Annotated in this window: 43 protein-coding genes; 20 read left to right on the top strand and 23 right to left on the bottom strand. The window is 73.0% G+C overall.

Going from position 1 to position 41,872, the window contains the following annotated elements; translation table 11 throughout:
* Nucleotides 1-187: 187 nt before the first annotated feature.
* Both bagB and bagA read right to left on the bottom strand, forming a co-directional pair.
* Nucleotides 188-1,381, bottom strand: coding sequence for an ATPase BagB (gene bagB / locus HF526_RS26445; RefSeq protein ID WP_169384279.1), 1,194 nt, complete (start codon nt 1,379-1,381; stop codon nt 188-190).
* Nucleotides 1,378-2,424, bottom strand: a complete 1,047-nt coding sequence (gene bagA / locus HF526_RS26440) for an ATPase BagA (protein ID WP_169384278.1) — start codon at nt 2,422-2,424, stop codon at nt 1,378-1,380. The genes bagB and bagA overlap by 4 nt, the downstream gene beginning before the upstream one ends.
* A 72-nt stretch (nt 2,425-2,496) precedes the next feature.
* Between bagA and HF526_RS26435 the strand changes: the two genes are divergently transcribed.
* The 4 genes from HF526_RS26435 to HF526_RS26420 are packed head-to-tail and all read left to right on the top strand — an operon-like array spanning nt 2,497 to nt 6,000.
* Nucleotides 2,497-2,679 (top strand): Sp36 family protein, encoded by a 183-nt coding sequence (locus HF526_RS26435; RefSeq protein ID WP_169384277.1) that lies wholly within the window; start codon nt 2,497-2,499, stop codon nt 2,677-2,679.
* A 5-nt stretch (nt 2,680-2,684) separates the two neighbouring features.
* Nucleotides 2,685-3,146, top strand: coding sequence for a RidA family protein (locus HF526_RS26430; RefSeq protein ID WP_169384276.1), 462 nt, complete (start codon nt 2,685-2,687; stop codon nt 3,144-3,146).
* Nucleotides 3,146-3,799 carry a hypothetical protein gene (locus tag HF526_RS26425; protein ID WP_211177823.1) on the top strand — a complete coding sequence of 218 codons (654 nt, stop codon included), beginning with the start codon at nt 3,146-3,148 and terminating at the stop codon, nt 3,797-3,799. Before HF526_RS26430 ends, HF526_RS26425 begins: the two co-directional genes overlap by 1 nt.
* A gap of 29 nt (nt 3,800-3,828) precedes the next feature.
* Nucleotides 3,829-6,000 carry a hypothetical protein gene (locus HF526_RS26420; protein WP_169384275.1) on the top strand — a complete coding sequence of 724 codons (2,172 nt, stop codon included), beginning with the start codon at nt 3,829-3,831 and terminating at the stop codon, nt 5,998-6,000.
* A 12-nt stretch (nt 6,001-6,012) separates the two neighbouring features.
* On the opposite strand, the gene HF526_RS26415 is transcribed toward HF526_RS26420, so the two are convergent.
* Nucleotides 6,013-6,900, bottom strand: coding sequence for a Gfo/Idh/MocA family protein (locus HF526_RS26415; protein ID WP_338051764.1), 888 nt, complete (start codon nt 6,898-6,900; stop codon nt 6,013-6,015).
* A gap of 95 nt (nt 6,901-6,995) precedes the next feature.
* Here HF526_RS26415 and HF526_RS26410 point away from each other — a divergent pair, with 95 nt between their 5' ends.
* Both HF526_RS26410 and HF526_RS26405 read left to right on the top strand, forming a co-directional pair.
* Entirely contained in the window at nt 6,996-7,847 is an 852-nt protein-coding gene (locus tag HF526_RS26410; RefSeq protein WP_211177822.1) for an NUDIX hydrolase, read from the top strand.
* Entirely contained in the window at nt 7,844-8,671 is an 828-nt protein-coding gene (locus HF526_RS26405; protein ID WP_338051763.1) for an MBL fold metallo-hydrolase, read from the top strand. The genes HF526_RS26410 and HF526_RS26405 overlap by 4 nt, the downstream gene beginning before the upstream one ends.
* 47 nt (nt 8,672-8,718) lie before the next feature.
* On the opposite strand, the gene HF526_RS26400 is transcribed toward HF526_RS26405, so the two are convergent.
* Together HF526_RS26400 and HF526_RS26395 are read right to left on the bottom strand one after the other, a co-directional pair.
* Nucleotides 8,719-9,393, bottom strand: coding sequence for a Crp/Fnr family transcriptional regulator (locus tag HF526_RS26400; protein ID WP_169384272.1), 675 nt, complete (start codon nt 9,391-9,393; stop codon nt 8,719-8,721).
* Between the two features lie 180 nt (nt 9,394-9,573).
* On the bottom strand, nt 9,574-9,828 hold the full coding sequence (locus HF526_RS26395; protein ID WP_169384271.1) for a hypothetical protein: 255 nt from the start codon (nt 9,826-9,828) through the stop codon (nt 9,574-9,576).
* A gap of 290 nt (nt 9,829-10,118) precedes the next feature.
* Here HF526_RS26395 and nth point away from each other — a divergent pair, with 290 nt between their 5' ends.
* From nth to HF526_RS26375, 4 genes are read left to right on the top strand one after another with little or no spacing between them, the layout of a single operon-like run.
* Nucleotides 10,119-10,835, top strand: a complete 717-nt coding sequence (gene nth, locus HF526_RS26390; RefSeq protein ID WP_169384287.1) for an endonuclease III — start codon at nt 10,119-10,121, stop codon at nt 10,833-10,835.
* A gap of 7 nt (nt 10,836-10,842) precedes the next feature.
* Nucleotides 10,843-11,541, top strand: a complete 699-nt coding sequence (locus tag HF526_RS26385; protein WP_239029170.1) for a TlpA family protein disulfide reductase — start codon at nt 10,843-10,845, stop codon at nt 11,539-11,541.
* Nucleotides 11,538-12,233, top strand: coding sequence for an NUDIX hydrolase (locus HF526_RS26380; RefSeq protein ID WP_338051761.1), 696 nt, complete (start codon nt 11,538-11,540; stop codon nt 12,231-12,233). Before HF526_RS26385 ends, HF526_RS26380 begins: the two co-directional genes overlap by 4 nt.
* Before the next feature lie 34 nt (nt 12,234-12,267).
* Nucleotides 12,268-13,464, top strand: coding sequence for a MarP family serine protease (locus tag HF526_RS26375; RefSeq protein ID WP_169384270.1), 1,197 nt, complete (start codon nt 12,268-12,270; stop codon nt 13,462-13,464).
* 152 nt (nt 13,465-13,616) lie between these two features.
* Here HF526_RS26375 and HF526_RS26370 read toward each other — a convergent pair whose 3' ends face one another.
* Nucleotides 13,617-14,897 carry an adenylosuccinate synthase gene (locus HF526_RS26370; protein WP_169384269.1) on the bottom strand — a complete coding sequence of 427 codons (1,281 nt, stop codon included), beginning with the start codon at nt 14,895-14,897 and terminating at the stop codon, nt 13,617-13,619.
* Nucleotides 14,898-14,940: 43 nt separating this feature from the next.
* Here HF526_RS26370 and HF526_RS26365 point away from each other — a divergent pair, with 43 nt between their 5' ends.
* Nucleotides 14,941-15,642, top strand: a complete 702-nt coding sequence (locus tag HF526_RS26365) for a hypothetical protein (RefSeq protein ID WP_338051760.1) — start codon at nt 14,941-14,943, stop codon at nt 15,640-15,642.
* Between the two features lie 43 nt (nt 15,643-15,685).
* Here HF526_RS26365 and HF526_RS26360 read toward each other — a convergent pair whose 3' ends face one another.
* The 4 genes from HF526_RS26360 to fbaA all read right to left on the bottom strand — a co-directional run bounded on the left by HF526_RS26360 (nt 15,686) and on the right by fbaA (nt 19,233).
* On the bottom strand, nt 15,686-16,360 hold the full coding sequence (locus tag HF526_RS26360; RefSeq protein WP_169384268.1) for a 1-acyl-sn-glycerol-3-phosphate acyltransferase: 675 nt from the start codon (nt 16,358-16,360) through the stop codon (nt 15,686-15,688).
* 197 nt (nt 16,361-16,557) lie between these two features.
* Nucleotides 16,558-17,709, bottom strand: a complete 1,152-nt coding sequence (locus HF526_RS26355; RefSeq protein WP_338051759.1) for an FUSC family protein — start codon at nt 17,707-17,709, stop codon at nt 16,558-16,560.
* Nucleotides 17,710-17,728: 19 nt separating this feature from the next.
* Entirely contained in the window at nt 17,729-18,142 is a 414-nt protein-coding gene (locus tag HF526_RS26350; protein ID WP_211177820.1) for a DUF3151 domain-containing protein, read from the bottom strand.
* Nucleotides 18,143-18,198: 56 nt separating this feature from the next.
* Entirely contained in the window at nt 18,199-19,233 is a 1,035-nt protein-coding gene (fbaA, locus tag HF526_RS26345) for a class II fructose-bisphosphate aldolase (RefSeq protein WP_169384267.1), read from the bottom strand.
* 181 nt (nt 19,234-19,414) lie between these two features.
* Here fbaA and HF526_RS26340 point away from each other — a divergent pair, with 181 nt between their 5' ends.
* From HF526_RS26340 to HF526_RS26325, 4 genes are all read left to right on the top strand, one after another.
* Complete coding sequence (locus tag HF526_RS26340) at nt 19,415-20,017, top strand: SigE family RNA polymerase sigma factor (RefSeq protein WP_338051766.1); 603 nt, start codon at nt 19,415-19,417, stop codon at nt 20,015-20,017.
* A gap of 12 nt (nt 20,018-20,029) precedes the next feature.
* Nucleotides 20,030-20,326 (top strand): hypothetical protein, encoded by a 297-nt coding sequence (locus tag HF526_RS26335; protein ID WP_169384265.1) that lies wholly within the window; start codon nt 20,030-20,032, stop codon nt 20,324-20,326.
* Between the two features lie 28 nt (nt 20,327-20,354).
* Nucleotides 20,355-21,020, top strand: a complete 666-nt coding sequence (locus HF526_RS26330) for a VTT domain-containing protein (protein ID WP_169384264.1) — start codon at nt 20,355-20,357, stop codon at nt 21,018-21,020.
* 135 nt (nt 21,021-21,155) lie between these two features.
* The gene (locus HF526_RS26325) at nt 21,156-21,812 is read left to right on the top strand and encodes a DedA family protein (RefSeq protein WP_169384281.1); all 657 of its coding nucleotides are present in this window, start codon (nt 21,156-21,158) and stop codon (nt 21,810-21,812) included.
* A 7-nt stretch (nt 21,813-21,819) separates the two neighbouring features.
* Here the strand turns inward: HF526_RS26325 and HF526_RS26320 are convergent, their stop codons facing one another.
* Nucleotides 21,820-22,890 (bottom strand): glycoside hydrolase family 76 protein, encoded by a 1,071-nt coding sequence (locus tag HF526_RS26320; RefSeq protein WP_169384263.1) that lies wholly within the window; start codon nt 22,888-22,890, stop codon nt 21,820-21,822.
* 270 nt (nt 22,891-23,160) lie between these two features.
* Between HF526_RS26320 and HF526_RS26315 the strand changes: the two genes are divergently transcribed.
* Together HF526_RS26315 and HF526_RS26310 are read left to right on the top strand one after the other, a co-directional pair.
* A complete protein-coding gene (locus HF526_RS26315) occupies nt 23,161-23,811 on the top strand; it encodes a GlxA family transcriptional regulator (RefSeq protein ID WP_338051758.1) in 651 nt (216 codons plus the stop codon).
* Nucleotides 23,812-23,824: 13 nt separating this feature from the next.
* Entirely contained in the window at nt 23,825-24,463 is a 639-nt protein-coding gene (locus HF526_RS26310; protein ID WP_169384262.1) for a DJ-1/PfpI family protein, read from the top strand.
* A gap of 34 nt (nt 24,464-24,497) precedes the next feature.
* Here the strand turns inward: HF526_RS26310 and HF526_RS26305 are convergent, their stop codons facing one another.
* The 3 genes from HF526_RS26305 to HF526_RS26295 form a co-directional block, all read right to left on the bottom strand.
* Nucleotides 24,498-25,223, bottom strand: coding sequence for a TrmH family RNA methyltransferase (locus HF526_RS26305; protein WP_169384261.1), 726 nt, complete (start codon nt 25,221-25,223; stop codon nt 24,498-24,500).
* Nucleotides 25,224-25,377: 154 nt separating this feature from the next.
* Entirely contained in the window at nt 25,378-27,774 is a 2,397-nt protein-coding gene (locus HF526_RS26300) for an AAA family ATPase (RefSeq protein ID WP_169384260.1), read from the bottom strand.
* Entirely contained in the window at nt 27,771-28,457 is a 687-nt protein-coding gene (locus HF526_RS26295; RefSeq protein ID WP_169384259.1) for a hypothetical protein, read from the bottom strand. The genes HF526_RS26300 and HF526_RS26295 overlap by 4 nt, the downstream gene beginning before the upstream one ends.
* Before the next feature lie 457 nt (nt 28,458-28,914).
* Between HF526_RS26295 and HF526_RS26290 the strand changes: the two genes are divergently transcribed.
* Nucleotides 28,915-29,472: a hypothetical protein gene (locus HF526_RS26290; RefSeq protein WP_169384258.1), complete on the top strand. Its 558-nt coding sequence runs from the start codon at nt 28,915-28,917 to the stop codon at nt 29,470-29,472.
* A gap of 10 nt (nt 29,473-29,482) precedes the next feature.
* On the opposite strand, the gene pyrE is transcribed toward HF526_RS26290, so the two are convergent.
* The 5 genes from pyrE to HF526_RS26265 form a co-directional block, all read right to left on the bottom strand.
* Nucleotides 29,483-30,052: an orotate phosphoribosyltransferase gene (pyrE, locus tag HF526_RS26285; protein WP_169384257.1), complete on the bottom strand. Its 570-nt coding sequence runs from the start codon at nt 30,050-30,052 to the stop codon at nt 29,483-29,485.
* A 34-nt stretch (nt 30,053-30,086) separates the two neighbouring features.
* Nucleotides 30,087-30,860, bottom strand: a complete 774-nt coding sequence (locus HF526_RS26280) for an SDR family NAD(P)-dependent oxidoreductase (protein ID WP_169384256.1) — start codon at nt 30,858-30,860, stop codon at nt 30,087-30,089.
* Nucleotides 30,861-30,952: 92 nt separating this feature from the next.
* Nucleotides 30,953-31,612, bottom strand: coding sequence for a type III secretion system chaperone family protein (locus HF526_RS26275; protein WP_169384255.1), 660 nt, complete (start codon nt 31,610-31,612; stop codon nt 30,953-30,955).
* Nucleotides 31,613-31,822: 210 nt separating this feature from the next.
* Complete coding sequence (gene clpB / locus HF526_RS26270; RefSeq protein WP_169384254.1) at nt 31,823-34,441, bottom strand: ATP-dependent chaperone ClpB; 2,619 nt, start codon at nt 34,439-34,441, stop codon at nt 31,823-31,825.
* Between the two features lie 130 nt (nt 34,442-34,571).
* Nucleotides 34,572-35,378 carry a pyridoxamine 5'-phosphate oxidase family protein gene (locus HF526_RS26265; protein ID WP_338051757.1) on the bottom strand — a complete coding sequence of 269 codons (807 nt, stop codon included), beginning with the start codon at nt 35,376-35,378 and terminating at the stop codon, nt 34,572-34,574.
* 258 nt (nt 35,379-35,636) lie between these two features.
* Here HF526_RS26265 and HF526_RS26260 point away from each other — a divergent pair, with 258 nt between their 5' ends.
* On the top strand, nt 35,637-36,806 hold the full coding sequence (locus HF526_RS26260) for a globin domain-containing protein (protein WP_169384252.1): 1,170 nt from the start codon (nt 35,637-35,639) through the stop codon (nt 36,804-36,806).
* Nucleotides 36,707-37,183, top strand: coding sequence for an isochorismatase family protein (locus tag HF526_RS26255; protein WP_338051765.1), 477 nt, complete (start codon nt 36,707-36,709; stop codon nt 37,181-37,183). The genes HF526_RS26260 and HF526_RS26255 overlap by 100 nt, the downstream gene beginning before the upstream one ends.
* A 193-nt stretch (nt 37,184-37,376) precedes the next feature.
* On the opposite strand, the gene HF526_RS26250 is transcribed toward HF526_RS26255, so the two are convergent.
* From HF526_RS26250 to dnaK, 4 genes are read right to left on the bottom strand one after another with little or no spacing between them, the layout of a single operon-like run.
* A complete protein-coding gene (locus HF526_RS26250) occupies nt 37,377-37,847 on the bottom strand; it encodes a heat shock protein transcriptional repressor HspR (RefSeq protein WP_275404201.1) in 471 nt (156 codons plus the stop codon).
* A gap of 8 nt (nt 37,848-37,855) precedes the next feature.
* Nucleotides 37,856-39,067, bottom strand: coding sequence for a molecular chaperone DnaJ (gene dnaJ / locus HF526_RS26245; protein WP_169384250.1), 1,212 nt, complete (start codon nt 39,065-39,067; stop codon nt 37,856-37,858).
* A 29-nt stretch (nt 39,068-39,096) separates the two neighbouring features.
* Nucleotides 39,097-39,807 carry a nucleotide exchange factor GrpE gene (grpE, locus tag HF526_RS26240; RefSeq protein ID WP_169384249.1) on the bottom strand — a complete coding sequence of 237 codons (711 nt, stop codon included), beginning with the start codon at nt 39,805-39,807 and terminating at the stop codon, nt 39,097-39,099.
* On the bottom strand, nt 39,804-41,672 hold the full coding sequence (dnaK, locus tag HF526_RS26235) for a molecular chaperone DnaK (protein ID WP_169384248.1): 1,869 nt from the start codon (nt 41,670-41,672) through the stop codon (nt 39,804-39,806). Before dnaK ends, grpE begins: the two co-directional genes overlap by 4 nt.
* Nucleotides 41,673-41,872 lie beyond the last annotated feature (200 nt).

Below are 41,872 nucleotides of genomic sequence, written 5' to 3'. Positions count from 1 at the left end.
CCCGCCCGCCGCCTCGCCGACCCGCTGGCCTGGACCGACTGGCGACGACGCCACCAACATCGAGCTCGCAGCAGCCACTACAAACGACGACCCGAGACATGATCACGATCTACGACTGGAGTACTAGCCGGGCGGGAGCGGGCCGGCGGCGTGGAGCGGGAGCTCCGGCCACCGGCCCGGCCGGCGGCTACGGAGCCGCCGTGACCGCCTCGGCCCGGTGGCCGGTCTCGGGCACCCCGCCGTGAGCCAGCCGGGAGCCGATCTCGCGCAGCCCGTCGAGGTCGGAGATGTCGCCGGCCACCGCCGGCACCCGGGTCACCCGGACCGCGGGGTGGGCGCCGGCGAACCGACTGAGCAGGCGGTTCTCCCGGTCGGCCAGGTCGACCCGGTCGGCGTGCAGCCGCAGCACCGCCGCGGCGAGCCTCGAGCCGTTGCCGTTGAGGTTCTCCGCGGCGTCGCGCGCCTTCGCCGCGGACAGCGGGGCCAGCACCGGGTGAGTCCGGTTGAGCACCAGCCCGGCCAGCGGCATGTCCTCGGCGGAGAGCCGGTCGACGAAGTACGCCGCCTCGCGCAGCGCGTCCGGCTCCGGCGCGGCGACGACCAGGAACGCGGTGCCCGGGGAACGCAGCAGCGCATAGGTCTTGGTGGCCCGCTCGCGGAACCCGCCGAACATCGTGTCGAAGGCCTGCACGAACGCCGACGCGTCGGCCAGCAGTGCACCGCCCAGGATCGTGGAGACGGCCTTGGAGAACAGCTGGAAACCGGCACCGACGATCTTGCGGATGCCCTTGCCACCGGCCCTGGCCGGTGAGGACAGCAATCGGATCATCCGGCCGTCGAGGAAGTTGGACATGCGCTGCGGGGCGTCGAGGAAGTCCAGCGCCGAGCGCGACGGCGGGGTGTCGACGACGACGAGGTCCCAGTCCCCGGTCGCCGTGAGCTGGCTCAGCTTCTCCATCGCCATGTACTCCTGCGTGCCGGAGAACGACGAGGAGATGGTCTGGTAGAAGGGGTTGGCGATGATCTTCTCGGCGCGCTCGGGATCGGCGTGCGCGTAGACCATCTCGTCGAAGGTCCGGCGCATGTCGAGCATCATCGCGTGCAGCTCGCCGCCGCCCGGGGCGCCGTCACCGGGCACGCCGGCCACCTCGTGCGGCTCGTTGCCCAGCTGGGTCAGCCCGAGCGCCTGGGCCAGCCGCTTGGCCGGGTCGATGGTGAGCACGACAGTCTTGCGGCCGCGCTCGGCGGCGCGCAGGGCCAGCGCGGCCGACGTGGTCGTCTTGCCGACACCACCGGAGCCGCAGCACACGATGATCCGGGTCTGCGGGTCGTCGAGGACCGCGTCGACGTCCAGTGGCGGCGGCGTTTTCAGGGCACTCATGACTGGGCAGGCACCCCGCTCGTGTGTGCTCCGCGTACCTCGACGCCCTGGTCCACCAACGCCTCCGCCAGCTCGTACAACGAGCCCAGATCGACCCCACCCAGCTGTTGAGGTAACTCGAGGCGGGGCAGTGGCTCGGCCGATTCGTCGTCCAGCCGGGCCAGCGCCGCGGCCTCGGCGTGCACCCGGACGGCGTGCTCCACGGTCTCGGCGACCAGGCCGTCGATCACATCCGGCCGCAGGTCCAACCCGGCCGCAGCCAGTCCGTTGCGCACTCTCGCGGCATCGACCCGGCCGTTGGCCGCCGACGCCACCGAGCGGTCGGGCAGCCACTGCTCCCGCACCCGGTTGATGATCACCGCGCCGGTCCGCAGGTCGGCCGCGGCCAGCTCGTGGACGGTCTCGAGCGTCTCGGTCATCGGAAGGTCCTCCAGCAGCGTGACCAGGTGCACCGCGGTCATCGGCGAGTGCAGCAGGCGCACGACACCCTCGGCCTGGGTGTGGATCGGTCCGGCCTTGGCGAGGTCGGCCATCGCCTTCGTCACGTCGAGGAAGCTGACGACCCGGCCGGTCGGCGGGGCGTCGAGCACGACGGCGTCGTAGACATAGCGCCCGTCAGCGCCGGTCCGGGTCACGCACTCCTTGACCTTGCCGGTGAGCAGCACGTCGCGCAGCCCGGGCGCGAGGGTGGTGGCGAACTCGATCGCGCCCATCCGGCGCAGCGTCCGCCCGGCCATCCCGAGCCGGTAGAACATCTCGAAGTACTCGAGCAGCGCCGCCTCGGCGTCGACCGCGAGCGCGCGGACCTCGCCGCCGCCGGGCGCCACCGCGATCTTGCGTTCCTCGTAGGGCAGCGGCGCGGTGTCGAAGACCTGGGCGATGCCCTGCCGTCCCTCGACCTCGACCAGCAGGGTCCGCTTCCCCCCGCCGGCCAGCGCCAACGCCAGCGCCGCGGCCGCCGTCGTCTTGCCGGTGCCACCCTTGCCCGACACCACGTGCAGGCGGACACCCGACAGCGCGGCGGGCCAACCGGTTGAGGTCACGACGACCAGCGTACGTACGCCACTCGTGGGCGGCCCGCCGGAACGGATGAGGCGAGCACTACAGTGCCCGCCATGACCTCACCCGGCGCGCCGGTCACCCGGTGGGAGTACCTCACCGCTCCGCTGCTGATCCACAACACCAAGGCGATCCTCGACAACTTCGGTCGTGACGGCTGGGAACTGGTCACCGTGATGGCGGGGGCGAGCCCCGAACAGCTGGTGGCGTACTTCAAGCGCCCGGTCCAGGGCGGCTGAGCGCGATGTCACCGTCGCCCAGCGGGCGCCTGCGTGAACTCGGCATCACGCTGCCGACGGTGGCCGCCCCGGCCGGGGCGTACATCCCGGCCCGGCGCTCGGGTTCACTGGTGTTCACCGCCGGCCAGGTCCCGTTCGTCGACGGCACGCTGGCCGCGACCGGCAAGGTCGGGGCCGAGATCGGGGCCGACGACGCCTACGGCCTCGCCCGCGTCTGCGCGCTCAACGCGCTCGCGGCCGTCGACGCCCTGGTCGGCATCGACGCGGTCGTCGGGGTCGTCAAGGTCGTGGGCTTCGTCGCCTCCGCACCGGGTTTCGGCGGTCAGCCCGCCGTGATCAACGGAGCGTCCGACCTGCTCGGCGAGGTGTTCGGCGCGGCGGGACAGCACGCGCGGTCGGCGGTCGGGGTCGCGGAGCTGCCCCTGAACGCACCGGTCGAGGTGGAGCTCATCGTGGAGGTGGCGTGATGACCGGCCCGGTCCCGACCGGCACCGCCGAGACCGGCCGGGCCGATACGGCGTGCCACGAACTGCTGCTCCGGCTGGCCGGGCGGCTGCCCGACGACCTGTTGTGGCGGCTGCGGGACTGGCTCGCCGTCGAGGGCCGCGCCGCAGTCAGCGCGACGCTGCCGCGTGCTCTGCTGCGCAACCGCGTCGGCCTCACCGACGCCGAACACGACCTGTTGATCGACGCCGTCGGCGGTTGGGGGGCGCCGCGCCGGCTGCTCGACGCGGTTCTCCCCGTGCACGCCGCCGACGACCCGTTCGTGCAGTTCCGGGCCGGCTCCGGCATCCCGGACCTGGCCGCGCTCAGCGTGCTCGCCGTGGTCCGCGGCCACACCGGCACCACCGAGCTGCGGCAGAGCTGGCGGGTCGACGGCCGTGGGGAGCAGCGCGTCGTCCTGGTGCTCGGGGCCGACCGGCCCTGGAAGCTGACCGGAACCCTGCAGCGGCTGCTGCGGGCCCACGGCGAGCGCACACCCTGCGTCGAGGTGCTGGCGTCGGGCTTCGACGCGCCCGCCTACCACCAGGCCGCGATCGTCGGATCCGCACGGTTCTGGGGCGCAACGGACATCCCGACCGTCACCGGGGGCCCCGCCGGCGCGTTAATCGGAACGTGACCTGGAGCGAGCTGAGCGAAGGAGGCCGCGTGACTGAGCCCGGTGCGCAGGCCCTGACCACGCACGAACTGCTGCTCGCTCTGGCCGGCAGAGTGGACGACGACCTGCTGGCCACCAGCCGGGAACTGGCCGCGATCGGTGAGGACGGGCAAGCCCTCGAGCTGCTGACCGCCACCTTGATCGCCGACCGGACCCCGCTCCCGCCCGAGGTCCGCAGGGCCGTCGTGACCGCAGGCCGCACCCTGCGCATCGGCCTCGACGCCGAACAGTCACTGCCCCGCCCCGCCCGTGAGAACGGCACCGCACACCGGTTCCAGGCCGACGCCGAACGGCCCGGCGGGTCCGCGCGGATCAATGAGGTGCTCACCGGCCCCGCCGCCCGCCAGCTCGGCGACTGCCGCATCTGGCTGACCTGGCGGATCACCCCCGCCGGCTCCGCGCCGGGCCCGGTGCCGCATCCGGTGGTGCTGGTGGAGATCGGCAGCGGCGGCCCGGACACCGGGATCGAGTCGCACACCACCGCCGACGTCCTCGCCTACCAGCTCGCCGCCACCCTCGACCGGGCCGGCGCGCGCGCCTCGGTGGAGGCGTTCGTGGCCGGGTCGACGCTGCCGGATTACCATGCCGAGGCCCTCCGCTCGGCACGGCCGGTGCCCACGACGCCGGCGAACGTTCCGCGGGCCACCGAGCGGGCCCGCCGGGGTGAGCCCACCCAGGCGGACCGGGGCCTCGGTGCGGCCCCGCCGGCACCGGCCGATGGTCTCGCGGCACTGCTCGGGTATCCCGACGACGACCGCCCGGCCCGCATCAACGGTTCCGCTGGTTCCGTGGCCGATCGGGCCGGCCTCGGCCGCTCCGGCGCCGTTCGCCCGGGCACCGACCGTCCCGCGGGCGATCGGGCCGACGCCCAGCAGCCCGACGTCGCGCGCCCCTGGGCCGACCAGCGTGGCACCGGGCCCACCGACGCCGAACAGCCGGCTGCAGACCGTGCCAGGAGCGGCCGGCGCAGCCGCAACGGCTACGCGGCCAACGGCCTCGCACACCGCGAGACCGCGCCCGAACGGACCGTGGAGCGCTCCGGGGCCACCCCCCGCCCGGCGCCGCAGCCCATCCGCCCGGCCGACGTGCCGCCGCTGGGCATCGTGCGCTCGCTCGACACCCCACCGCCCCGCCCCGCGGTGCCGCTCCGGCCCGCGCCCAGCCCGTCGCCGCCGGTCCGGCCCACTTCGGACGACGCCGCGCCCGCGGCGGCGGAGCAGCCCGATGAGGACGTGTCGGCGGTGTCGGAGACGACGCGCTTCGCGGCCCGTCCGCCCGCCGCGGCCCCGGCGGAGGACCCGAGCCCCACCGCCCGCCCGGCGGAACCGCCGGCCCCGGACCGGGACAGCACGCCGGCCGCGGCCGACGGGTCCCGGCCGACGCCGTCGCCGCGGCCGGCCGCCGAGACCGCCGACGACGAGAACGAGGACGAGAGCCACACCGACCCGCCGGTGCTCGCCGAGATGAACGACCCGCTCAGCGGACCGCTGCGCCAGCCGCTGCTCGATCCGCTGCTGGACCCGACCCTGGGGACGACGAACGTTCCGTCGGTATCGCCGGTGCCGTCGGCGCCCTCGGTGCTGACCCCGCTGCCGCAGCCCTCGCTGGAGGCCGACCGCGCCGCGGCCGACGAGCGCGGCCGCCGCTGGGCCGACGAGTGGGCCTCGGGGGCCTGGGCGATGCCGTCGGCGCTGCCCGGGGAGGGCCGCGACGCCGCCGACGAGGAGCCCGCGGATCATCGGCCGCCCCGCCCGGCGCCGCCCGCGGAGCCCCGCGCCCCGTGGACCGGACGGCGCCGCGCCCGGCACCGCTCCGACCCGGACACCGAGCAGGATCTCGACGCGACCGCCGTCACGCCGGCCGTGGACGAGCCCGCCGACGAGAGCGAGCCCGCGGCCGAGGCGGCGGCCGGCCCGGCGGCTGACTCGCCCGGCGAGTCGACGGCCGAGGGCGACGGCCCCGGTCCGGATGCGATGGCCGCGCTCAGCAGCACCGAACGCGAGCTGCTCCGTCAGTTGCACGCCGAGCTGGCCGCCCGCGAGCGCCGTCCCCGGTCGGCACGGCGGGCGGGGACGACCAACGGGTCGAACGGCACCGCGAACGGCAGCGCGAACGGTGTGACGCCGCCGCGCCGGATCGGACCGCCCGACCTGGCCGGCTGAACCCGCGCCGGTTCAGCCCGCGATCTCCCGGACCCGCTCGATGATCTCCTGCAGGTGCAGGCCGCGCGCGGCACCGTACGGGCTGCAGGACCGGCCGGTGGCCGCCGCGTCGACCAGCTCGTCCAGCAGCACGGCGTAGCAGGCCCGGGCGTCTCCCGGCCGGCTCGTCAGCAGGTGCCGGCCGGCGCCGCCGAACACGGCGATCTCCACCTCGGTGGGGTCCACCGGCAGCCGAGACGACAGCATGACGGTGCTGTGCGCACCTCCGGCGTGGGACAGCCCGAAGCGCCACAGGTCCGGGTCGGCGCGATGCGCCCAGTCCACGCCGGTCACCGCGCCGAGCGTGGCGTCGAGCAGGTCGATCACGTGCGGGCCGACGTCGAGCAGGGCGCCGTGCTCGGCCCGCCATGGCGACGCGGCGTACGGGCCGCCGAGCAGCGAACCCGACAGCCAGCGCATCGAGCCGACCGTGTCCGCCCCGGCGCCGGCCGGGATGCCGTCCAGCCAGGACCGGATCGTGGGATCGAAGCGCAGGGTCAGCATCATCGTCGAGTAGACCCCGGCCGCCTCGACCGCGGCGGCGACCGCCCGCGCCCCCGCCTGCGAGTCGGCCAGCGGCTTCTCCAGGATCAGGTGCCGGCCCGCCACAGCAGCCAGTGGCACCAGCTCGGCCTGCACCCCCGGCGGGACCGCGAAGGCCACCGCATCGACGTCGTCGACCAGGTCGGCGAACCGGTCGTACACGCGGCCGCCGGCATCGGCGACGAGTTGCTCCGCACTCTCCCGGCGGCGGCTCCAGACGCCGGCCAGCCGCACCCGGGGATGGGCGGCCATCCCGGCCGCGTGCACCCGCCTGGCCCACGGTCCGGCCCCGGCCAGGCCGATGCGCAGTTCGCTCACGCCGCCATCCTGCCCACCGGCCCGGGGCCGCCGGCGGGGCGTCAACGTGTCGTGGGTCACCGCGCCGTCGGCGGGCATGGCATATGGTCCGACAGGTGAGTACCGGGGGAGCCGCCGAGCCCGTCGTGCCGCGGCCCGCCGCGACCGTCCTGCTGCTGCGCGACGCCCCCGACGTTCCTGCGGGCGGCACACCGCTGCAGGTCTTCCTGCAACGCCGGGTCGCCGGGATGGCCTTCGCCGGCGGGATGACCGTCTTCCCCGGCGGTGGCGTCGACCCCGGCGACACGCCGGACCCGTCCCGCTGGGCCGGCCCCGACGCGCACTGGTGGGGACGGCGGCTCGTCTGCGAGCCGGAACTGGCCGGCGCGCTGGTGCAGGCCGCGGTCCGGGAGACGTTCGAGGAGTGTGGCGTGCTGCTCGCCGCGCCCCCCGGCGGGCGGACCACCGTTGACCCGGTGCTGGCCGGCGTGCTCTCCCAAGGCCGGGAGGACCTCGTCGCCCGCCGCCGCACCCTCGCGGATCTGCTGGCCGCGACCGGGTTGGTGCTGCGGGCGGACCTGCTGCACGCATGGGCCCGCTGGATCACCCCGCCGTCCAACCCGCGCCGCTACGACACGGTCTTCTTCACCGCCATCGTCCCCGCCGGGCAGGAGGCCGATGCCGCGACCACCGAGGCGGTCGAGGCGGGCTGGTGGCACCCGGCCGAAGCACTGGACCGCTGGCAGGACGGCGAGATCGAACTGATGGCGCCGACCCTGCGCACCCTGCAGCAGATCGCCGAGTTCCCGGACGCGGCGAGCGTGCACGCCGCGGCCGCGCGGCGCGTGGTCACCCCGATGATCCCCAAGGTGCGCCGGGACGGCAGCCGGATCGTCGTCGTGATCCCCGGCGACCCCGAGTACGCCAACGCCGTCGATCACCTCAGACCGGGAGGCCGCCGCCCGTGACCCCGCCGAACCACCCACTGCCCACGCCGGCCGGAACCGCCCATCCGGCCTACGGCGAGCTCCGCGCGGTGACCCCGCTGGCGTCGGTGCTGCTCGCGGAGAACCCGTCACCGATGACGCTGGAGGGCACCAACACCTGGGTCCTGCGCGCTCCCGGGGTGGAGGAATGCGTGGTGGTCGACCCGGGTGAGGACGACGAGGATCACCTGCGCCGGGTCGCCGCCCAGGGACCGGTGACGCAGGTGCTGCTGACCCATCACCACCACGACCACGCCGGCGGGGCGCGCCGGTTCGCGGAGCTGGTCGGTGCCCCGGTACGGGCGCTGGACCCGTCACTGGTGCTGGGTTCGGAGGCACTGGCGCACGGCGACGTCGTCGAGGCGGCCGGGCTGGAGATCAAGGTGCTGGCGACGCCCGGGCACACCGCCGACTCGATCTCGTTCGTGCTCGACGGTCCCGGGAACGAGCGGTCCACCGTGCTCACCGGGGACACCATCCTCGGCCGCGGCACCACGGTCATCGCGCATCCGGACGGGTCACTCGGCCCGTACCTGGACTCCCTGCGCCGGCTCGCCGCGCTGCCGACCGGCACCGCGGTGCTGCCCGGGCACGGGCCGGAGCTGGCCGACGCACCGGCCGTCGCCACGGCCTACCTGGCACACCGCGAGGAACGGCTGGAACAGGTGCGTGCGGCGCTGGCCCGGCTGGGGCCGGGGGCGACGGCACGGCAGGTCGTCGAGATCGTCTACGCCGACGTCGACCAGGTGCTGTGGCCCGCCGCGGAGTGGTCGGTCCGGGCGCAGCTGGAGTACCTGCGGGGATGAGTGGGCCGGCCGGGTCCGGCTTCGCGGACCGGGCCCCCGCAAGCAGGTCAGCGGGCGCGCCGCGCCAGCCGCTCGGGTTCCAGGATCAGCACGCTCTTGCCCTCGAGCCGCAGCCAACCGCGGTGCGCGAAGTCGGCGAGCGCCTTGTTCACGGTCTCCCGCGACGCCCCGACCAGCTGCGCGATCTCCTCCTGCGTGAGGTCGTGCGTCACCCGCAGCAGGCCCGACTCCTGGGAGCCGAACTGACGCGCCAGCTGCAGCAGCGACTTCGCCACCCGGCCGGGCACGTCGGTGAAGATCAGGTCGGCCAGCATGTTGTTCGTCCGGCGCAGCCGGCGCGCCAGCACCCGCAGCAGCTGCTCGGCGATCTCCGGGCGCTTGCCGATCCACTCACGCAGCGCCTGCCGGTCCATCGTGTAGGCCCGGACCTCGGTCACCGCGGTGGCCGACGACGTGCGCGGCCCCGGGTCGAAGATCGACAGCTCGCCGAACATGTCCGACGGACCCGCCACCATCAGCAGGTTCTCCCGACCGTCCGGCGACTTGCGGCCGATCTTCACCTTGCCGCTGCCGATGATGTAGAGCCGGTCGCCCGGCTCACCCTCTGAGAAAATAACGTGCCCGCGCGGGAACTCGGCCGGCTCCAGAGCCTGGGCCAGTACCTCCGCAGCCTGCGGCTCCACGCCCTGGAAGATCCCTGCGCGGATCAGAACCTCGTCCACAACCCCGCTCCTCGTCCATCCGACCGCCCCCCGCGACGGATCATCGGCGCGCCAGTCTAGGGGGTCGGAACCCGCCGCCCATGACGAGACGCGGGTCTATTCGTCCACCCGTTAGGGCGACGCCTCCGTGACTTAGGGTGAGATCGACACACGATCGGCCGGTCCACACCCCCTACTGGTCTAGGAGGATACCTTGCTCCGCCTCGCGGTCCGCCGGTTACCCGGTCCGCGGTCGCGCAACCGGAAGAGTTCCAGCGCGCGTGCGGTGCCCTGCCGGAACAGTGCGCGCACCTCGTCCGGCCGCGGCTGCTCGAGCAACTGGTCGAGCTCCTCCTGGCGCAGCGCCGCTTCCCGCATCCGGGACTCGACGCGCTCCATGCCGAGCGCGAAGAACATCACCAGCAGCGGCACGAGGACGGACAACCATGCAGTCATGTCGGCAGCGATGATTCCGCATTCCGGTCCGGGGCGAGCAGCGGGGGTGCCCGACGCGCCGGGCCGATACCCATTCGTGACCCTCCGGGACGCCGGACGCCCGGCTCCGCGCCAGGTGAGGGGTTCGCGCCGGGGGGCGGTCACGTCGCCGGCCGTCGGTGGCCGCACGTAGTCTCGACCCCGTGACGACACCCGCGCGGCCCCTCCCCGACCGGCGCAGCGCGGCCAAGCTCGCCGCCCGGGTCGCCGCCGGGGAGAGCAGCCTCGGCCGGGCCCGCCGCGTCGGACGCATGCTCCGTGCGCTGGCCGCCGCCTACCCCGACGCGCACTGCGAGCTCGACTTCAGCACCCCGCTCGAGCTGGCCGTCGCCACCATCCTCTCGGCGCAGTGCACCGACAAACGGGTCAACGAGGTCACGCCCGCGCTGTTCGCCCGCTACCCCACGGCCCTCGACTACGCGAAGGCCGATCGGGCCGAGCTCGAGGAACTCATCCGCCCCACCGGCTTCTTCCGCAACAAGGCCACCTCGCTGATCGGACTGGGCGCCGCCGTCGTCGAACGGCACGACGGGGTGCTGCCCGCGACGCTGGACGAGCTGGTGAAGCTGCCCGGGATCGGCCGCAAGACGGCCAACGTGATCCTCGGCAACGCGTTCGGCATACCCGGGATCACCGTCGACACCCACTTCGGCCGGCTCGTCCGGCGCTGGGGCTGGACCGACGAGCAGGACCCGGTGAAGGTCGAGCAGGCGGTCGGCGAGCTCGTCCCCAAGCGCGACTGGACGATGGTCTCGCACTACGTGATCTTCCACGGCCGGCGCGTGTGCCACGCCCGCAAGCCGGCCTGCGGCGTCTGCACGCTGGCGGCCGACTGCCCGGCCTTCGGCACCGGCCCGACCGATCCGGAACAGGCCGCCGCGCTGGTCAAGGGTCCCGAGGCGGCGCACCTGCTGGCGCTGGCCGGGCTCGGCGCCGCCGCGACCGAGGGGCCGGGCGGCGAGGAGTGAGGGCACGATGCTTCCCGTCCGCCCGACGGCGCGGGTGGGCGCGATGAACGCGAGCCGGTTGCGGGCGTTCCGGCCGGAGATCGTCACCACTGTCGTGGTGGTGGTGCTCGCCGTGGTCGCCGTCGTCGCGCTGTGGCCGCGGTCGTCCGCCCCGTCGGCACCGTCGGCACCGTCGGCCACGGCCACGGCCGCACCCAGCGCGAGCGAGGCCGAACTCGCCCCGCTGCGCGCCGCCGCGGCGCTGGAACCCTGCCCCGCCGCAACGGGCGCGGGCCGCGGACCGCTGGCCGGGGTCACCGTGCCCTGCCTGGGCGCGCCCGGCTCCGTGGACCTGGGCGCCGCGCTCGCCGGCCGCCCGGTGCTGCTCAACGTCTGGGCCTCCTGGTGTCAGCCCTGCCGCGCCGAGCTGCCGGTGCTGGCCGAGTACGCGGCCCGGCCCGGGGCGGTTCCGGTCGTCGGGGTGGACGTCCGCGACGACCCCCGGTCCGCGCTGAAGCTGCTCGCCGGCATCGGGGTGCGGCTGCCCTCGGTCACCGACCCGGACGATGCGCTGCGCTCCGCGCTGAACCTGCCGCCCGCGCTGCCGGTGAGCTACCTGGTGCGCGCCGACGGCAGCGTCGCGATGGTCGACCCGCCGGTGCCGTTCCATGCCGCCGACGACGTCGTGGCGGCCGTCGAACGCCTCAGCGCCGGGACCGCCCGGTGAGCGCCGCACAGCTACGCCCCGAGCGGGCCCCGGACTGGTTGCACGAGCTGCTGGAGGGCGTCCGCGATGTCGACGCCGCCATGCTCAGCCGGCACCGCGTGCGACCGCCCGCCGACGGCCGGCGCGCCGCGGTCCTGATGCTGTTCGGCGACGGCCCGGACGGGCCCGACGTGCTGCTCATGGAGCGGGCCGCCACCCTGCGCAACCACGCAGGGCAGGTGGCCTTCCCCGGTGGCGGCATCGATCCGGCCGACGCCGGGCCGGTCGCCGCAGCGCTGCGCGAGGCCGAGGAGGAGACCGGGCTGGACCCGTCGGGTGTGGTGCCGCTGACCCTGCTACCCGACCTGTTCATCCCGCCCTCGGGTTTCGTGGTGACCCCGGTGCTCGCGCACTGGGAACGGCCAGTGGCCGTCCGCGCGGTCGACGTGGGGGAGACCGCGCGGGTCGTGCGGGTGCCGATCACGGCGCTGGCCGATCCTGCGAACCGGTTGCAGGTGAATCATCCGTCGGGCTACATCGGCCCCGCGTTCAGCGTGGCGGGCCTCCTCGTGTGGGGTTTCACCGGGGGCCTATTGTCCGCGCTGTTGCATCTAGGGGGATGGGAACGGCCCTGGGACAGGTCCCGGGTCGACGACCTGGGCGAAGCATGGTCCGCCGCCCGGGCCGGCAGGCAGGAGGTCGCTGGATCATGACTGCGCCCTTCCCCGGACGTGCATCATGAGCTGGATGAGCTGGGTGGACGTCCTCGTCGTCGTGCTCGCGCTGATCGCCGGTGTGTCCGGCTGGCGGCACGGCATGGCGGTGGCACTGTTGAGCTTCGTCGGAGTACTCGGCGGGGCGATCCTCGGCGTCCGGCTGGCGCCGCTGCTCGTTCAGAACATCCAGGCACAGAACACGCGGGTCATCGTCAGCGTGGTCGTCGTCGTGCTGCTGGTCGCGCTCGGCGAGACCACCGGGGTGTTCTTCGGCCGCCGGATCCGCGACAAGATCACCGGCGAGCGCACGCTCAAGATCGACTCGGCGCTGGGGGCGGTGCTGCAGGCCTTCACCGTGGTGATCGCGGCCTGGCTGGTCGCGCTGCCACTGGCCTCGGCGAGCTTCCCCGGGCTGGCATCGAGCGTGCGCGGCTCGGAGGTGTTGCAGGGCGTCGACTCGGTGATGCCGGCCGACGCCCGCAAGCTGCCCGCGGAGCTGCGCCAGCTGCTGGACAACTCCGGCTTCCCCGACGTGCTCAGCCCCTTCGCGCAGACCCCGATCACCGCGGTCGGCCCGCCGAACCCGGCGCTGGCGAGCAGCGCGATCGTGCAGGACGTCGAGGGCAGCGTGCTCAAGGTCCGTGGGCGGGCGCCGTCGTGCTCCCGGCAGCTGGAGGGCTCCGGGTTCGTCATCGGCCCGCAGCGGGTCATGACGAACGCGCACGTGGTGGCCGGCACGTCGGAGACCACGGTCGAGGTGGTCGGCCGCAACGGCCGGACCCGGGACCTGCGGGCCACGGTCGTGTCCTACGACCCGGAGGTCGACGTCGCGGTGCTCGCGGTGCCCGACCTGCAGGCCCGGCCGCTGCAGTTCGTGCCGGACCCGGCGAAGGTCGGCGACGACGCGATCGTGCTCGGCTATCCGCTCGACGGCCCGTACACCGCGACCTCCGCGAAGATCCGCGACCGCATCCAGCTGCGCGGGCCGGACATCTACGACAGCGGCACGGTGACCCGCGACGTGTACACGGTTCGCGCCGTGGTGCGCTCCGGGAACTCGGGCGGGCCGATGATCTCGCCGGACGGACAGGTCATCGGGGTGGTGTTCGGCGCCGCGCTGGACGACTCCGAGACCGGCTTCGTGCTCACCGCCCAGCAGGTCGCCGCCGCGCTGAACAACTCCGAGGGGCTCACCCACCGGGTGGACACCGGATCCTGCGCCGCCTGAGGCCGTATCAGCGCCCGTAACGGGCGCTCCTACTGGTGGGCGCGGCGGGCCGGAGGGGTGCTCGCCGGCCCGGGCGCTGGATGGCCTGCACAGACACGAACGGCACCTCCGGTCGGACTCGACCGGAGGTGCCGTTCGTGAGGGCGGGCGGGTCAGACGTCCCGGGTGATCGTCTCGTCCCGGCCGGGGCCGACACCGATGGCCGAGACCGGCGCGCCGGTGAGCTCCTCGATGCGCTGCACGTAGGCCCGCGCGTTGGCCGGCAACTCCTCGAATGCCCGGCACCCCGAGATGTCCTCGAACCAGCCGGGCAGCTCCTCGTAGACCGGCAGCGCGTGGTGCACGTCGGTCTGGGTCATCGGCATCTCGTCGACGCGCTTGCCGTCGACCTCGTAGGCCACGCAGACCGGCACCTTCTCCAGCCCGGACAGCACGTCGAGCTTGGTGAGGAAGAAGTCGGTGATGCCGTTGACCCGGGCGGCGTAGCGGCCGATCACCGCGTCGAACCAGCCGGTGCGCCGCGCCCGCCCGGTGGTCACCCCGACCTCACCGCCGACCTTGCGCAGGTGCTCGCCCATCTCGTCGAGCAGCTCGGTCGGGAACGGCCCGGAGCCGACGCGGGTGGTGTAGGCCTTGAGGATCCCGATCACGCGGGTGATCCGGTTCGGGCCGATGCCCGAGCCCACCGCGGCGCCGCCCGCCGTCGGGTTCGACGAGGTCACGAACGGGTAGGTGCCGTGGTCGACGTCGAGCAGGGTGCCCTGCGAGCCCTCCAGCAGCACGGTCTCGCCGGCCTCGAGGGCCTGGTTGAGCAGCAGCCGGGTGTCGGCGATGCGGGAGGCGAACTTCTGGCCGTGCGCGAGCACGGTGTCGACCACCTCGTCGACGTCGAGGGCGCGCCGGTTGTAGACCTTGACCAGCACCTGGTTCTTGTAGGCCAGGGCGGCCTCGACCTTCTGGTGCAGGATCTTCTCGTCCAGGACGTCGGCCGCCCGGACGCCGACCCGCGCGACCTTGTCCTGGTAGGCCGGCCCGATGCCCCGGCCGGTCGTCCCGATCTTGGACTTGCCGAGGAACCGCTCGGTGACCTTATCGATCGCGATGTGGTACGGCATGATCAAGTGGGCGTCGGCCGAGATCAGCAGGCTGCTGGTGTCGACACCGCGGTCCTCGAGGCCGGACAGCTCCTCGAGCAGCACCCCTGGGTCGACCACGACCCCGTTCCCGATGACGTTCTTGGCGCCGGGGGTGAGGATCCCGGACGGAATGAGGTGCAGGGCGAAGTTCTCGCCGTTGGGTAGCACGACGGTGTGGCCGGCGTTGTTACCTCCTTGGTAACGCACCACCCACTGAACGTGACCGCCCAACAGGTCGGTCGCCTTGCCCTTGCCCTCGTCGCCCCACTGGGCGCCGATCAGCACGATCGCCGGCATGTGAAACTCCACTCCTGGCTGCGGCGAGAGGTTAACCGATCAGGTGAGCTCGATCGATTCGGATGTGGTGCTGCTGACCTGCCGTGGTGGCGGGTCGAGGCGCCGTTTCCCGTTCCACGGTATCCGTCCCACGTCCCGGCCCGCCCGGGTGCCCGCCGTTCCGGCCCAGGTGCCGGTCGTCGAGCTACCCCCGGACCCGGGCCGCGGCGACATCGACCCGGTGCTGAGCGAGCACCGGCCACGGCGGCTGATCGTGGCCGGGCAGGACGCCGACCTGGGCGCGGTGCTGCTGCGGCTGCTGCGCACCGAACGCCTGGAGTCGGTCGAGGTGGCGTACCTGCCGGCGTCGCGGTCGTCGGCCGCGGCCGCCGCCTGGGGGCTGCCGACCGACCCGGCGGCCGCCGCCGCGCTCGCGCTGGACGGCACGGCCACGCCGATGCCGCTGATCCGCGACGACGCCGGCGGGGTGCTGGTGGGCCGCGGCGAGATCCTCGGGCTGCAGGGCGAGGCCTACTGCGACGACACCCTGGTGCTCCGTTCCCGGGTGCGGCGGCTCGTGGTCACCCCCGGGCCCGGCGGAGTGACGGTGCAGGCCACCCGCGGCGTGCGGGCGGCCACCGGGCGGGCCGTGCAGGTGGGTTGCGTGTCCGCCACAGCGGTCGTCGACGGTCGGGAGCACCCGCGGCCGGTGACCCGGTGGACCTGGTACCGCCACCTCGCCGACTGGCGCCTGGTGCGGCCGTGAGAATTCCCACGTCCGCCGGTCTCGGCGACGACCCGCGCCACCGTCAGGCGGCGGCGCCCTCACCGGGACGGCGGTGGTAGCGGTCCACGTACTCCTGCCCGGAGAGTTCGGCGATCGCGTCCATGATCTCGTCGGTCACCGCGCGACGGATCACGGCGGAGCTCTCCAGGCCCTCGTAGCGGGAGAAGTCCAGTGGTTCACCGAAGACCACGGTGATCGGCGCGATCCGCGGGATCCGGGTGCCGATCGGTTGCACCTTCTCGGTCCCGATCAGCCCGACGGGCACCACCAGCGCGCCGGTGCCCAGCGCGAGGGCGGCGACTCCGGTGTGGCCGCGGTGCAGCCGCCCGTCGCGGGAGCGGGTGCCCTCCGGGTAGATGCCGAACGCGCCGCCGGCCTCGAGCACCCCGCGCCCCGCGTCGAGGGCAGCCAGGCCGGCCTTCGCGTTGCCGCGGTCGACGGGCACGTAACCCAGAGCGGTCAGGAACCGCGCCACCAGTCGTCCCTTGGGCCCGGTGCCGGTGAAGTACTCGGCCTTGCCCAGGAACGACACCGGGCGCGGCGTGACGATGGGGATCACGGCGGTGTCGACGGCGGCGCGATGGTTGGCGGCCAGGATCACCGGCCCGGTGCGCGGGATCCGGTCCGCGCCACGCACGGTGGGACGGTAGATCAAGCGCACGAGCGGGGCCAGGAACCACCTGATCAGCAGGTGCACACGTCACCTCCGGGTCGCGATGAGACGGTGTGACAAGCCTGGCACGACCCGGTGCGGATGGCGTGTGATCCGTGATGCGATTCCGGGTCCGGTCGGTGTCGGCCGGGTTACGGCGATCACGGTGGCGGGCGGGTCGTCCGGTTGCGGCGCGTCCGGGCGGGTCGGGAACTCGTCCGGTGCCGCGAGCGGGCGTGGCGTCAGGCCTCCGCCGCGGGGCTGTCGGAACGATCGGGCTCGCCGTCGCCGCGCAACGCGGCCCGGGCCTCGTCCCGCGGCATCCCGCTGCCCTGCAGCAGGTCCATCGCGATCGAGCGCGCCTGGGCCGCCATCATCTGCTCGGAGGGCGTGAGCCCGTCGGTCCTCCTCCCGGACAGCACGTCGGAACCGCGCACCGCGTCGATCACCGGGCCGCGGGCCCGGCTGCGGTCGCCGTCGACGCCGAGCTCGCTGCTCAGCTTGCCGACCGCGGTCGCGAGCTCGGTCATGGCGTCGGGCAGCGCATCGGTCGCCTGCTCCCCGTCACCGAGTGCGGTGTACGCCCGGCGGGCGAGGACCCGGGCGTTGCGCAACGCGTAGTCGGCGCGCTCGGCCACCTCGGCGTAGTCGCCGAGCATCCGCCGTCGCGGGCGGTAGAGCGGGGCGATCGCGGTGACCTCGCGGCCGGACTTCAGCGAAGCCCGCACCGCGTCGACCAGCGGCTGGCCCTGCCGGGCCCGGCGCAGCGCCCGCCCGGCCGCGTCCACGTCCCGGTTGCGCAGCGCCTCCGCGATGCCCAGCAGCACCGTGGCGAGCTCGTCGAGAACGGCGCGGGTCTCGCGGCGGACCGGGCCGACCGGGTCGGCCGGCAGCACCGCGGCCACCAGGAACCCGACCGCGCCGCCGACGAGCGCGTCCACGCAGCGGTCCAGGCCGCCGGAGTTCCCGGGCGGCAGCAGCGTCGCCACCAGCACGGCCGACGACGCGGCCTGCGCCACGAACAGCGCTCCGCCGTCGGCGAACACCGCCACCGCCATGGCCAGTGCCACGACCAGCACCAGCTGCCACGAGCCGGTGCCGATCTGGGAGATCAGCAGATCACCGACCAGCACACCGAGACTGACCCCGACCACGAGCTCGACCATCCGGCGTACCCGCCGTTGCCCGAGCGAGACCCCGAGACAGATCACCGCCGCGATCGGGGCGAAGAACGGGGTCGGGTGCCGGAGCAGGTTGTGCGCCACGTACCAGGCCAGACCGGCCGCCACCGCGCACTGCACGATGGGCAGCGCCGACACCCCCAGCCGGCGGGTGCGCAGCGCCAGCGCGTCGCGCAGACGGCTTCGCCCGGGCGGCGACGACCTGGTGGTCACGGCACGGTCCCGGGGGCGATCAGGTCAGGCCGAGCGCGGCGGCGGCTTCCGGGTCGGAGTCGGCCAGGAAGGTGCGGCACCGCTGCACCTCGTCGGTCTCGCCGATGCCCTCGGCCGCCCGCAGCAGCGCGGCCAGCGCGCGCAGGAACCCGCGGTTGGGCTCGTGCGCCCACGGGATCGGGCCGAAACCCTTCCAGCCGGAGCGGCGCAGCTGGTCCAGGCCGCGGTGGTAGCCGGTGCGGGCGTAGGCGTAACCGGCGACGGTCTGCCCGTCGGCCAGCGCACGCTCCGCCAGCGTGGCCCACGCGGTGCTCGACGCCGGGTGGGCCGCGGCCACCGCGGCCGGGTCGGCGCCGCCGTCCAGCTCCGCGGCCGCCGGGTCGACCGGCAGCATCGTGGGGTCGGGACCGAGCAGGTTGCCGTGCAGAGACATGCGTGCATCCTGCCCCGGAACCCGCGGCGGTGCGCCGCGGGCCCGGTGGGCGGACCTCAGCCGGCCAGCATCCGGCCCGCGGAGCGCAGGTTCTCGCAGGCCTGCACGACACGGTCGCCCATGGCGACCTCGCCGAGCTTGCCGTAGCTGCGCGGGTCGTAGGTCTTCTTGTTGCCGACCTCGCCGTCGATCTTCAGCACGCCGTCGTAGTTCTTGAACATGTGGTCGGCGATCGGCCGGGTGTAGGCGTACTGCGTGTCGGTGTCCACGTTCATCTTCACCACGCCGTAGCTCAGCGCCTCGTGGATCTCCTCGAGCAGCGAGCCGGACCCACCGTGGAAGACCAGGTCCAGCGGCTTGGAACCCGGCGGCAGGCCGAGCTTGCGCGCGGCGACCTCCTGGCCCATCTTCAGGATCTCCGGGCGTAGCTTGACGTTGCCGGGCTTGTAGACCCCGTGCACGTTGCCGAAGGTCGCGGCCAGCAGGTAGCGGCCCTTCTCCCCGGCGCCGAGCACCTCGACGGTCCGCTCGAAGTCGGCATCGGTGGTGTAGAGCTTCTCGTTGATCTCGTTGGCGACGCCGTCCTCCTCACCACCGACGACGCCGATCTCCACCTCGAGGATGATCCGCGCCTTGTGGGCCTGCTCGAGCAGCTCGGCGGCGATCTGCAGGTTCTCCTCCAGCGGCACCGCGGACCCGTCCCACATGTGCGACTGGAACAGCGGGTTCTCGCCCATCGCGACCCGCTCCTGGCTGATGTGCAGCAGCGGCCGCACGAAGTTGTCCAGCTTGTCCTTGGGGCAGTGGTCGGTGTGCAGCGCGACGTTGACCGGGTACTTGGCCGCGACGACGTGCGCGAACTCGGCGAACGCCACAGCCCCGGTGACCATGTCCTTGACCTTGGTCCCGGAGAGGAACTCGGCCCCGCCGGTGGAGACCTGGATGATCCCGTCGCTCTCCGCCTCGGCGAACCCGCGCAGTGCCGCGTTGAGCGTCTCCGAGCTCGTCACGTTGATCGCCGGGAAGGCGTACTCACCGGCCTTGGCGCTGTCCAGCATCTGGTTGTAGATCTCGGGGGTGGCGATCGGCATGGTGTCGGCCTCCTCGATGTCCGCGGCTTTCGCGGGCCAGTATCCCGCACCCGGTTCCGGATACCCCCCGCTGACGCAATCGGACGCAGATAAGGTGACCCGGGTGACCCGAGCCTGCGAGGTCACCGTCCGCGGCGGTGCCGCCGGGCACGGCGCCGACGAGCGTCAGCAAGGAGGGGGCGTGGCCGTCGACGGGATCGAGCACACCGTCGAGCAGACGTTGAGCAGGCTGCGCAGGCTGGACACCCGTCCGGACCCGGCCGCGCCGGCTCCCGCGCCGCAGCAGGACCACACCGCACCCCGCACCCTCGCGGACCTCTACCGCGACCACCGGATGCGACTGGTCCGGCTGGCGATCCTGCTCGTCGACGAGCCGAGCACGGCCGAGGACGTCGTGCAGGAGGCCTTCGCCGGATTGCACCGGCACTGGTCCGGGCTGCGTGACGAGGCCGCGGCCGTCGGCTACCTGCGCACCGCGGTGGTCAACGGATCCCGCTCGGTGCTGCGCCGCCGGCGCACCGCCCGCGACTACGTCCCGCCGCACCAGGTCACCGCGCGCTCCGCGGAGTCGCTGGCCATGCTCTCCGCCGAGCACCAGGCGGTGGTCGACGCGCTGAGCACGCTGCCACCACGGCAGCGCGAGGTGCTGGTGCTGCGCTACTACGGCGGGCTGTCCGAGGCCGAGATCGCCGAGGCGACCGGGATCAGCCGGGGAACCGTGAAGTCGACGGCCAGTCGCGCGCTGGACACGGTGGCCCGGGTGATGGCCGGGCGTGCCGGGTGACAATGGCGGGCGATGAGCTCGATGAATGACCCCGAGCAGCGCCTGGCCGAGGCGCTGCGGGCCCGGGCGAGCCAGGCCGGCTGGGCGGCCGCCGCGGCGCCGCCACCGCACCAGGCCGCCGGTGTCCGGCCGGCCGGGTCGCGCGTCGCCCGGACCGGCGGCACCCACCCGCGCCCGGAGCCGTCACGCTCACCGCGGGCTCAGGTGGGGTGGGCACTGCTGGTCGCGTTCCTGGCCGGTGCGGTGCTCGGCTGCGCGATCGCGTTGCTCTCGGTGCTGGCGCCGGGAGTGCTGCCCCCGCTCGGATGACCGTCCGGGACCGGTACCGTCGTCTACCGTGACGCATCTCGCCACGAGCACCCTCGCACTCGGCCCGGAGTGGCTGAAGCCCGACACGATCATCCAGTGGCTGGGCCCGTGGGCGCTCGTCGGCCTCGCGCTCATCGTGTTCGCCGAGTGCGGCCTGCTGCTCGGCTTCTTCCTGCCCGGCGACTCGCTGCTGTTCACCGCGGGCCTGTTCGTCGCCAGCGGGGCGATCAAGACCCCGCTGTGGCTGGTCGCGCTGATCCTGGTGGCCGCCGCGTTCGCCGGGAACGCCGCCGGCTACTGGATCGGCCGCAAGGCCGGGCCGGCCATCTTCGACCGGCCGCAGTCCCGGCTGTTCAAGCCGCAGCACGTGCTGAAGACCCAGGAGTTCTTCGACAAGTACGGCAACCGCGCCATCGTGCTCGGCCGGTTCGTGCCGATCGTGCGCACGTTCATCACCGTGATGGCAGGCGTCGGGCGGATGCAGCCACGCCGCTACCTGAGCTACTCGCTGATCGGCGGCGTGGCGTGGGCGGCCGGCGTCACCGTGCTCGGCTACTTCCTGGGCCAGTTCGACTTCGTCAAGAACAACATCGAGCTGATGCTGGTCCTGGTGGTGGCGCTGTCCGTGATCCCGATCGTCGTCGAGGTGATCCGGGCCCGGCGCTCAGGCCACCGTCCCGCATCCGCCGGCTAGTCCGTCCGTTAACGAGACAGCGATTCCGGTCGACTGGACTGGTACCTACCCTGGAGTCCTGTGACCACGACGTCGGCCCTCGCGGCCGTCCCCCTGTACCTCGCCGAAGGGCCGTTGCACGCCGCCGGCCCGGCGATGGTGTGGATCGTGGTCCTGGCCTTCGTGTTCCTGGAGTGCGCGTTCATCATCGGGCTGTTCCTGCCCGGTGACTCGCTGCTCATCGCGGCGGGGGTGGTGCTGGCCCAGCACGGCCACGAGGGCCGGGCGTGGACGCTGGCGATCACCGCCGCGATCGTCGCGGTGATCGGCAACCAGGTCGGCTACCTGGTCGGCCGCTACACCGGGACCCGGATCCTCGCCCGCAAGGACGGCAAGATCCTCAACCGGGCCAACCTGCGACGGGCCACCGCGTTCTTCGACCGCTGGGGCTTCTGGTCGATCGTCGTGGCGCGCTGGGTGCCGTGGGTGCGCACGCTGGCCCCGATGATCGCCGGGGCGGCCCGGATGGACAACCGCCGCTACATCCTGGCCAACGCCGTCGGCGCGATCATCTGGGTGCCGACATTGATGATGCTCGGTTTCTACGGCGCCGGATTGCTGGACGCGATCCCGTGGCTGAAGACGGCGTCCACGGTGGGGACCATCGCGTTCTTCGTCGTCGGCACCGGCTACGGGCTCTACCGGTACCGGCAGGAGATGCGCCGCCCGGTGGACGAGGGCGAGCCGCCGGTCGAGAAGGGACTGGCCGAGGGCTCGACGCCGCGGGCCGTGCGCGGCGACGCAGCGTGCTGAGCGCCGCTCATCCCGGCTGCCCGGCGCGCTCCAGGTCCGCGGCCGCTTCGAGCAGCATCCACCCGGACAGCTGCACCGACAGGTCGGCCTCGGGGTCGCTCTGGATGGGGCGCCGCGCCGGGCGCCGCCAGTCCGGCGCGAACACCGGTCCTTCCGCCGGCTCGGCCCGGCCGTCCCAGGCCGCTTCCGCGCTGGCCAGCACGATCCGGCGTGCGGCGGAGGCCAGTTCGGGCCGCCGACCCGCGGCATCGGTCAGGTAGCGGGCCAGGATGCCGTTGAACAGCCCGCCGTCCCCGCCGTCGTCGTAACCCGGGATGACCCCGTCGGGACCGGCCAGCCGCGTGCTGACCGCGTCGAGCAGCGCCGCCGCCCGCGCCGCCCACCGGTCGTCCCCGTCCCGCTCGGCCAGCTCGACACACGCGCCCAGGTAGACGCCCTGGCAGTAGGTGTAGACGGTCGCCTCGACCGCGCGCACCGCCCCGTCCGGATCGACCCGGACCCCGTCGCGGACCAGCCCGGTATCGGGGTCGACGAGGGTCGCGGCCATCCAGTCGGTGATCGACGCGGCCAGCTCCACCCGGCCCTCGCGGGCCAGCAGGATCGCGGCCGGGCCGTTGGCCGGGGCGTTCTTGAAGTCGTCGCCGCGGCGCCACCAGATCCCACCGCCGCCGTGGTCGGTCCACCCGGCACGCAGCTGCGCGGACACCGCGGCCAGCGCGCGCGGCCCGGAGCGGGGTCCCAGCGCGCCGGCGCGTTGCACCGCGAGGCCGAACCAGGCGATGTCGTCGTAGTAGGCGTTGGTCCAGCGGCCACCGTTGCGCAGCCGCAGGGTGCGGGCCAGCGCGGCGATGTTCGCGGCGCGCCGCGGCGAGGGTGCGCGCAGCTCGGCGTCGACGAGGCAGTCCAGCAGGTGGGCCTGCCACCAGTAGTGCCACGGCCAGGGGCGGATCGGCAACGGCCGGGGCCACCGGATGCGGCCGATCCGGGTTCCCGGCAGCACCCCGGCGAGCCGGCGCAGGTGACGGCGGGTGACAGCCTGCTCCGCGAGCGCCGCCCGATCCCGCCATTCCCCCGTCATGCCCGCGATCATCGCATCGTTCCCGTCGCCGGCGCCCCGTCGTACCGTGCCCCGGCTCACCCGTCATGGCCGAATCCGAGGGCTCCCCGTCGTTGACGCCGCACGGCACCCCGGCCACCGTCAAGGCGTGCGCCCCCACCGCGTCCTGATCCCACTGTTCGACGGCGTCCAGCCGCTCGACGTGCTGGTGCCCGGCGGCCCCGGAGCGCGCCGGGCCGACCCCGCCCTCGTCGACTGGATCCGGGCCGCGGCGGCCCGGCGGACCGGGTGGTGTCGGTGTGCACCGGGGCGTTCCTGCTCGCCGCCGCGGGATTGCTGGACGGGCACCCCGCCACCACGCACTGGCGCTTCGCCACCCGGCTGGCCGAGGCCCACCCCGGCATCGACGTCCGGCCCGATCCCATCTTCATCCGCTCCGGGCGGATCTGGACCCCGGCCGGGGTGACCGCCGGGATGGACCTCGCGCTCGCGCTTGTGGAGGCCGACCACGGCGCCGAGACGGCCCAGCAGATCGCGCGCGACCTGGTCAGGTTCGTCCGCCGCGCCGGCGGGCAGGGCCAGTTCGCGAGCCCGGTCTGGTCGCCGCCTGCACCGCGGCCGTCGGTGCGCGCGGCGCAGGACCTGACCCACAGCGAACCGGCCGCCGACCTGCGGATCCCGGTGCTGGCCGCGCGGGTCGGGATGAGCACGCGGCACTTCAGCCGCGAGTTCACCCGGCTGGTCGGGACGCCGCCCGGGGACTACGTCGAACGCGTCCGCGTCGAGGCCGCGCGGGAGCTGCTGGAGTCCACTGCGGTCACCGTGAGCGCCGCGGCGACCCGGTCCGGGTTCGGCTCCGCGGAGACCATGCGCCGGGCGTTCCTGCGCCGGCTCGGCGTCGCCCCCGACCACTACCGGCGGCGCTTCGCCGCAGGCTCCTAGAGAGGACACCACCGTGCAGGTCGCCATCCCGCTGTTCCCCCGGCTCACCGCGCTCGACGCCATCGGGCCCTACGAGGTGCTGCAACGCATCCCGGAGATCGACGTGACCTTCGTCGGTGCGCAGCGCGGCGAGGTCCGCACCGAGAACGGACTCCTCGGGCTCACCGCCGACGCGGCGTTCGACGAACTCCCGGCGCCCGACGTGATCGTCGTGCCAGGCGGGATCGGCACCCGGGCCTTCACGAACGGCGGCGCCGTCGTCGACTGGGTGAAGGCGGCGCACCCGAGCACCCGGTTCACCACCTCGGTGTGCACCGGGTCGCTCGTGCTCGGCGCGGCCGGGCTGCTCGACGGCCTCACCGCGACGACGCACTGGGGCGCCGTCGGCCTGCTGGCCCGCACCGGCGCGAAGCCGGTCGAGCAGCGCGTCGTCGAACATCTCGAGGAGCGCATCATCACCGCGGCCGGCGTCTCCTCCGGCATCGACATGGCGATCCGGCTCGTCGAACTGCTGGTCGACGACCTCGCAGCGCAGGCCGCCCAGGTGTTCATCGAGTACGACCCGCAACCCCCGTTCGACGCGGGTCACCCGTGCAAGGTCACACCCGAGGTGATGGCGCGACTCGCGGAATACCGCAGCGCGCGGTCCTGACCGGGGCGGCCCCACGGCCCTGTGACGCCGGTGCTCACCAGGCGGTGGCGAGGTCGGCGTGCCGGCGGATCCACGCGTGCATCGCGATGCCCGCCGCGACGCCCGCGTTGATCGAGCGGGTGGAGCCGAACTGGGCGATGGACACCGTCACGTCGGCGGCCGCGCGGGCCTCGTCGGTCAGGCCGGGGCCCTCCTGGCCGAACAGCAGCACGCAGTCCCGGGGCAGCTCGGCGGTCTCCAGCGGAACAGCGCCGGGCGTGTTGTCCACGGCCACGACGGCCAGACCGCGCGCGGCGGCGAACCCGGCCAGCGCGGCGACGTCGGCGTGGTGGTGCACCTGCTGGTAACGGTCGGTGACCATCGCGCCGCGGCGGTTCCACCGGCGTCGCCCGACGATGTGCACCGCGGCCGCGGCGAACGCGTTCGCGGTGCGCACGACGGTACCGATGTTGTGGTCGTGGCCGAAGTTCTCGATCGCCACGTGGAAGGCGTGCGCGCGGGTGGCCAGATCCGCGGCCACGGCGTCGCGTCGCCAGTAGCGGTAGTGGTCGACGACGTTGCGGCGGTCGCCGTGCTCGAGGAGTTCCGGGTCGTAGCGGACGTCGCGCGGCCAGGCCGCCCGCCCACCGGGCCACGGGCCGACGCCGACCTGGCCCGCGATGGTCCACTCGGTCGGCCCGGCGGGCTCCGGGTCGGCGGAACCGGGGGCGGGATCCGGGCGCTGCGGGGCCTGCGGGTCGGCCGTACGCGAGTCGGTCATGTCCCGATGATGCCGGGCGGGCCGGACCCGACCCGCTCACGGCGTGCGCCTCCCGGCGCGTCCGGTGACCCGGATCCGCCGACTCGCGCGCCCGCACCTGCCGACTCGCGCACCCGAAAAGGGCGACTCGCGCGCCAGAAAGCGGCGACTCGCGCTACTGGGGGTGGGGGGTTGCGGCGGCGGTGGTGTTCTCCTCCGGATGCGTCATCACCGGCAGCGTCAGCTGCACCGCCGTGTGCCGGTGGTGCGCCCCGGCCGCCGCCGCGTGGTACTCCTCCAGCCGCGCCGCGAACTCGGGATCGGCGTAGATCCGGCCGTCGACGGTCGGGCCCTCGGTACCGCCCAGCACCGCCTCGACATCCTCCCCGGAGAGCGTCTTGTGCGTCTCCAGCGCGTGCGCGATCGCCAGCACCGCCGAGCGGTTGTCCCGCAGGATGGCCTCGGCCCGCCCCAGGAGCTCGGAGAGCTGGTCCTCGATCCGGTCGGCCAGCGCCCGGCGCAGCATCGCCTCGGGGGTCTCGGTCTGCTTGCCGCTCGCACCGCGCCCGCCCGGACTGCCCACCTCGAGCCGGCGCGCCGTCGAGTACGACGACACCGTGGAACCCATCCCCCAGAAGCCCTCCATGAACGAGGCCAGCGTCGTCGCGGACTCCAGGTCGCCGGACACGCCCGAGGACGAGTCCCCGTCGAAGAACATCCGTTCCCCGGCCAGTGACGCGAGCGAGACGAGGATGTCCGCCTCGTACTCCGAGCGCCACCGGGTGAACTGGTCCTCCGGCGGGATGCTGGCGACCATGCCGAGGTAGTCGCTGCCCTTCTCGATCGTGGCGAGGTCGATCTCCATGTGCTCGCGCACCCGGAACGCGACGACGGCGTGGCAGCCCTCGTGCACGGCGACGGCGTGCCGCTCCCGCTCGATGTACTCGACGTCCTCGGGTGGACCGAGATCCTTGAGCTGCTTGGCCCGGATCACGTCGCGCCAGGTGATGACGTCGCGACCGTCCCGGATGGCGATGATCAGTGCCTCGTTGACCAGGTCCTTGATCGTCGCTCCGGTCGCATAGGGGGTGATGGTGGCGAGCTTGTCGATCTGCTCGGCGGTGATCTCGTGCGGCACCTTGGCGAAGTAGCCCTCGTAGGTGCGGATCCGGCCGGCTTTGCTCGGGTAGCCGACCTTGTAGATCCGGTCGATGCGGCCCGGCCGCAGCAACGCCTCGTCGAGCGCCTCGGGCATGTTGGTCGCCATCATCACGAGGATCCGGTACTGCGGCGGCGGCTTGGGCCGCATGCCCAGGACCCGCCGCCCCCACCGGTTGAGGAATCCGCGCGGCTTCTTCAGCCCGGACAGCTCGGTCAGCAGCGCCTGCAGCGTGCCCATCCCGCCGCCGCCACCGCCGTTCAACCCGCCCATGACGAAACGGCTGCGCCGTCCGGTGGGCTCCTCCGACGGTGCTGCCGGCGCCATCGCCTCCCGCGCCAGCAGCAACCGGGTGTCCTCTGACAGGTAGGAGAAGCCGTGACAGCCGGCGGCCCGGAAGGCGGCGGGCCCCATCCCGCGCGGCCCGCCCGGACCGGGCTGGGCGAGCGAACCGCGATTGCCCAGCGCGTCGGCCTCGTCGAAGAACACGATCACGCCGCCGTAGCGCAGGGCGAGCTTGCGCAGCTTCCGGAACAGCGACTTGACCTTGAGGATCCCGACGCCCATGAACATGTTGATGAAGGCACCGGGGTCGACGAACACGTACGGCCGGCCCGTCTCGCCGGCGACCGCCTCGGCCATCAGCGTCTTCCCGGTCCCCGGTGGCCCCCACAGCAGGATGCCGCCGGGTACGTACCCGCCCTTGCGCTCGATCTCCTCGGGTCGCTCCAGGAAGAGGATGTTCTCCCTGATCCGTTCCAGCACGTGGTCCTGGCCCCAGACGTCGTGGAACCGGGTCTTGATGTCGTCGGGGTAGTAGGTGTCGACCCCGCCGCGTGACAGCAGCCAGAACAGGCCGATGAACTGGAACGCGATGAAGAAGAACGCGAACGCCAACTGCAGGATGAGCGGCATCGCCGACCACAGCAGGGCCGGCGCCTGGAACAGCGCGAGCGCCGGGGAGGTCTGCAGGATCTGCGCTGCGACCAGCGCGGACAACACGATCAGCGCGATGATCTTGAGCAGCCGTCCGAACCGGAACCGGGTCCAGTCGGAGAACCGCCGGTGCAGCATGCGTTCGGTACCGCCGAAGACGCGTTCACTCCAGAAGCGGTCGTAGGCCGTCCAGCGTTCACAGACGAAAAAATGCACCTGGCGCAGCAGTTCGAGGCCGGCGAGCCACAACAACCACTGTGTCTGGGCGGCCTGGATACGAACCGAGTCGACGAACGGCAGCAACGGGTTGTCGGCCATCGCGGCCCAGACCACGACCAGGAACGCCACCACGAAGAGCAGCAGCAGCCGGCTGCGGTCCCACAGCGTCATGTTCTTGCGCGTGCGCCGCGGGGACAGATCCGGCTCCGGTATGGACGGGATCGCGTCACCGTTCAGGACGTCGGTCGGGTCGCTCATGGGGTCTCCCGGACGGTGAATGAGGCCATCACGGTCTGGATCTCCTTCTGCCGCTGCTGGTAGCACTCGGTCGAGCAGCGCGCGAACGCCAGATAGAGCCTGCTGGCGTCGTCGTTCAGGTAGCCGGTCTGATCGATGACCTGCAGCGGTCCGCCGTTGATGCGGTAGCGGAAGATGGAGTGCACCCCACGCAGTCCGTGGCCCGGGGTGAGCACCTCGTCGTCGAGCAACGCGAAGTCGGTGAAGGTGGACGCCGAGCTGAGGACGCTCTGCTGACGGCCGGTCGGTGAGACCGGGTAGACCATGTCGCGCAGCCGGTCCAGTGAGAGCTGGCCGCGGGCGGCGACCGGGACGTCCTGCACACTGACGAAGACGGCGGGCGCGGTCGCGTCCACCCCGAACAGGTGCGTCGGAGACGGCGTGGCGTCGGCGTCGTACGCGACCATCCACAGCCCCTGTTGACCGCCCGCCGGGTCGACCCCGACGGTGTCGGCCAGTTGCCGCGGGTCGATCGGCCGCCAACTGTTCGGGATCTTCATGTAGGTGTGGTCGGCGGAGTTCGTGACGTAGGTGAATCCGAGCGCCCCGCAGCCGGCGAGCCCGAGCACGACGACCAGCACGAGGGCCGGACAGGACAGCACGAACATTCTTCGCAGAACGCCCTGACCTGTGCGGACAGCCATCCGCCCTCCCCGCCGTGACCCATCCGTGACCTAGGAGTATGCGCCTCGAGAACGCCCGGGGACTGCACCGATCAGGTTGCGAGTCAGTTTCGTCCCGTCCCTGTTCGGCCCTGTGGCCGCAGCCCGCTACCCCGATCGCCACAGAAGGCCGGATCCACTGGGTCGCCGGGAGTACGGCGTGCGTACCGTCGGCGTCGGCGAGCGGTCGATCCCGCCGCTGCGCATCCCGGCCGACCACCGTTCCTGAAGGCGTTACACAGCGAACAGCGCAATTTCCCTGGCGTTCGGAGCAATCTCGCACCGCTCGCCGACGGCCGGCCCCGGCGTGAGCGACGACGAGCGGCCGACCTCTCAGCTTTCGGTCCGGACGGCGCGGCGTTGCCTACGGTCCTCCGCTATGACGCGGAGGACGCGGTGGTCCGGCCCCCTCGAGCGATCACGTCCAGAAAGGCCTCCGGTGTTGCGCCGCATCCCCCGATCCATCCGCTGGGCCGTGCTGGTCGCGATCATCGGCGTCGTGGCCTCGGTGTTCCCGTCGTGGGTGACCGGGCCCCCGGCCGCCGTCTTCGCGGACGCGGCGCTGCGGGCCGGGCCCGCTCCGACCGGCCCGGCGAGCGGCCGGCCACCGATCGCGGTCCGGCAGACCCGGCTCGGGGACATACCCTCCGGCCAGCAGATGCAACTGCAGGACTGGATGGAGGAGATCTCCGCCCAGACCGGGCCGGTCGACTTCTCCGCGGTCGCCCAGCCCCGGCTCAGCCTCCCTCCGCCGCCGACCGGGGACGGCGGGGTCGGGAACCTGACCGTGCGGGGGATCGTCGTCCTGGGGCTCCTCGGGACCGTCATCGGTCTCGCCCGGATGGTGCGTGACCGTCGCCGTACACCGACGCCGCCCCCGGTCGTGGTACCCGCGCCCCGGCGCGCACCCGACCAGGATCCTCGGCCCGCGACCGTACGGCCCGAACTGCCGGTGACCGGGGTGACCGGCCCGCCGCCCTCCCCGCAGCGGCGCTGACCGCCGCGACTCAGAGACCGAGGTCGGCGAGCCCGAGCAGCGCGCGGTACGGCGCCCCCTCGGCCTCGATGGCCTCCTGGGCCCCGGTGGCGCGGTCGACGACGGTCACCACGCCGACCACGGTCGCCCCGGCTTCGCGGACGGCGCGCAGCGCGGTCAGCACGGACCCGCCGGTGGTCGAGGTGTCCTCGACGACGAGCACCCGGCGGCCGGTGACGTCCGGTCCCTCGATCAGCCGTTGCATGCCGTGCTGCTTGGTCGCCTTGCGCACGACGAACGCGTCGAGCGGCGGGGCGTCGGGCGTCACGGCCCGTTCGGCGGCCGCGGCGTGCAGCATCGCGTCGGCGACCGGGTCCGCCCCGAGCGTCAGCCCGCCGACCGCCTCGTAGTCCCAGTCCGCGGTGAGCACCCGCAGCAGCCGCCCGATCAGCGGCGCCGCCTCGTGCTGCAGGGTGACCCGGCGCAGGTCGACGTAGTAGTCGGCCTCGGCCCCGGAGGAGAGCGTGACCCGCTCGTGGATCACCCCCAGCTCCCGGACCAGCGCGGCGAGCCGTTCGCGGTCGGCGTCGTCGACGCTCATGCTCTTCTCCTTCTCGATGGCGGGCGGTCCTCGCTCATGTGCGGTCCCGGTCGAACCGGGCGGTGAGTCGCCGCAGCAGCGTCCGCGGCAGCAGATCGACCACGCCCACGATGGCCTTGTACTGCGGGCTCGGCACCGACACCACCCGGCCGCGGGCGAGATCGGCCAGACACTCGTCGACGACGCGGTCGGCGTCCAACCAGAGCGGACCCTTCCGCTCGCCGACGTCGATGCCCGCGCGGGAGTGGAACTCGGTGCGGACGAAGCCGGGGCACAGCGCCAGCGCCCGCACCCCGGTACCCACCAGCGACGCCGCGACACCCTCGGTGAAGGACGTGACCCACGCCTTGTCGGCGCTGTAGGTCGAGCCGCGACCGGCAAGGAAGCCCGCCACGCTGGACACGTTGACCACCGCGCCCCGGCCGCGGTCCACCATCCCGGGCAGCGCGGCACGGGTCAGCCGCAGCACGCTGGTGACGTTGACGTCCAGCTGGCGTTGCAGGGCGTCCGGGTCGGCCTCGAGGAACCCGGCGCTCAGGGCGAAGCCGGCGTTGTTGATCAGCAGCTCGATCGGGGCGAGGTCGGCGTCGGTGAGCCGCGCGGCCACCCGCTCCCGACCGGCCCGGTCGGCGAGATCGGCCGGCAACACCTCGACGGCGCTTCCGCGCCCACGCAGCCGGGCCGCGCTCTCCTCGAGCCGTCCGACGTCGCGGGCGACCAGGACCAGGTCGTGGCCGTCGGCAGCGAGCCGGGCCGCGAACGCGGCGCCGATGCCGGCAGTGGCTCCGGTGATCAGGGCGGTGGGCACGTCCGGGACACTAGCGAGTGCCGGGTGCGGTGATCTCCGCCCGCCCGGCGGGCGGGTGCCGGCGGCGGCCGCGGGGTCGTCGCCGGCCTGGCTCAGCGGCCCAACCGGTGCCGCGCGCTCTGGCCCTGCTCCAGCGCGGCGGCCACCTCGGCCATGTCGGCGAGCAGGTCCTGCAGTCGCTCCGGGCTCGAGTCGAGCGGGGCGGCGGCCAGCACCCAGGAGTCCTCGGCCCACAGCAGCTCGACGTCACCGCCGATGGCGTCGCCGGCGTCGGCCAGCCGGTCGGTCAGCAGCGGCTTGACCGCGTCGGCGTCGGAGACGAAGGCGTAGCGCTCCCCGACCGGTTCGAGCAGGTCGAGGCCGGCGTCGTCGGGGAGCGGGGCGGAGGGCAGCCGCAGCTCCACCGCAGCCGGTAGCTGGGTCTGCACCTGCACCGCGGCCAGCACCGAGCTGACCCGACCGGCCTGCTCGTGGTCGAAGACGTACGCCTGGCGCGGGCCGTCGGGCGTGGGGACCGTGCCGCTGACCAGGTTCCGGGCCACGCCGGGGCCGCCCTGGTGGATCGTTCCGTAGCGCCAGCGGCTGGGCAGAACCGGGTCGCTGTCCAGGTACTCCCATTCGCGCAGTGCGGCCCAACGCCTGCGATCGCGGGGCCCACCGCTGCCGCGCGCCCGGTCGGCCAGCAACAGGCCGGCACCGAGCAGCAGCGCGATCACGGCGATGACGAACCACACCGACGACGGGATGCCCACCTCGCGGAGCCTAGACCCGAGATCACAAGACGTGCGGTAACGCCACGATCACCCCTGTGCGCCTACCGGGTGATCATCCCGCGAGTCGGCACTTCAAGGAGGGTGAGTCGGCATATTCGGGGTTCGTGGGGAGGCGCGTGTTACGACGGAGAAGGGCGAGCCGACACCCGAAAGTGCCGACTCGCCCTCCCGAGAGTGCCGACTCGCGGGTTACTGGGCGCCTACGGGCAGGCCCGGGCCCACGATCAGGCCTCCGGTGCCGCCCTCGGCCGACGGGTCGAGGTCGACCCGCACGGTGTCGCCCTCGCGGACCGACCCCGACAGCAACTCCTTGGCCAACTGGTCACCGATCGCCGACTGCACGAGCCGGCGCAGCGGTCGCGCCCCGTACACCGGGTCGAAGCCGTTCATGGCCAGCCACTCCCGGGCCGCGTCGGAGACGTCCAACGTGAGCCGGCGCCGGGCCAGCCGCCGTCCGAGTACACCGAGCTGGATGTCGACGATGTGCGTGAGCTCCTCAGTGGACAGCGCGTGGAAGACCACGACGTCGTCGAGCCGGTTGAGGAACTCCGGCTTGAAGTGCCGCTGCACGATCGCCATCACCGCGTCCTTGCGGGCCCGCTCGTCCATCGACGGATCGGCGATGGCCTGCGAGCCGAGGTTCGAGGTCAGCACGAGGATCGTGTTCCGGAAGTCGACGGTGCGGCCCTGGCCGTCGGTGAGCCGGCCGTCGTCGAGCACCTGCAACAGCGTGTCGAACACGTCCGGGTGTGCCTTCTCGACCTCGTCGAGCAGCACGACGGTGTACGGGCGGCGCCGGACGGCCTCGGTGAGCTGACCGCCCTGGTCGTAGCCCACGTAGCCGGGCGGGGCACCGACGAGCCGGGCCACGCTGTGCTTCTCGGAGTACTCGCTCATGTCGATGCGGACCATGGCCCGCTCGTCGTCGAACAGGAACTCCGCGAGTGCCTTGGCCAGCTCGGTCTTGCCGACGCCGGTGGGGCCGAGGAACAGGAACGAGCCGGTGGGCCGGTCCTCGTCGGCGATGCCGGCGCGGGCCCGGCGCACGGCGTCCGAGACCGCGCGCACGGCGTCGGCCTGGCCGACGACCCGCTTGCCGAGCTCGTCCTCCATGCGCAGCAGCTTGGCCGTCTCACCCTCGAGCATCCGGCCGGCCGGGATGCCCGTCCAGGCGGAGACCACGTCGGCCACGTCGTCCGGGCCGACCTCCTCCTTGAGCATGACGTCACCGGTCGCCGGCGCCGCGACCGCGGTGAGCTCCTCGAGCTGCTTCTCCAGCCCCGGGATCTTGCCGTAGCGCAGCTCGGCGGCCCGGCCGAGGTCACCGTCGCGCTCGGCGCGTTCGGACTCCCCGCGCAGCGCCTCGAGCTGTTCCTTGAGCTCGCGCACCGACTCGATCGCGCCGCGCTCGTTCTGCCAGCGCGCGGTCAGGGCGGACAGCTCCTCCTTCTTCTCGGCCAGCTCGGCGCGCAGCGCGGCGAGCCGATCGACCGAGGCAGGGTCGGACTCCTTCGCCAGCGCCATCTCCTCGATCTCCAGCCGGCGCACGGCGCGCTCGACGGTGTCGATCTCGACAGGGCGGGAGTCGATCTCCATCCGCAGCCGCGACGCGGCCTCGTCGACCAGGTCGATCGCCTTGTCCGGCAGGAACCGGGCGGTGATGTAGCGGTCGGACAGGGTCGCGGCGGCGACCAGCGCGGCGTCGGTGATCCGGACGCCGTGGTGCACCTCGTAGCGCTCCTTGAGCCCACGCAGGATGCCGACGGTGTCCTCGACGGACGGCTCCCCGACGAGCACCTGCTGGAACCGGCGCTCCAGCGCGGGGTCCTTCTCGATGTGCTGCCGGTACTCGTCCAACGTGGTCGCGCCGACCATGCGCAGCTCGCCGCGGGCGAGCATCGGCTTGATCATGTTGCCGGCGTCCATCGCGCCCTCGCCGGTGGCGCCCGCGCCGACGATCGTGTGCAGCTCGTCGATGAAGGTGATCACCTGGCCGGCGGAGTCGGTGATCTCCTTGAGGACGGCCTTGAGCCGCTCCTCGAACTCGCCGCGGTACTTCGCACCGGCCACCATCGACCCGAGATCCAGTGCGACGACCCGCTTGCCGCGCAACGACTCCGGGACGTCGCCGGCGACGATGCGCTGGGCCAGACCCTCGACGATCGCGGTCTTGCCGACGCCCGGTTCACCGATCAGCACCGGGTTGTTCTTGGTCCGCCGGGACAGCACCTGCACGACGCGGCGGATCTCGGTGTCGCGCCCGATCACCGGGTCGAGCTCGCCGGAGCGGGCCCGCTCGGTCAGGTCGACGCCGTACTTCTCCAGCGCCTGGTAGGTGCCCTCGGGGTCCGGACTGGTCACCCGGGACGAGCCGCGCACCTTGGTGAAGGCCTCGCGCAGCGCGTCGGGGGTGGCCCCGTACCGGCGCAGCAGCTCGGCCACCGGGCCGCCGGTGGACGCGAGCCCGACCAGCAGGTGCTCGGTGGAGACGTACTCGTCACCCATCTCCGTGGCCAACTGCTGGGCGGCGGTGATCGCGGCCAGCGCGTCGCGGGAAAGCTGGGGAGCGCTCACCGTGGACCCGGCGGCCGAGGGCAGCCGGTTGCCCAACTGGGTCAGCTCGGTGCGCACCGCGGCGGCATCGGCGCCCACGGCGGCGAGCAGCGGCGCGGCGATCCCGTCGGCCTGGGCCAACAACGCACCCAGCAGGTGCGTCGGGCCCACATCGGGGTTGCCCGCGAGGGTCGCGGCCTGGACCGCGGCCGAGATTGCCTGCTGCGTCTTCGTGGTGGGGTTGAAGGAGTCCATCCCCCGTCCTCCTGCGTCGTCATGTCGCCGGCCACCATCGTGCCCGGTCACGGGTTCTCATGCGTTACAACGTCAGGAAAGTTGAGTCTGTTCCGCTCAGGTCCGAAATGTTCGCTGCCGGCGATCCCGCTCAGGCCCGCAGGGTCCGCCGGGACCCGGCGGACCCGCGCGGACGCAGGGTGCGGGCCGCCCCGGCGCCGAGGTGGGTCGTACTGGGGAACGGCCGGCGCGGCGCCGCGTAGGTGCGCCGCGGAGGGCCCGGCAGCGCCACCGGCGTGCCCTTGGCGTGGAAGTAGTCCCCGCCCTTGCGCGCCGGATCGTCGGTGCCCCACTCGCGGCGTTGCATCACCCGCTCCATGCGTGGAATGTGCTTGCGGCAGTGGATGTAGGCCTCCTCGACCTCGACCACCACCCAGCGCTCGGCCCGCCGCCCGGGCACCTGGTCGCCGTGCACCTGTGGGTGCTCGGTGCGGAACGTCGCGTCGTCGACGATTCGCGCGGTGCCGTTGACGTGCAGGCCGATGAGATCCTTCACGAAGTCGATCATCAGCAGGCCGAGGTGGGCGTTCTCGCTGATGTTGCCGAGGCTGGCGTGGACGCCGTTACCCCGGTATTCGGGATAGGCGAGCGTCCGGTCGTCGAGCACCCGGATGAACCCGGGAGGCCCGGCGCGTAGCGAGGCGTCACATTCGCCGCGACCGTCGGCGGACGCAACGAACAGCATCTCCATCCGGCCGATGAACTCGACCATGCGCGGAAGCAGCCGATCGCGCATCTGCTCGGCGTAGAACCGATCGGCCCGCTCCTCGGTGCCGTAGGAACGTTGCAGAGCGTGTTCGCCGGCGGAGCCGGGGCCCGTGGGTTCGGTGGGCGCGGCGTCGGGCTCCACAGTGGCCGGGAACGCGGCGACCGTGACCCCACGTGGGCGGCCGGGCACTGGTCGGACGAGGGCAGGGATACGGAGCGGCACGCGCATACCGTGCCATTCGATACCCGGGCGGTCACCCCCAACGCTTTCAGGCGCTAGGCTGAGCCGCTGATGCCGCCCGCGGCATCACCCCGCGTAATCGCCGTCCCCGAACGGATGAACGATGACTGGTGCTCCGCTGCGCGCGTCCAGGGTCGTGGACCCGGACGTCCTGCGGGCTCGGCCGCCGTCCCGACGGAGAACTACCGAGGAGAGTGTCGGCCACCGATGACCGCCGAACAGCTGCTCACCGCCGATCTCCCCCAGGCTCAGAGCCAGAGCGATGCGTCACGGACGGTCGAGATCATCCGCGCCAGCTGGGCCGGGGTGGAGGATCGAACCGACGAACTGGGCCGGTTCTTCTACGCGACGCTGTTCCACTCCGCACCCGAGACGCGTGACCTGTTCCCGGTCAACATGGAGGTGCAGCGCAGCCGCCTGCTCCGGGCCCTCGTGCACGTGGTGCAGATGGTCGACCAGCCCGATGAGCTGGTCCCGTTCCTGCAGCAGCTCGGTCGTGACCACCGGAAGTTCGGCGTGCTCACCGAGCACTACGACGCCGTCGGCAACGCGCTGCTCAGCGCGGTCCGGGCGTTCGCAGGCGACGACTGGACCCCCGAGGTCGCCGAGGCGTGGACCAGCGCCTATGCGCTGTCCGCGCAGGCCATGAGCACCGCCGCCGAGGCCGAGCGCGGCCCGGCGTCATGGATGGGCCGGGTGGTCGACCACCGGCGGGTCGGCTGGGACCTGGCCGTGATCACCATCCAGACCAGCGAGCCGATCCCGTACCGGGCCGGCCAGTACCTGAGCATCGAGACCCCGCAGCGGCCGCGGCTGTGGCGCTACCTCTCGCCGGCCAACGCGCCGCGCCAGGACGGCATCCTCGAGTTCCATGTCCGCGCGGTGACCAACGGCTGGGTGAGCCGCGCGATCGTGGCGCACGCCCGGGTCGGGGACACCTGGCGGATCGGCCCCCCGATGGGCCGGATGGGCGTCGACGAAGAGACCGGGCGGGACCTGCTCATGGTCGCCGGCGGCACCGGGATGGCCCCCATCAAGGCGCTGCTCGACGATCTCACTCAGCGCCGGCAGAAGCCGCGGACCCAGGTCTTCGTCGGCGGCCGCACCTGGGATGACCTCTACGACTTCGGCGCGCTGCGCAAGCTCTCCTACAGCAACCCGTGGCTCGACGTCGTCCCGGTGGTGGAGAAGGACGACGGCGCGTCCGGCGCCGAGCGCGGCACCCTGGCCGACGTCGTCACCCGTTACGGAGCGTGGGCTGACCACGACGTCGTCGTCTGCGGATCGCCGGCGATGATCCGGGCCACGGTGTCGCGGATGCTGGTCGCGGGCACGCCGCTCGACCGCATCCGGTACGACCCGTTCACCATGGACTGAGGGCCGCCGGCCTGCTCCTGGTCGACGTCCGGCGCACCATGCTCGAGGGCGATTTCCCGGTGCCGGAGGCCCCGGCGGTCCGGGCCGCGCTCACCACGCTGCTCGCCGGCGCGCGGCAGGCCGGGTTGCCCGTCGTGCACGTGCAGAACGCCGGTGATCCGGACGCGCCCGGCACCCCTGGCTGGGATCTCGTGCTCCCACCCGCCGACGGTGACATGGTCGTCCCGCAAGACCGAGTCGGACACGTTCGCGTCGAACCCGGCACCGGCCGACGAGCTGCGCACCCGCGGCGTCACCACCTCGCGGTCGCAGGGATGCAGAGCGACTACTGCGTCGCCGGCTCCTGCCGGGCGGCCTGCCCCACGGGTTCGCGGTGACGCCGGTGACCGGTGCGCACGCCACCTGTGGCGCCGGCGAGCCGGCTGCGGCGATCTCGGCCACCGGCGAGCGGGACCTCCCGGGCTCGGGGTCACGCCGACCCCGCCGCGGACATCTGCCTCGGCGCAGCCCCCACCCTGCGATGAGCCGCGGGAAAGACCCGCACGGCGGGGTGAGCCGAGCGACGCAACGCTAGTCGCGGCGGGGCTTGGGCCGCCAGACCACGAGCGCGGAGCGCCGGTCGACCGGCACCAGGTCGCGCCGGTAGGACTGGTGCACCATGGCCGCGGCCTGCTCCGCAGCGGCCTGGGCGGCAGCCAGTTCCTCGGCGAGCTCCTCGATCCGGCCACGCAGCTCGTCGACCATCTGCTCGAGCTCGATGATCCGTTTGATACCGGCCAGGTTCACGCCGTCGACCTGCGACAGCCTCTGCACCTCGCGGAGCAGCGCGATGTCGCGGACCGAGTAGCGGCGACCGCCGCCGGGCGACCGGCCGGGGCTCACCAGCCCCAGCCGGTCGTAGCTGCGCAGTGTCTGAGCGTGCAGCCCGGCCAGCTCGGCCGCCACCGAGATGACGAAGACCGGGCTGTCCGGGTTGGCACCCGGGGGCAGGACGGTCGACTCGTCCATGCCGCGGGGACCACCGGGTGGCTGTGTGCTCATCCCACCGGTCACCTCCCGCCCAGCAGGTCGGCCCGGGGGTCGAAGGACTTCGTCGCCTCGGCGTAGGCCTGCAGGGCCTCCGTCGCGGCGTCGTCCAGCTTCGCCGGCACCGCCACCTCGACGGTGACCAGCAGGTCGCCGGTCTTACCGCTGCGCCGTTGGACGCCACGCCCGCGGACCCGCAGCGTCCGGCCACTGGCCGTGCCCGGCGGGACCTTGAGCGACACCGTCCCGTCCAGCGTCGGGACGGTCAGCGTGGCACCCAGCGCCAGCTCCTGGAAGGTGACCGGGACCTTCAGGGTCAGGTCGTCGGCGTTCTTCACCGACCGGCCGAAGATGCGGTGCGGGGTGACGTGCACCCGCACGTACAGGTCGCCTGCCGGCGCCCCGCCGCGGCCCGGTTCACCCTGGCCGGCCAGCCGGATCTTCTGCCCGTCGTCCACGCCGGCCGGGACGCGCACGGTCAGCGTGCGGGTCCGGCTGGTGACGCCGTCGCCGCCGCATTCCGGGCAGGGGTCGTCGATGATCCGGCCGGTGCCACGGCAGTCGCGGCACGGCTCGGAGAAGGCGAACGCCCCCTGACTGCGGCTGACCAGCCCGACGCCGTTGCACGTCGGGCACGCGCGCGGGGTGCTGCCCGGCCGCGCCCCGGTGCCGCCGCAACGTTCGCAGCGACCGGGGGAGGACAGCCGGATCTGCACCTCGGCGCCGCGCACCGCGTCGACGAAGTCGATCCGCAGCTCGCTCTCGACATCGGCGCCGCGCTGCGGCCGGTTCGCCGTCCCGCGGGTGCCCGTGGCGCCACCGCGGCTACCGAACAACCCGCCGAGCAGGTCGCCCAACCCCCCGGCGCCGGCGCCGCCGGGACCGCCGGCCCCGGACCGGGCGAACAGGTCTCCGAGGTCGAAGCCCTGTCCACCCGCGCCGGCGCCGAAACCACCGGGGAAGCCTCCGGCGCCACCCGCACCGGAGAAGGCACCGCCGGCGAACAGCGCACGGGTCTCGTCGTACTCCCGGCGCTTCTTCTCGTCGGACAGCACGCCGTAGGCCTCGGACACGGACTTGAACCGCGCCTCGGCCTTCGCGTCACCCGGGTTGGCGTCCGGGTGCAGCTCGCGAGCGAGCTTGCGGTAGGCCTTCTTGATCTCGTCCGCGGACGCGCCGGAGGCGACACCCAGCTCGCGGTAGAAGTCCTTCTCGATCCAGTCCCGCTGGGTCACTCCGCCTCCTCTCCCCAGATCGAATCAGTTCAGGCCGGGTCGGTCGGTGCCGCCGGCGGGACGTCGAGGATGTCCGGAGCCTCCGGCGCCGGGCCGGAGCCGGCCTGGTCGACCACCGTGACCATCGCGGGTCGCAGGACCCGGTCGGCCATCCGGTAACCGCGCCGCAGCACCGAGGAGATCACCGTGACCACCGGCCCGGTGACGTCGGCCGTCTCGTGCTGGACCGCCTCGTGCAGCGACGGGTCGAACAGCTCGCCGTCGGCCCCGAAGGGCTCCAGGCCGAGCTTGGTGACCACGTCGACGACCTTGTCGGCGACCGACTTGAACGGTCCGTTCAGGTCGCCGTGCGACTCCGCACGGTCGATGTCGTCGAGCACGGTGAGTAGCTCGGAGACGAACTTGACCTGCGCGCTGACCAGGACGGCCTCCCGGTCACGATCGACCCGGCGGCGGTAGTTGGCGTACTCGGCGGAGAGTCGCTGCAGATCGGCCGTGCGCTCGGCGACCTGCGCCGTGAGTTCGGCGAGCTCCGCGTTCTCCTCCGGAGCCGGGGTGGCCTCCGGAGCGGGCGCTGCCGGGCCGCCCGGGGCGGGCCCGGCCCCGGGTGGGGTCTCGCCACCCGGGGCCCGGACCTCACCGGTCACCGGATCGATCCGGCGCCGGTCACGCACCACGATCCGCTCGCCCTCGCCGCCGACCCCCGCGTCTCCGTTGGGACCGTCGTAGGGGGAAGTCACTTCTTGGCTCCGTCGTTCTTGTCGTCCTCGTCCACGATCTCGGCGTCGACGACGTCGTCGGCCTGCTGGCCCGACGTGCCGGCGTCGGCACCCGCGGCCCCGGCAGCGGCACCCTCGGCACCCGGCTGCTGGTAGAGCGCGGCACCGAGCTTCTGCGACTCGGCGGCGAGCTTCTCCATGGCGGCCTTGATGGCGTCGGTGTCGGTGCCCTTCAGCGCCTCCTGCGCCTCACCGAGGGCGGCGTTCACGCCGTCCTTGACGTCACCGGGGAGCTTCTCGTCGTTCTCCTTGACGAACTTCTCCGTCTGGTAGACGAGCGACTCGGCCTGGTTGCGGACCTCGGCCTCCTCGCGGCGCGTGCGGTCCTCCTCGGCGTGCTGCTCGGCGTCGCGCATCATCCGGTCGATCTCGTCCTTGCCCAGGGCGGATCCGCCGGTGATGGTCATGGCCTGGCTCTTGCCGGTGCCCAGGTCCTTCGCCGACACGTTGACGATGCCGTTGGCGTCGATGTCGAAGGAGACCTCGATCTGCGGAACGCCGCGCGGGGCCGGCGGCAGACCGGTCAGCTCGAACATGCCGAGCTTCTTGTTGTAGGCCGCGATCTCGCGCTCGCCCTGGAACACCTGGATCTGCACGGACGGCTGGTTGTCGTCGGCCGTCGTGAAGATCTCCGACCGCTTGGTCGGGATCGTGGTGTTGCGCTCGATGAGCTTGGTCATCACGCCGCCCTTGGTCTCGATACCCAGGGACAGCGGTGTGACGTCGAGCAGCAGGACGTCCTTGACCTCACCACGCAGCACACCGGCCTGCAGGGCGGCGCCGACGGCGACGACCTCGTCCGGGTTGACGCCCTTGTTGGGCTCCTTGCCGCCGGTCAGCTCCTTGACCAGGTCGGTGACGGCGGGCATGCGGGTGGAGCCACCGACGAGCACCACGTGGTCGATCTGGCCGACCGCGATACCGGCGTCCTTGATCACCTGGTTGAACGGCGCGCGGGTGCGGTCGAGCAGGTCGGAGGTGATCCGCTGGAACTCCGCACGGGACAGCGTCTCGTCCAGGAACAGCGGGTTCTTGTCCGCGTCCACCGTGATGTACGGCAGGTTGATCGTGGCGCTCGACGAGCTGGACAGCTCGATCTTGGCCTTCTCCGCGGCCTCACGCAGCCGCTGCATGGCCATCTTGTCCTTGGTCAGGTCGATGCCCTGCGCGTTCTTGAACTTGTCGACGAGCCAGCTGATGATGCGTTCGTCCCAGTCGTCGCCGCCGAGGTGGTTGTCGCCGTTGGTCGCCTTGACCTCGACGACGCCCTCACCGATCTCCAGCAGCGAGACGTCGAAGGTGCCGCCACCGAGGTCGAAGACCAGGATGGTCTGTTCCTTCTCGCCCTTGTCCAGGCCGTAGGCCAGGGCGGCGGCGGTGGGCTCGTTGACGATGCGCAGCACGTTGAGGCCTGCGATCTGGCCGGCCTCCTTGGTGGCCTGGCGCTGCGCGTCCTCGAAGTAGGCGGGGACGGTGATCACCGCGTCGGTGATCTCCTCACCCAGGTAGGCCTCGGCATCGCGCTTGAGCTTCTGCAGCACACGCGCGCTGATCTCCTGCGCGGCGTACTTCTTGCCGTCGATGTCCGGCGTGCTCCAGCTGGTGCCGATGTGCCGCTTGACCGAGCGGATCGTCCGGTCGACGTTGGTCACGGCCTGGTTCTTCGCCGACTGACCGACGAGGACCTCACCGTTGCGGGCGAACGCCACCACCGACGGGGTGGTGCGCGAACCCTCGGAGTTCGCGATGACCGTCGGCTCGCCACCCTCCAGGACGGCGACGACGGAGTTGGTGGTCCCGAGGTCGATACCGACCGCACGAGCCATGGTGGTTGCCTCCGTGGTTACTGCGATGCTTGTTGAGTTTGCTCGACTCAAGTCTCCACAAGATCCGCCCCGCCCGTCAACTCGGCATTGAGCCGGTCTCGCTCAACTTGTTCGTAACCGACCCAACGCGCCCCACCCCTGCCTTGTTCCCACCCCGCTCAACTTTTCCGCCGACTCGCGGGGTGGGAACAAGGCAGGGG

The organism is Pseudonocardia acidicola (genome assembly GCF_012911935.1).
GTDB lineage: Bacteria > Actinomycetota > Actinomycetes > Mycobacteriales > Pseudonocardiaceae > Pseudonocardia > Pseudonocardia acidicola.
The sequence above is the reverse complement of the archived record's forward strand: the minus strand, read 5'-3'. Positions and strand labels throughout refer to the sequence as shown.

Bases quoted from the DNA above. Each gene is read 5' to 3' on its own strand.
- bagB (WP_169384279.1), bottom strand. From the start codon at position 1,381: ATGAGTGCCCTGAAAACGCCGCCGCCACTGGACGTCGACGCGGTCCTC.
- HF526_RS26435 (WP_169384277.1), top strand. From the start codon at position 2,497: ATGACCTCACCCGGCGCGCCGGTCACCCGGTGGGAGTACCTCACCGCT.
- HF526_RS26430 (WP_169384276.1), top strand. From the start codon at position 2,685: ATGTCACCGTCGCCCAGCGGGCGCCTGCGTGAACTCGGCATCACGCTG.
- HF526_RS26425 (WP_211177823.1), top strand. From the start codon at position 3,146: ATGACCGGCCCGGTCCCGACCGGCACCGCCGAGACCGGCCGGGCCGAT.
- HF526_RS26395 (WP_169384271.1), bottom strand. From the start codon at position 9,828: ATGACTGCATGGTTGTCCGTCCTCGTGCCGCTGCTGGTGATGTTCTTC.
- nth (WP_169384287.1), top strand. From the start codon at position 10,119: ATGCTCCGTGCGCTGGCCGCCGCCTACCCCGACGCGCACTGCGAGCTC.
- HF526_RS26385 (WP_239029170.1), top strand. From the start codon at position 10,843: ATGCTTCCCGTCCGCCCGACGGCGCGGGTGGGCGCGATGAACGCGAGC.
- HF526_RS26375 (WP_169384270.1), top strand. From the start codon at position 12,268: ATGAGCTGGGTGGACGTCCTCGTCGTCGTGCTCGCGCTGATCGCCGGT.
- HF526_RS26370 (WP_169384269.1), bottom strand. From the start codon at position 14,897: ATGCCGGCGATCGTGCTGATCGGCGCCCAGTGGGGCGACGAGGGCAAG.
- HF526_RS26350 (WP_211177820.1), bottom strand. From the start codon at position 18,142: ATGTCTCTGCACGGCAACCTGCTCGGTCCCGACCCCACGATGCTGCCG.
- fbaA (WP_169384267.1), bottom strand. From the start codon at position 19,233: ATGCCGATCGCCACCCCCGAGATCTACAACCAGATGCTGGACAGCGCC.
- HF526_RS26335 (WP_169384265.1), top strand. From the start codon at position 20,030: ATGAGCTCGATGAATGACCCCGAGCAGCGCCTGGCCGAGGCGCTGCGG.
- HF526_RS26325 (WP_169384281.1), top strand. From the start codon at position 21,156: ATGGTGTGGATCGTGGTCCTGGCCTTCGTGTTCCTGGAGTGCGCGTTC.
- HF526_RS26320 (WP_169384263.1), bottom strand. From the start codon at position 22,890: ATGACGGGGGAATGGCGGGATCGGGCGGCGCTCGCGGAGCAGGCTGTC.
- HF526_RS26305 (WP_169384261.1), bottom strand. From the start codon at position 25,223: ATGACCGACTCGCGTACGGCCGACCCGCAGGCCCCGCAGCGCCCGGAT.
- HF526_RS26300 (WP_169384260.1), bottom strand. From the start codon at position 27,774: ATGAGCGACCCGACCGACGTCCTGAACGGTGACGCGATCCCGTCCATA.
- HF526_RS26295 (WP_169384259.1), bottom strand. From the start codon at position 28,457: ATGGCTGTCCGCACAGGTCAGGGCGTTCTGCGAAGAATGTTCGTGCTG.
- pyrE (WP_169384257.1), bottom strand. From the start codon at position 30,052: ATGAGCGTCGACGACGCCGACCGCGAACGGCTCGCCGCGCTGGTCCGG.
- clpB (WP_169384254.1), bottom strand. From the start codon at position 34,441: ATGGACTCCTTCAACCCCACCACGAAGACGCAGCAGGCAATCTCGGCC.
- HF526_RS26260 (WP_169384252.1), top strand. From the start codon at position 35,637: ATGACCGCCGAACAGCTGCTCACCGCCGATCTCCCCCAGGCTCAGAGC.
- HF526_RS26250 (WP_275404201.1), bottom strand. From the start codon at position 37,847: ATGAGCACACAGCCACCCGGTGGTCCCCGCGGCATGGACGAGTCGACC.
- dnaK (WP_169384248.1), bottom strand. From the start codon at position 41,672: ATGGCTCGTGCGGTCGGTATCGACCTCGGGACCACCAACTCCGTCGTC.